This is a genomic window from Abyssibacter sp., assembly GCF_964229365.1.
GTDB lineage: Bacteria > Pseudomonadota > Gammaproteobacteria > Nevskiales > OUC007 > Abyssibacter.
The window spans coordinates 1-41,320 of the sequence record NZ_CAXRDQ010000088.1 but is presented as its reverse complement, the minus strand read 5'-3'; the positions used below and the strand labels follow the sequence as shown (position 1 = coordinate 41,320).

Genomic DNA, 41,320 nt, shown 5'->3' with positions numbered 1-41,320 from the left:
CGGTCGGCGTCTTGCAGATGCCGACCGCGACCTTTGTTGAGCGGAAATCGCTGGCGTGTGTCGATGGGTATCCTGTTGCCAAGCAAAGCGATTGCGTACACGCCATGCTCGCGGCTACAGGTAGACCACGCGCTCCCTGGCACTCGTCAGGAATTCCAGGGTCCCGATTGCTTGCTTGAACTTAGCGGCGGCCGCCGACCTGCCTTGTCGCGCCACCACGCAGGGAGCGATTGTGAGGTGCTCTGTTTCTGAAGGGTCGTGTGCTTGACGGGCCCCGTCCAGTGGCAGGCCGATGAGCCCGTCACGACGGATCAGGCAGCCGGAGGTGAGTTCAGGGTCGAGCGCAGCTGCGCGGCGCCGATCACTTCCGGTTCGTGCCGTAATTCGTGCAAGGCGTCGTCGGCCAAAAGATGGTCGAGCCGGGCGACATGCTCATCGATGGCGTTCACGTAGGGGTTGTCGCCGTTGAAGTGTGCGTTCAGATAGCGGTAGCAGCCTTCGAAATAACCATCGAGCCGGTCCTTCCAGACCATCCGATTGAAGTCCGGGGTCTTGCGCATCAGGTCCTCGGCCGAGCTGTAGACCGGTTTCGGCCGCCCTGGCTGCGCGTCGCCCGCCAGCCCGCAGATGGAAAACTCGCGATACAGGTGGTGCCAGCACTTTTCCAGATAGCAGGCGTCGGCCATCTGGGCGAGCAGATCGACCGTGCCGAGGAAATAGCCGAGATGCCGGTCACGCGGATCTGAGACGCGGATCTTGTCCAGCGCAATTTCGTAGCCGGTGAAATGCACGATCTGACGTGACACGTCGGCGTACTTCTCCAGCTGCGTGCCCTTTAGAAAATCGCTGATGAATGCACCGCTGCGAGCGACATGGCAGAGCGTGAATTCAGCGCCGTTGCGGTGGCCGACATCACGGTCGGAGCGCACATAACCGGCATCATGAAACAAGGCGATGATCACGCCCAGCATGGCGCGCTCGGTGCCCAGTTGCTCCGCCGGCGGCACGGATTGCTCGTAGCCATCGAGCAGGCGTGCGAAGGCCAGCGTGGCATCCAGGCTGTGTTGGGCATCGTGGTACCAGGTGTCGCAGCCTTTGAAGCCCGGCAGCAGACCGGCGAACAATGCGCTAAACGTCTGGAATGCACGGGAGATCAGGGCGACATCAACCGCGGTGAAGCGATGCGTCAACAGGTCGAGTACGGCGGTTTCAACCGCCTTTGGGTCCGCCAGGTGGACTGTGCCAGTGACGTCGTAATGTGCCTGTTGCCCCATTTCATATCCTCCGCGCTGCGCGGTCTGACGGGCCTTCTATGCTTTTCCGGATGGTAGACCGCGGTTTACTTCGCAGCCACATCCGAGCGTGACCCTGTTCTCAGTTCAAGGACAGCGCTGTGCAGGGCTGCTGGTCTGACATTGACGGTGGTTCCAGATACGGTCAGCGCAGGCCGCAGACCACCGGCGTGTGGTCGGACGGGCGCTCCCAGCGGCGTGGCTCGATATCGATGGCGAAGCTGTCGAATCGCTGGAGCAGCGGTTCGCTGATCAGATGATGATCGATCCGCAGGCCGAGCCCCCGACGGAAACCGCCCTGTCGATAATCCCACCAGGTGAAGCGCTGTTCCGGCGGGTCGATCCGGGTGAATGCGTCCGTCAGGCCGGTGTCCAGCAGCGCCTGGAGGGCGGCGCGTTCGGCGTCGCTGCAGAGAATGTGGCCTTCCCAGCGGTCCGGGTCATGGGTGTCGGCCTCGGTGGGTGCGATGTTGAAGTCGCCGGACACCACCAGATTCGGGTGTTCGGCGAGTATGTTCACCACGTAGTCGCGTAGGGCGGCGAGCCATTCCAGCTTGTAGGCGTATTTGTCCGATCCCACCGCCTGGCCGTTCGGCACGTAGACGCAAAGCGTGCGGATATCACCGATGGTCCCGGCGATCACCCGAGCCTGGGTATCGTCGAAGCCGGGAATGCCGGTGACGACGTCGCTGATCGGCTCGCGACTGACGAGGGCGACCCCGTTGTAGGTTTTCTGACCATGCCAGGCACAGTGCCAGCCGGCTTCCTGCAGGGCCTCGACCGGGAAGCGATCATCGGTCAGCTTGGTTTCCTGAATCGCGACGATGTCGACACCGTCCTCGCCCAACCACTGCAGCAGATGCGGCAGGCGCACGTTCAGCGAGTTCACGTTCCAGGTCGCGATGCGTGTGGGCGCGCTCATGCGGCCAGTCCATGCAGGCGCAGCAGGGCTTCCGGCTCCGGCGGCCGCCCGCGAAAGGCCTCGAACAACTCGGCAGCTGGACGGCTGCCACCCTTGGCGAGGATATTGTCGCGGAAGCGGGTAGCAGCCTCCGTGTCGAACACGCCGCGTTCAACAAACAACTCGAAGGCGTCGGCCGCGAGCAGCTCCGCCCACTTGTAGCTGTAGTAACCCGCCGCGTAGCCACCGGCGAAGATATGCGAAAAGCTGCAGGGGAAACGATGCCAGCTCGGTGGATGAATCACCGCCACCTCGCTGCGGACCTGAGCGAGCGTGTCCAGCACTTTCGCGGCTTCCCCGCGGACGTGGTCGCGATGCAGTCGCAGATCGAACAGCGCGAACTCCAGCTGGCGGACCGTCGCCATGCCGGCCTGGAAGCGGCGTCCCGCCCGCAGCTTGTTCAGCAGCGCATCGGGGATGGGCTCGCCGGTGTCGACATGACGGGCGAAGCTGTCCAGCGCCTCGCGCTCGTAGGTCCAGTTTTCCATGAACTGGCTGGGTAACTCGACAGCGTCCCAGGCCACGCCATTGATGCCCGAGACCGATAGCTCATCGACCTGAGTCAGCAGGTGATGCAGGCCATGGCCGAACTCATGGAATAGCGTCTCGACCTCGCTATGCGACAAACAGGCGGGCTTGCCGTCTACCGGCCCTCCGAAGTTGCAGACCAGGAAGGCGATCGGCAGCTGATCGATCGTGTCGGTGCGGTAGCGGCCCTGGCAGTCGTCCATCCAGGCGCCGCCGCGCTTGCCCGGCCGCGCGTAGGGGTCGACATAGAACAGGCCGCGTCGCTGGCCATGGTCGTCGACCACCGCGTAGGCGGTGACATCGGCATGCCACACATTCGCGTCATCCACCGCCTGGAAGCGCACGCCATAGAGTCGTTCTGCAACCGCCATCATCCCCGTGAGCACCTGCGGCGCAGGGAAGTAGGGCCGCAGCATCTCCTCGGACAGCCCCAGTGTTGCCTCGCGAAACTGCTCGGCGTAGAACCCGACGTCCCAGGGTTCCAGCGTGGAGGGGCCACCGACGCTGGTCGCGAAGCCGGCCAGCGCATCCAGCTCGGATTGCGCCGCGGGTCGCGCCTTGGTGGCCAGATCCAGCAGGAACTGCTCGACCGCGGCCGGTGAGTCGGCCATCTTGGTCGCCAGCGAATAGTCGGCGTAGGTCGGGTAGCCGACCAGCGCGGCCAGCTCCTGGCGCAGATCCAGAATGTCCTGGATGACCGGTGCGTTGTCCCAGTCGCCGGTCTTGGGCCCCTGGTCGGAGGCACGGGTCGCGTAGGCGGTGTAGACGCGCTCGCGCAGGCTTCGATCCTGGGCGTAGGTCATCACCGCGATATAGCTCGGCGCATCAAGCGTGACCGCATACCCGCTCAATTCCCTCGCCTTGGCGGCTTCCGCCGCGGCATCCAGGGCGCGTTGCGGCAGCCCGTCGAGATCCTCGACATGGTCGGTCTGCCACACCCAGGCTTCGGTGGCATCGAGCACCTGTTCCTGGAACCGCGTCTGGAGCACCGAAAGCTGTTGCTGGATTTCGGCATAGCGTGAGCGCTGCTCACCTTGCAGATGCACACCCGCCAGTCGGAAATCACGAATCGCGTGTTCGATGATGGTCTTGCGTGGTGTCGGCAACCCGGCGAAGTCCGCGGACTCGGCGATCTGCGCAAAACGCTGGTATAGCGCCTGGTTCTGTCCCATCTCGGTTGAGTAGGCCGAGAGCTTGGGCAGGCAGACGTTATAGGCGCTGCGCCACTCCGGGGTATTCGCGACACCGTTGAGATGGCTCACCGGCGAGAACACGCGGTGCAGGTCGTTGTCCAGCTGTTCGAGCTGCGCGACAAAGTTTGTCCAGCTCGGCGATTCCACTTGTTCGAGTTCGCGGATCGCGTCGCGGTTGGCCTGCAACACGGCATCCAGCGCTGGTTCGGCATGTTCCGGGCGAATGTCGGAGAACGGCGGCAGATCGCGGCCGCGAATCATCTCCAGCAAAGGGTTGCTCATGCGGGCATCGGCGGTGAAAAAACGGGGCGAAACTCTATCACGCAGGCGGCGCGCCGCCGTCCCTGCCCATGGGGTCAGAGCAGGCCGCGTGCGACCAGCGCCGCGGTCGCGGCCGAGCCGGACAGCAGGAATCCGGCAAAGCCCAGCGCTGCCTGCAGACGGTAGCGACGGACGAGCTTTTCCTGTGGTACCGCGGAGATCAGGAAGGGCTTGCGGTTGGCTGAGCGGGCCAGCACGTGAATGTCGGGTTGCGCCGCCTGCTCGGCGAGCTTGGCGCGCACCTGCTCCACCGCCCTGGCGCGCACCTGTTCCCATTCCGTCAGATCAATTTCGCCGTTGCCGTCGGCGTCGAACTCATGCAGCAAGGCTGCTTCATCGCGTTTCCATTCGGCAAGCAGTTCGCGAACATCCGCCTGTTCGTCGAACGCGTGATGCACGCCCTGAGAGCGAAACTGGCCCAGTGCATAGATGGGGTGCAGCAGAGGAATGCTGTGCTCGATATAGCGGTAGCGGCCGAACAGCCCGAACGAGCCGCTCTTGGGGCCACTGCGCGGTCGCGATGACGTCCCATGCCAGCGGTGGCGAATGCCGGGGATGACCTGGGCAGCCTCCGGGTCGACGATGCACTCCCCGGTGTCGTCGACCAACAGGAACAGGGCGTCGGAGCGGCCCTGGTCGATGGTGACCCAGCGCGTCGTGCGGCGTCCGTTCGAGTGTGAAGTCCGGCGCTCCTCGATCTTGAACCACCACCAGACGCAGGGGGCGTGGGTCAGCGGCGCGTGGATTGGCGGGCCGTCCAGCATCTTGCCGTAGCCGGTGAGCTCCACATAGCCCTGCGGGGCTGATCGGATCTTGGCCGTGGGCGTATCGGTGATCAGCCGCGAACGCTTCAGAAACAGAAAGCTGATGCACAGCGTGACCAGCGCCGCGACGATCAGGGCGCCGGTCCAGAACCAGAATTCGCCATTCGGAGCGGTGGCGATGTCCGTTAGCAGTGCGTCCACCTGTGGTGTCAGTCAGCCCGGGCGGGCGTCTTGGGCCTCAACTGAACAGGGCGCGCACGTCCACGTCCGCCTTCTCGGTTTCCGAGAATTCCAGCAGATCCGCCGACTTGAAATTGAAGATGCGCGCGATCAGCACATCAGGCACCTGCTCGATGCGCACATTGTTGTTGTTCACGGTCTCGTTGTAGTACTCGCGACGATCGGAAATGGCGTTCTCCAAGCCGGTGATGCGGGCCTGCAATTGCTGGAACGATTGGTTTGCCTTGAGCTCCGGATAGGCCTCGGCCACCGCGAACAAATTGCCCAGCCCGAGCCGCATCTGGGTCTCGGCTTGGCCGACGCCCTTGACGTCGCCATTGGCTCTTGCCGCCTGCGCGGCCGAGCGTGCCTGCATCACTTTTTCGAGCGTTTCCTGCTCGAACTTCATGTACTGTTTGCAGGTCTCGATCAACTTTGGCAGCTCGTCGTGACGCTGCTTGAGCAACACGTCGATGTTGCTCCACGCCTTGCTGACGGCGTGCTTCAGATTGACCAGATTGTTGTAAATGACGATGCCATACAGCACAGCGCCGAGGGCAATGCCCCAGAAAACGAACGTGCTGATCGCACTCGATGCAGATTCCATCCCCGATTCCCCGCGGTTCGATTGCAAAAGTCTAGGCCCTGACCGGTCCGGTCACAACGCGAACCCGGAAACTTTCATCTCATTGCAGGAGCCAATCCCTATCGTCGGTCGCAGATTCTCGTGAGATTGCGCCAGACGACATGCCAAGGATTCATGGAATGACAACGAAAACAGACTTTCTGGTGATCGGTGGCGGCAGCGCCGGCGTCGCCACCGCGCGGCGGGCCGCCAAGCATGGTGCCCGGGTGATTCTGATTGAGCGGGGCCGCATGGGCGGCACTTGCGTCAATGTTGGCTGCGTGCCGAAAAAGGTGATGTGGCAGGCCGGGAGGTTAGCCAAGTCCATGAGCGACATGCCTGACTACGGGTTCGACGGTAATCCCATGACCCACGACTGGGGCCGCCTGGTTGAGCGGCGTGAGGCCTACATTCGCCGGCTCAATGGGATCTACGATTCGAACCTGGATCGCGAAGGCGTGGAGGTGGTGCGGGGCGCGGCGCAGTTCGTAGGCCCGCGGCGTGTGCGTGTCGACCAGGCCGAGTTCGAAGCCGAGCATGTGCTGGTGGCCGTGGGCGGACGGCCGAGCCGCCCGCAGATACCGGGCGCCGAATTGGGCATCGATTCCGATGGTTTTTTCGCGCTTGAGGCCTTGCCGCCACGGGTGGCTGTCGTGGGTGCCGGCTACATCGCCGTCGAGCTTGCGGGCATTCTCGCGGCGCTGGGCAGCCAGACCAATCTGCTGTTCCGCCGCGACACCGTGCTGCGTGATTTCGACGCCATGCTGGGCCCGCTACTGGCCGAGGCGATGAGCGACCAGAAGGTGCGGATGCTCGCGAACAGTCCGGTGTCGAAGGTCGAACGCGACGGCGAGGACCTGCTGGTCCACCACGGCGCTCCGGAACCTCTGCGCGTGGATCAGGTCCTCTGGGCAGTGGGTCGTTCCCCCGAAACCCAAGCGCTGAGGCTGGACGCAGCGGGTATCGAAATGGACGAACGCGGCTTTGTGCCGGTCGATGCCTACCAGAACACCAATCAGTCTGGCGTTTACGCGGTGGGTGACGTGACCGGCGGGCCGGCGCTGACGCCCGTAGCGATTGCAGCCGGTCGACGGCTGGCGGACCGTGTATTCGGCGGCCAGACAGGCCGGCATCTGGACATGAACATGATCCCGACGGTGGTGTTCTCCTCACCCACCATCGGCACGGTCGGTTTGACCGAGCAGCAGGCGCGCGAGCAGTTCGGTGATGCGGTCAAGGTGTATCGATCCACCTTCCGCTCCCTGTACTACGGCGTGCTGGACAACAAGCAGATCAGCTGTTTCAAGCTGGTCTGCGTGGGCGACGACGAACGTGTCGTCGGCTGCCACCTGTTCGGTGGCGGGGCCGATGAAATGCTGCAGGGCTTCGCCGTGGCCATGAAGATGGGCGCGACCAAGCGTGATTTTGACGAGACGGTGGCCATCCACCCGACGAGTGCTGAAGAGCTGGTGACGATGACATGACAGGCTTTGCAAACGGCGCAGGACGCGCCCTGGCGTTGACCGGCTTGGCCGTGATGCTGCTGACCGGCTGCGCCGGGCAGAAGGTGCTGAACGCGTTCACGCCGCAACGTGGGCTGGAAAAGGCGACCAATCTGTCCTACGGCCCGGAGCCGCGGCAGAAGCTCGATATTTACTCGCCCACGGATGCGAGCGGCGCCCCGGTGGTGGTGTTTTTCTACGGCGGCCGCTGGAGCGATGGCAGCAAGGAGCTCTACGAGTTCGTCGCACAAGCCCTGACGTCGCGCGGCTTTGTCGCCGTCGTACCCGATTATCGGCTGTATCCGGCGGTGCGGTTCCCGGCCTTTGTTGAAGACGGCGCTGCGGCGGTCGCCTACACCCGGCAGATTGCGCAGCGCTACGGCGGCGATCCGGACAAGCTGTTCGTGATGGGGCATTCGGCGGGCGCCCACATCGCCGCGATGCTGGCAACCGATGGCCGTTTCCTGCAGGCGCAGGGCGGCAGTCGGCAGTGGCTGCGTGGTTTCATCGGGCTGTCCGGTCCGTACGATTTCCTGCCGATCGAAGACGAGCAGCTGCGGGCCGTGTTTGGTCCGGAATCCGAGCACCCGCAGTCGCAGCCGGTGAATTTCGTTGATGGACAGGTGCCGCCGACCTTGCTGCTGCACGGCGAGAATGACCAGTCGGTCTATGCCAACAACTCGCGCGACCTGGCTCAGCGCATCGCGGAAGAGGGTGGCGAGCCGAAGCTGATCATCTATTCCAAGATGTCGCACGAGAAGATGCTGGCGGTGTTCGGTGCGCCGCTGCGTGGGCTGTCCGATGCCGTGGACAAGGTCGCCAGCTTTGTCCGTGAACAATCCAAGCGGTCTCGGTCGGTATCGCCGCCGGTGAACGAGAAGCCTGCGGTATCATCCGAGCATTCATTCGAAACGCGACCCATCGATGACGAAGACGCTCGTCCTGCTACGACACGGCCAGAGCCAGTGGAACCTTGATAACCGGTTCACGGGCTGGGTGGATGTTGATCTTTCCGAAAAAGGGGTAGCCGAGGCCAAAGCCGCCGGCAAATTAATGCAGGATGAGGGCCTGGCCTTCGATGTCGTGCATACCTCCTTGCTCAAGCGCGCGATTCGCACCATGCAGCTCGCCATGGAGGAATCGGATCAGCTGTGGGTGCCCGTGCGCCGCAGCTGGCGATTGAATGAACGGCACTACGGCGGTCTTCAGGGGCTGAACAAGGCCGAGACCACCGCCAAGCACGGCGAAGAGCAGGTGCTGGTGTGGCGTCGCAGCTACGATACCCCGCCGCCTGAAATGCCGGTCTCCGACCCGGGCCATCCCGCCAATGACCGTCGCTATCAGGGGCTCGACAAGCGGGTTCTGCCCGGTACCGAGTCGTTGAAGCTGACGCTGGAGCGCGTGCTGCCGTATTGGCACGACGCCATTGTCCCCGACCTGCTGGCGGACAAGACGGTACTCGTCGCAGCGCACGGCAACAGCCTGCGTGCCATGGTCAAGTATCTGGACGGGATCTCCGATGACGAGATCACCGGCCTGAACATACCCACCGGCATCCCGCTCAAGTACACGCTGGACGATCAGCTCAACGTCGTCGACAAGGGTTATCTGGGCGACGAGGACGCTGCCAAGGCTGCGGCAGAAGCGGTCGCGAATCAGGCGAAGGCCTAATCGCGGACAGGCTCGCGGAACAGTCGGTCGCTGGCCGGCAGCGATTGCGTTCATCCGAAGCGGCTTTGGAGGCTGTTTGATGCGAGTTCGCATGTCCGTGCCTACCGATTCGGCACCGAGCGACGGGGTGTTGGCGTGACGGCTGATCTCGAACTGCTGGGCTGGACGGCTGCAGAATCGGCGCAGGTTCCGGGCGACGCGATTGTCGCCCGCGTTTTTGCGGTGCATCGCAGCGAAATCAAGGTGCGAGGCCGAGTGGCCTTCAAGCGCGTAGATCGCGCATTGGCTGGTGGGCTGGACGGCGTGGCGGTCGGTGACTGGCTCCAGTTTTCGCCCGATGGTGCGCTACTGCGCATTCTTGATCGCAGGAACGCGATCACGCGAAAGGCCGCCGGCGAGCATGTGCACCGTCAGGTGCTCTCCGCCAATGTGGACCGGCTGCTCATTGTCACCAGTTGTAATCAGGAATTCAGCCAGCGGCGATTGGAGCGTTACCTTGTTCTGGCATGCGACTGCGATGTTGTGCCGGAAATCGTGCTCACGAAAGTCGACCTCACGGATGATGCCGCGCACTACGCAGCCCAGGCCGGCGGCCTCCTCAAGGATGTGCGCGTCCATCTTGTGAACGCGCTAGATGCCGCGAGCCTGCACACGCTTTCGTCCACAATTCGTGTCGGTGAAACGCTGGCGGTCGTCGGTTCTTCGGGTGTGGGCAAGAGCACCCTGGGCAACGCACTTGGAGCGCCGAATCTGGAAACGGGCGATATCCGCAAGATGGATGACAAAGGCCGGCATACGACGACGGTGCGCGCCATGTTCGAATTGCCGAGCGGCGGCTTGCTGATCGACAACCCCGGTATTCGCGAGCTACAGCTGACGGATTGTGAACACGGTATCGCGCGCGTGTTTTCCGACGTGTTCGAACGGGCTGAGCAGTGCCAGTTTCTGGATTGCCAGCACGAGACGGAACCCGGTTGCGCGGTGCGGGCTGCGGTCGACAGCGGTGACCTGCCAGCACGGCGACTGGACAGCTTGTCCGAACTGCGTGACGAGCAGGCGCGCAACACCGAGATTCTCGAGACCAAGCGCCGGCGTTCACGCGATATCGGCCACAAGTTTCGCAAGCTGAACTGGTCCAAGCGCGCCAAGCGCGGCCAGTGAGCGGAGCGGTATGTCGGCCACCACCCGGAGATCCACACGGCCTCATCCCGTATTCTTGGGGGCCATCCGATGATGCTGTTGCCCTCAATGTATCTGACGCGATCACGATGGTTGTTTGCCTGCTGCGCGTCCGTCCTGCTGTTCGGCGGCTGCGGCGGGGACACGCGCAACGCTGATTTGGCGGAGGGCGAGACTCTCGGAGCCGGCTCATACACTCGCGTGGTCACCGTCGACGGTCGTGAGCACAGTTATCGTCTTTATGTGCCGGATGGCGTAGAAATGAACAGTGACGTCGATCTGCCGCTAGTGGTATCGCTTCACGGCGGCGGATCGAACGCGGGAGAACACGATCTATTCACCCAGCTCCGGGACACTGCGGACGACGCCACGTTTCTGCTCATGACCCCGCAGGGGTTTCGCAGCACCTGGAACGCCGGTTCTTGCTGCGCGCCGGCAAGCGCGCAGGAGATCGACCACGTTGCGGTGATTGCCGCCCTGCTGGACGACGCGGAGTCTGTCCTGGCGCTGGATTCGCAGCGGGTCTACGCAACGGGTCACTCAAACGGGGGCATGATGGCCTACCGTCTGGGCTGCGAGCTGTCCGAACGTATCGCCGCGATCGCCCCCAATGCGGCGACGATGATGGATCGCAATCTGGACGCCGACCCGGTCGAGACGGTGTTCGAGTGTTTACCAGGACGCCCAGTACCGGTTTTCCACATGCATGGTCTGGCGGACACCTGCGTGCCATTCGAGGGGGGGGCGAGCACCGGGCCGGAGGGCGGGCAGCGCCCACCGGTATCGGACTCGATCGATTTCTGGGTCGACAATAATCGCTGCTTGCTGCCGCCGCTGCTCAGCTCCTACTCGAACGGCAACGCGAGCTGCGAGAGCTACCGGGGCTGTCAGGATAGTGCCGTGGTCACGCTTTGTACCATCGAAGGTGGCGGCCACACTTGGCCCGGTCCGGGTAGTAACCCCTCGGAAGCGACCTGCGGAGGGAGTGGGGTGACCGATCTCGACGCAAACACGCAGATTTGGGAGTTCTTCTCGGAGCACAGCCTCTAGCCAACCGGATTGGCACTACAATGCGCGCCCTGCTCAGACCGCATTGTTTTTCCCATGCTTCTCACCGCACGCCAGCTTGATCTTCATGTCGGCACACACGCCATTCTCGATCAGGCTGATCTGGTCATCGAGCCGCGTGAGCGCGTTTGTCTGGTGGGTCGCAACGGTGCTGGAAAATCGACGCTGCTGAAGCTGATTGCGGGCGAGATCACGGCCGACGGCGGCGAAATTGATCGTAGCAATGCGCCGATCATCGCGACGCTGCCGCAGGAGGTCCCGCAGGGGATGACCGGCGCGGTCTACGACGTGGTCGCAGCCGGCCTCGGCGAGGCGGGACAGCTGGTCGCCGACTACCATCATGTTCTGGCCACCGAGCCGGAAAATCTCAACAAACTCGCCAAGGTTCAACAGGCATTGGAGGCGGCTGACGGCTGGACGCTCTCGAGCCGGGTCGACGCCACTCTGTCGAGGCTTTCACTCGACGGAAGCCTGGCGTTCGAATCACTGTCGGGTGGTCTCAAGCGGCGTGTGCTGCTCGCGCAGGCCCTGGTCACAGACCCAGACCTGCTGCTGCTGGATGAACCGACCAATCACTTGGATATCGACAGCATCCGCTGGCTGGAGGAGTTTCTGCTCGGTTGGGACGGCACGCTGCTGTTCATCACCCATGACCGCGCGTTCCTCAAGCGGCTGGCGACCCGCATCATCGAACTGGACCGTGGGCGGCTAACCAGCTGGCCGGGAACCTACGAGGATTACCTGCGCCGCAAGGCCGAGGCGCTGGAGGCCGAGGCCCAGCAGAACGCCTTGTTCGACAAGAAGCTGGCACAGGAAGAAACCTGGATTCGGCAGGGCATCAAGGCACGGCGCACGCGCAACGAAGGCCGCGTGCGCGCGCTCAAGGCCCTGCGTGCGGAATACCAGCAGCGGCGTACGGTGCAGGGCACGGCCAAGATCGCGGTCGAAGAGGCTGAGCGCAGCGGCAAGCTGGTGACCGAGGTGACCGACCTGCGTTATGCGTTTGGGGATCTGTGCATCGTCGATGGCCTGACGACCACGATTCTGCGCGGCGACAAGATCGGCGTGCTAGGCCCTAACGGTGTGGGCAAGACCACCCTATTGCGCCTGATGCTGGGCCAGCTGCAGCCGGATGCCGGCACCGTGGAACTGGGCACCAAGCTGGAGATCGCCGTGTTCGATCAGCTACGCGATCAGCTGGACCCCACCAAGACGGTGGTCGACCACATCGGCGATGGCAAGGAGACCGTCACCATCGGTGGCAAAGAAAAACATGTGATCAGCTACCTCGCCGATTTCCTGTTTCCGCCAGACCGCGCCCGCAGCCCGGTGCGCGTGCTCTCCGGCGGTGAACGCAGCCGACTCATGCTTGCACGGCTGTTCTCCAGGCCATCGAATCTGATGATTCTCGATGAGCCCACGAATGACCTCGATGTCGAGACTCTGGAATTGCTGGAGGAACGGCTGATCGAGTACGCCGGCACCGTGATCGTCGTCAGCCACGACCGGGCCTTTGTCGACAATGTGGTCACGCGCACCCTGGCCTTCGAGGGCGGCGGACGCGTGGGGGATTACGTCGGCGGCTACGAGGATTGGTTGCGGCAGCGCGTGTCGCCGAAACCGCGACCAGCGAAGTCGAGTGCCCAGTCTGGCGCCGCGAAGAAACCGGCGGCTGGCCCCAAGCGCAGCTACAAAGTACAAAAAGAGTTGGACGAGTTGCCGGCGAGAATCGAGACCCTGGAGCGCCGCCAGGCAGAGCTGGCGCAGGAACTCCAGCAGGCTTACGAGTCCGCGCCCGAGCGGGTCGGGGCGCTGCAGTCTGAAACAGACCAGGTTTCCAGCGACCTTGTGGCCGCCTATGCCCGCTGGGAGGCGCTGGAAGGCTGAGCGCCGTACGCGTCAGCAATGTCGTTCAGCAGCAGCGCCGCATGGGTTTGTAGCCAGGCCAGCGCGTCCTCCGCATCCGCTTCGAACCATGCTTGCGCCGAACCGAGGCGAAAGCTGTAGCCCCAGGCATCCATGTCGGCGAATGCACGCGCGCGCCCGAAGCCGGTGATCCGGTCCGCCAGCAGAATTTGCAGGTAGCAGACGGCGTTTTCCTCGGCGTCGTCGCAGTTGGCGTCGGTGTTCAGGCTGGTTCGCCCGCAGGCGCGGGCGCAAAGCCAGTGCCCGCCCTCGTGCAGCACTGAGTGCAAGGGCGTGTCCGCTCGGACGAACAGGTCGTCGTCCACCAGGCCGGCTTCGGGGTCGCCCCAGTAGCTGCCGGGGATGGGCGCTCCGGGTGGCACATCGACCAGGGTCAGGCCCTGCGGCGCGAAGACTTGTTCGAGTTCCTCGCGCCGGATGTCCGCTACGGTGAGGACGGGTGCGTGTACGCCGGTGGCCACTCGCCGTCCGTCTTCAGGTAGCGGTCGCGCAGCAGGGTCTGCCGACTGGTCATCGATTGCAGCCTGCCATTGATGATCACCGCCTCGGCCATGGTCGTGACCTCCAGTGGGTCGCCGGACCAGACGACGGCATCGGCTGCCTGTCCCGGCATCAGGCCGCCTGACGCATTGCCGAGCCCGTATATTTTCGCGGGATTGACGGTCACGGCGGCCAGCGCGGCATCCCAGGGCAGGCCATGGGCCACGGCATTGCCGGCCAGTTGGCGGATGTTGCGGGCCTGGTGCGATTCGCCATCGTCGGCGATTGCGATCAGCACGCCGGCTCGGTGCAGCATGGCCGCAGCATCCGGTCGCGCGCCGAGGTGCTCAAAGCTCGCCGGCAGGTTGTGGAGCGGGTTGAGAATCACCGGCACATCGGCCGCCGCCAGGTCCTTGGCGACGATCCAGGCCTCCGAGCCACCGGCGACGATCAGCCGGAGTCCGAATTCCTTCGCCAGCGCCATGGCCGCGCGGATGTCGGAGGCGCGATCGACACGCGCGACGACAGGCAGATCGCCCGCCAGGGCCTTGAGCAGCACCTCCCGGGCCGGTCGCCGGATGGCGTAGCCGGGGTTGGCCGTCGACTTCTGACCGGCGGGCAGGGCATCCCAGGCCTTGGCGTCTTGCAGTGCTTCGCGCAGTTCGCCCAGGGTGCCGGCGCGCGAGCCCCCGGTGAAATCGGCGCCGTGTTCGCCCAGCGTGATGAACAGGGCGGCCCGCGGTTTCAGAACAAACTCGGTCGCCGGCGCGAGGCTGATCACGCTGCCCTGTCCGGCGAACAGGCTGCCGGGTGGCGTGGCCAGCCAGGCCGATGGGCTGGCCGGTGCCACCATGGCGCGCGTCACGCCCTCGATCCGGTTGATCGGGATCAGCGTGGAGCGTGGGTTGATCGCGCCGGTAATGTCGAAGGCCGCGCCCAGATGCGTGCTTGCCGACTGGTTGTCGACGGTGCCGGAGACCAGCTCGACTTCTTCCGTGCCCAGTGCCGATAGCGCGTCGAACAGGCCCGGCGTGACCACCTTGCCCTTGCCCGCCACGGTTTGTACGTCCTTGGCGACGGACAGCTTGGGCCCGAGGGCGGCGATCTTGCCATCGCGAATCAGCAAGCTGCCGCGATCCAGTGTGCCGGCTTCGCCCAGCGTGTGGATTGTGGCGTCGGTGATGGCTACGCGCTGCTGCGCGACGGCGCCCGTGACGAACCCAAGGGCGATCAGGGCGGCGGAGAGTTGGAAGCGGATCACGAGTTCACCTCCACGATGCCGAGTTTGAAGTCGCGCATGGGTTGCTTGTTTGGGTCGTTGCGATCGTAAAGCAGGGCGCCATCAACGAAGACCTGATCGGCGAGCGTATAGACGGAGAATGGGTTGCCGGACCAGATCACGACATCCGCCATCTTGCCCGTCTCCAGCGTCCCCGTCTGATCGAGCACGCCCATGGCCTTGGCCGGGTTGGCCGTGAGCCAGCGGATCGCGTGTTCAGGCTTGATGTCCATGCCCACACGATTGCCGGCCGCCATGGCCTTGGCCGCTTCTTGGTTCAGACGCTGGATTCCATATTCGTCATCGGAATGAACAATGGCGCAGCCGTTCTTGGCGGCATCGACCATGGCGATGTTCTCGCGAATGCCGTCGAAGGCTTCCATCTTGAAGCCCCACCAGTCGGCCCACAGGGCCGCACAAACACCCCGTTCGCCGAGCAGGTCGGCGATCTTGTACGCCTCTACCGCATGATGAAACGCCGTGATCTTGTAGCCGAACTCCTGTGCCACATCGAGCATCGTGGCCATTTCGTCGCCGCGATAGCAGTGGTTATGGACCAGGATGTCGCCTCGTAGCACGCCGGCCAGCGTTTCCAGCTTGAGGTCACGTTTGGGTTGGTCCGCCGGGTCTGCGTCCTCGCCCTTGGCCTCCCAGCGGTCCCACTGGTCGCGATACTCGGCCGCCTCGATCCAGGCCGAGCGGTAGCCGAACACGTTGCCCATTCGTGTGTACGGCGTCTGACGTCCGGGGCCATAAACCCGCTTCGGGTTCTCGCCGCAAGCCATCTTCAGCGCGTGCGGTGCGCCGGGAAATTTCATGCCTTGATAGGTCGTGGATGGCACGTTTTTCAGCGTCACGCCGCGGCCACCGAACAGATTCGCAGAACCCGGCAACACCAGCAGCGAGGTGATGCCACCGGCCAGTGCCGTGTCGAACCCCGGATCCTGCGGCCACACGCCATGCTCGGCCCACACCCCGGCGGTATTGTTGCCGGTGATTTCGTTGCCGTCGGACAGCGCGGCGACGGAGGGCGATGGATAAACGCCCAGATGCGAGTGCGCGTCGATGACACCGGGTGTCACCCAGCGCCCTTTGGCGTCGATGGTGCGAGCGCCGCGCGGGGCCGAGATATCCGCGCCGATCGCCGCGATCTTGCCGTCGCGCAGCAGCACGCTGCCATCGTCAATGCGCTCGCCGGTCCCGGTGAGCACGGTGGCGTGCTGGATCAGCGTGGTGTCTGCGGGCAGCGGGGTGTAGGTCGACGCAAACGGTTCGCGCGGTGTGTCAGCCGGATCGGTGGAGGATCCACAGGCCGCGAGTACGAGCGTCGTCGACGCGAAGAGAAGCCAGCGTGATGTCATGGAAGATGCAGTGCGCAGAAAAGACCCCTGCAGCCTACCGCCACCGCGTCGTCGGGTGAAGCGAGGCAAGGCAACCGTCGCCGCTCCCGTGTGGGAATCTTCGGCCAGACGGCGGCTGTGGCGGGACGAGGGGGGCTGTTGGCGATATCCTTGCATGGAACTTTTCCGTAAAGTTTCTACTGAACTAGTCCGGCGACGATCGGACCGGTGCGGCGGGCTCTCGCCCGAAACCGCGCTGCTACACCATCCACTCAACACTCGCAGGACGCGGGTCACTCGTTGACGCGCGTCGTTTGCATGGAGAACTTGGTCATGGGGCCTGCAAATCGACGATCTCACGTGGCGCTGCTCGGCAGCTCCGCGCTCATTCTGTTTGCGTCTTACGCAAACGCATCCGAACCGGCTTCCCAGGAAGTTACCGCACCCGGCACGCCAGGGCAGTCGCTTACGGTCGAATGGACTGGAACGGCGCTGGCGGGTGCCTCCGGCGCAGCGACCAACTCCTGTGCACAGGGCACGGACGATTCGCATGACATCGTGCTGACGGTCCCGGCCGGTTTCTACGATTCCAACTCGTTGATCGCCGATTTCCACATTGAGTGGGACGCGGGCTCCGATGTCGTGGTTGCGACCGATCCCGATCTCGTGCTGACGATCTACCAGGACGGCGCGGAACTCGGCTCCAGCGACGGTGGTTCGCCGGAAGAGAACGTGCGGGTCAGTGATCCTCAGGCCGGAACCCTGACCGCTGTGGTGTGTCCGTTCCTGGCCAGTGGTGCTACCGACTACAGCGCAAGTCTGACGCTGACGGCGGTTGGTGAAGCGGCCTGCGTGATGGCTCCTAGCAAGGCAATCGCCTCGGCCTCGCCTGTGACGTCCGGGTTCAGCAACACTGACCCCGAAGGCCTGCGAATTGGCAACTACGACAAGTTCTTCGCCGAAGACGCGACGAGTGTGTCCGCGGTGCCGAGTTCCGGTTTCAGTGGTCGACTGTTGTCGGCTCAGTTTGACCGTCAGTTGGGCACGCCGACCTTCCTGTGGGCCAAGCAGACAGCAACTCCGGCTGCCGTGGGGGCGCTGGCCTCCGACCGTGAATTACTGATCGCGCAGGCAAAGGCGCATCTGGCGACGGAAGCCAAGCAGCTGAACCTGACGGCCGAGATGATCGAGAATGCCGAGGTCGTGAACGCACAGTTCAACGGCACCGGTCCGGGCATCGTGCGGTTCCGTCAGCGGGTGAACGGTCGGGAAGTGTTCCAGCGTTATATCAACGTGTTGCTGGATCGCTCCTATCAGCCCGTGGCGGTCTCCGGTTATTTCGCCACCGATTATGATGTCGATGCGCTCGCCGCGCAGACGCCGATTCTGTCAGCGGCACAAGCCGTGGCCGGTGCCTGGGGTCTAATGGGTGGCGTGATGAACGCCCTGGATCTCGTGCCGCAGGAAACCCAGGGCGAGTACACCTGGTTCAACATCCCGAACCTGCTCGATTCCCATGTGCTGGAGCGTCGTCCGCGCAGTCGTCCGATTTATTACCCGCGTGGCAACACGCTGGAGCCAGCGTTCTACGTGGAGCTGTTCAGCCGCACCCGTGTGGGTGGTGCTCTGAGCGCGTTCGCATTCGTGGTCTCCGCGCAGGACGGCAGTCTGCTACACCGGAAGAACCTGGTCTCCGATGCGACCTATTCGTACCGCGTGTTCGCCGACGCCACGGCGCCCTATGCCCCCTTCGATTCTCCTCTGGGCAACGGGCAGACCCCGTTCGCCGCCGCCACGCCCGATGTCAACGTGCCGCGCGTGTCGGCATCGACCAACCTGGTGACGCTGGAAGCCGGCCCGATTTCCACCGGTGACCCCTGGCTGGAAGAGGGTGCAACGACCACCGTCGGTAATAACGTCGAAGCCTGTATTGACAGCCTCGACACGCCGGTCTCGGGCATCATTTCGAACCCGCTGAACCTGTGCACGCCGATCATCGACGGCGTCATCGGTGACACCTACGGTGCGACCAACGGCGACAGCACGTTCGACTATGATCTGGTAGCCGATACCGATCCGAGCACGGCCAATGCCCAGCAGGCAGCCGTCGTCAATCTGTTCTACATCAACAACTGGTTGCACGATTGGTGGTATGACCATGGCTTCGACGAAGCCTCAGGCAATGCCCAGCTGGATAACTACGGCCGTGGCGGTGTCGACGGTGACCCCATTCTCGCGCAGGGTCAGGATGCCTCTGGTCGCAACAACGCGAACATGGCGACACCGGCGGACGGCTCGTCCCCGACCATGCAGCAGTATCTGTTCGACGGCGCCCTGGCCGGTGAGGTCAAGCAGCTGACACCGACCGAAACCGACCCCTTCGGGTTCACCGGCGCCTCGTTTGGCCCGGCGACCTTCGACGTGACTGGCTCCGTGGTCATCGCCAGCGACAGCCTGGGTGATTCCGATACGGATGGCTGCGGGTTTGCTGACCCTGTCGCCGGTTTGGTCAATGTGCCCGGAATCCCGCAACTGGCGTTGGCGGGCAATGTCGCGCTCATCGACCGTGGCGGATGTCCGTTCACCACCAAGGCGCAGTTTGCGTTGGCGTCCGGTGCTTCGGCCATGGTCGTGGTCAACAATGTCGACACCGCACCGATCACCATGGGCAATGCAGACGTGCCGATTGTGCCGTTGCCGAGCAGTCCGACCGATCCGCTCTACCAGATTCCGTCGGTGATGATCAGCAAGGCCGATGGCCAGATCATCAAGGACAATCTGGCGGCGGGCGAGGTCACCATGCGGGTCAATCGCGAGCCATCTCTGGATGCCGACGGCACGCTGGACAACCAGATCATCGCGCACGAGTTCTTCCACTACGTGCACCATCGTCTGACCGATTCCAGCAACCAGCAGGCCGGTGCCATGTCCGAAGGTTGGGGCGATATCAACGCCTTCATGCTGTCGGCTCGTGAAGATGACGCGAATGCGCCGTTCAACACGAACTACTCCGGCGCCTACTCGCTGGCTGGCTACGTGACGTTCAACTTCTACAACGGCATTCGCCGGGCACCGTACTCCACGGACTTCAACCTGAACGCGTTCACGTTCAAGCACATCTCCGATGGCGAACCGACACCGGATGGCGGCGATGGCGCGACGAACTCGGCCGTGCATAACTCCGGTGAGATCTGGGCCAACATGATGTGGGAATGCTATGCCGGGTTGATCAACGATCCGCGTCACAGCTTTGCCGAGGCCCAGTCGCGGATGAAGGACTACATCATCGGCGGCTTCAAGATGACGCCGGCCAACGCGACCTTCACCGAAGCCCGAGATGCCGTGCTGTCCGTGGTCCTGGCGAACGATTACCTGGACTTCGAGGCCTGTTCCAACGGCTTCGCCAAGCGCGGTGCCGGCCTGGAAGCGGTTGCCCCGGCGCGTGACAGTGCGGATCACGTGGGCGTGGTCGAGGACTACACGCCCTTCGTCTGTGAAGCCAGCCAGGGTGGTGGCGATGGAGATGACGACATCGGCAACCCTCCGACCGGTTCCAGCGGTAGCCTGGGCCTGGGTGTGCTCGCCTTCCTGCTGGCGATGAGCATGGCGCTCACCTACCGCCGCCGAGAGGTGCAACCCCAGCGCTAGCGATTCGCTTAGCTGGATAGTCAAAACCGGGCGCTGGGTTTCCAGCGTCCGGTTTTTTTTATGTGGATGACGCGGTGCCGCGGCTGCCAACCCCGCGTGCGGCGCTACGCGGCCGTTCGTGTTCGGGATCATCCGCCCATGAACGGGCCTGTTTTGTCGCGAGTGTTTCATCTGCGCCGAGCACACTGTTCAGATCGCGTCCGTCCGGGCGCCCGGGGCTCGTGTTGTTATGGATCGTCGTCGTTTTCTTCGTCAGTCCGGATTGCTGACTGGTGTAGCGCTGGTGCCGGTGTTCAGTGGTTGTGGCTCATCAACCGACCCGACCGGGCGGGAGCCACCGACCGATGGTGCAGCGGCCTTTAACCACGGCGTCGCCAGTGGCGATCCGCTCAGCGATCGCGTGATCTTGTGGACGCGGGTGACGCCGGCGCAAGACGGCCCGGTGGCGGTGCGCTATCAGGTCGCCACCGACCCGGCGCTGCAGGCTATTGTTGCCGATGAGGTGGTCATGACGACGGCCGAGCGGGACTACACGGTCAAGGTTGATCCGGCGGGCCTGCAGCCGGGAACGACTTATTACTACCGGTTTAGTGTCGGCGAGACGCGGTCGCCGGTCGGCCGCACCAAGACCTTGCCGGTGGGCAGCGTCGACCGTCTGCGGTTTGCGTTCACATCCTGTTCCAATTACCCGGCGGGCTACTTTTCCACCTACCGCCACATGGCCGCGCGGCAGGATCTGGATGCGGTGTTCCATCTCGGCGACTTTCTCTACGAAAGCGGCAGCAGCGGCAGTCTGGATCGAGCGCATTTTCCGGATCACGAAATCGTTTCGCTCACCGACTACCGGCAGCGGCACGCGCAGTACAAGACCGATCCGGACCTGCAGGCGCTGCAGCGACAGCATCCGATGATTTGCGTCTGGGACGACCACGAATCGACCAACGATTCCTGGTCGGACGGCGCGCAGAATCACACCGAAGGCGACGAGGGCGTCTGGCTGGAGCGCAAGGCCACCGCGATCCAGGCCTATTTCGAGTGGATGCCGATCCGGGTGGTGGACCCAAATGATGATCAGCGGATCTGGCGCCAGTTCACCTTTGGTGATCTGGTTGATCTGCTGATGCTCGACACGCGCTTGTATGGCCGCGATGAGCAGTTGCCGACGCCTCCGCTGAACTCGCAAGACCTGAATGACCCCTCACGGCAGTTGCTCGGTGGCGTGCAGGAAGCCTGGCTTGCGGGCCGGCTGGCAACCACCAGCGCGCGGTGGAAGATCCTCGGGCAGCAGGTGATGTTCGGTCAGCTGCGGCTGGCGTCGTTACCCGATCTCTCCGTACTGGGACTGACTCTGGCCGAGGAGCTGCTGGCGCTGAATGCCGACCAGTGGGATGGCTACCCGGCGGCCCGCGATCGCGTGTTCAACATGATCGAGGCGAACGGTCTGGATGATGTCATCGTGCTCACCGGCGACATCCACAGCAGCTGGGGCATGGAGCTTTATCGTGATCCGGGTGATCTGCTGACCTTGCTCGACAACATCGTCGGCGATCCGGTGGACCTGGGGCTGATCAAGGGTTTGGGTGTGGAGTTCGTGACACCCTCGGTGACCTCCAGCGGGTTTCCGGCCGGCACCACGCCGCTACTGCAGGCCGCGTTCAATCTTGTTGACCCGCATATCAAATATTTCGAGGGCGAGCAGCACGGCTATGTGCTGCTGGACATGACCCACGAGCGCACGCAGGGCGAGTGGTGGTATGTCGATTCGATCACCGACCCGGCGTCCGGCGAGTACTACGCCACCGGCCTGTTCACGCGCTCCGGGGAAAATCATCTGCGGCGCGCGGAGGCTCCTACAGAAGCCCGGCCCGATGCGCCGGTCCTGGCGCCGTAGAAAAGCACCGATTCACACAGCGCTTTTCTGGCGACCTTCGGCGGTCGTTCGGCGGCTGTTCTAGCGCAGCGTTGTTCGGAACACGGAGAACCGCGAATCGCGCTGCACGCGCTCAAGCAGGCGGTCGCTGGTGTAGACCAGCTGGCCGCGTTCCAGGCGTTGGAACGTCGCATTGCCGGGCCCGCTGATGCGTTGCTCATCACCAAACCCGCCAGCCGTGACCGTGGCGGCGTAAACGCGCCAGCGCCAGTCGTCGCTGCGGCTGTCAGACCAGGTCAGTGTCAGCGTGCCCAGCGCGGTGGTTCCGAACACCGGACGGCGGGCCATGCCCGGATTGGCCACGTTGGTCACTGCGATAGGCGCGGTGAAGTTCGCACCGTCGTCGGCCGAACGTGCGCTGCGGATGAACAGGTCGCGGCCGGAGGAGCCGCTGTTGTCCTTGGCGTCCCAGGCCACGACAAGCGCGCCCTCCTCAGTGAAGGCGAGGGTGGAATGCCAGTCGGCATGGCTGGCGTCGCCGCTGGCATTGACGGGGGCGGACCAGTCGCCTCCAGCAGCGCGTGTGGCGACCAGAATCTCCCAATCGTCCGGATCGGTGCCCTCGCCGGTGAGCAGCGAGCCGGTCCAGCCGGGCTCGCTGTCGAAGCGGTTGTCTTGCCAGCTGACGGCGATCAGGCCGTCACCACGGACAGCGACGGCAGGTGCAATCGACGCGGGATGCCGTGCACTACGCGTATCCACCAGCGGGATGGCGGGGTTCACGGACTTGCCGGCACCCGACAGATTAATGGGTTCGGCGTCCTGTCCGACCACCCGGGCCATGATGTCGAAGGCCGCCAGATTCAGCGGCGCGGGCAGTGTGCCGGTCGCGTTGTCCTGCCACACGACCACCGGAAGTCCTGTGGGGGTGACATCGATGTCCGGGTGCATGGCCCGGCCCGCGCCCTGGCTGACGACCACTACATCGCCCCAGTTTTCGCCGTTGTCGACGCTGCTGCGCAGGTGAATCTGCGGGCGGCGTGGCGTCTGATCCTCGCCCTCGTCCTGCCAGACCACCCATACCGTGCCGTTGCGTGCGGCCACACGGGGAAAGCGTGCCGTGCGCGATGTGCTGAGCACGACGGGGTCGGTGAGCGTGTCCCGGCCGGTTGAGCCGCGACGGTAGACGACGGTGGTGGCGGCGGGCTGATGCTGTTCCGCGACGAGATGCACGGCCGACCCGGCTACGGCGACATCGGCAAAGCCGTGGAAATCAGCGCCGGAGAACGCCGGTTTGGCGTTATCCGACAGCGCCGAATCGACGGGCACCGGGATTTCCGGTTGCGGCTCGGCCCGTTCACCGGTGACCGATACGAAGATGGGCGTGGTCATCGCCAGGAGCTGATCGCTGGGGTTGGCAGGGGCGCCGAGTCCGGAAATCACTCCCGGGCCGCGCACCATCAGATACCACCATCCGTGGCCTGCATTGGGCGCCGTCACATCCAGCGTGATGGCGCCGGTGGCGAGCTCGGTTCCGCTCAGGGTGGCCAGCGGCTCGAGCGGATTGTCCGGACCGTTGTCCCGACCCGGCGCGGCATACAGCCGAACGTCCAGACCCAGCGCGCGTTCGGCGCCGATGCGCAGCTGAAAGCGGGTGCCTGGCTCCGCAAGCAGCTCGTCGCCGACCACGCCCTCGAAGCGGCCATCGCCGTCAACGTCGGCCTCCAGCGTCAGGAACGGACCTAATGGACCGGACGACACGGTCGTCCTGCCGGCGGCCAAGCCCTGAAGAATGGCGCGCTCGGAATCATCGGCCGCGAACACGTAAGTGGTGGGCGAGCCGGGGCCAGAGATCGCCCACAGCAGCTTGTCGTGATTGTCACTGGCGCCGACCACGCCAAATCGCCAGCCAGCGTTCCAGCGGTTTTCGGCGTAGTCGATCTCCGCCTCGGGGTTTTCGCCGCGGTTCCAAACCTCGGCCAGCGCCTGACCGACCTGTGAGCCGAAGGCATTGGCGGTGTCGTTTGCCTGGTCATAGCTGCGCCGGTCGGGGTGAGCCTGATTCCACAGCGCGCCTTGTGCACGGATGTCCCACAGCGACTGCTGAACGGTTCTGAATCCGGGATCGCCCGCCGGGCCCGCGCCCTGTACGGCCGTGTCGATGTGGCCGAAGACGGTGCAATGCGGCGAGCCGTTGGCCTCCTCGCCGGTGATCAGCAGTAACTGGTCGCTGTCCCACAGCGGGTCGTAGTGCTGGTCGAAGGTGCGATGATCGGTTAGCGGCATCCAGTCCAGTTGCTGCAGCACGGCAAAGCCGATCTGGTCCGCGATGCTGGTCGTGCCGGGACCGCGGTCGTCCAGCCCCTGCCGCAGAAAGCTGCCGTCGCTGGAATGATCGTTGTGCACGTGACCGTCCCCGCCATACCAGGCGCCTTGGGGCGCGTCTGGCAGGAAGGTCGCCGCCACGTTGCGGTCGGCCGTCATGCTCAGGCTGCAGGTCTCGCCCTCGCAATCGCCTGACCAACCGGCGAAGTAGTGACCGGTGGCGGCAGCAGCGGTCAGCGTCACGCTGGTTCCATCCTCGAACTCGGCCGAGGCTTCGCTGCAGTCCGTGTCGCAGCGCAGGCCTTCGGGCGTGCTGGTCACGGTGCCGCGCCCGTTCAGGCCTGGTTTGGTCACGTGCAGCGCGGGCTGGCTGATTGGCTCGAAGCGCGCGGTGACGGTGGTTGGCCCACTCAAGGTCAACATGCATTGTGCGGTGCCCGAGCACGCGCCGCCCCAGCCCGAAAAGCGGTTGTCCGTCGCTGGCTCGGCGACCAGCGTCAGCGTGGTCGTGGCCTCGAAGTCGGCGCTGCACTGGGCTCCGCAATCGATCGTGCCCGGTGGCTCCGATCGAACAGAGCCGGCCCCGTCACCAATGCGTTCGACGCTGATCGAGACCGGCTCCGGCGGCGGCTCCTGAAACGTCACGTTCGTGGAATCCCGACTGTCGCAGGCAGTGAGGATCAGCAGGGGAACAAGACATAGCAGATAAGGGCGCATGCGGCAGGCATCAAAAAAAGCAGCCGCGCATTATCCGGCGCGTAGACGACACGGCGATGACAAACCGCCGTGTCCGGGTGGCGTCAGCGTCCCACGGATGAGGCCGGGACGAACCATGGACCCTTGATCTCATAGGTGGCGCCGAGGTTCCGGTCATCGGCCGGCCCCGACGGCCCGCTGTAGCCACTGACATACAGCCGCTGGCCGTCCGGGCTGAACGCGGGGCCGGCCGGTTCGCCGTTCGACATCAGCTGCAGCATGGGCACCTGGCGGCCATCCGGTGTGAGACCCACCACCTGGGTGTCGTCGCCGTCTTCGCAGCAGATGATGTCGCCATCGGGGGTCATGATCACGTTGTCCAGCGCCGAGAGAATGTTGTCCGGGCTGGAATCGTCATCGTAGATGGCCTGCACCGTTTGCGCGGCAATGTCATAGCGCCAGAGCCGGTTGTCTCCCTTGGTCGAGAACACCAGGCTGTGGTCGTGGTGGTACCAGATGCCTTCACCACCATCGAAGCGCTCAATGCCCGGCACCTGGAACCGGGTTGGGTTCAGCACGGATTCGTGCCGCTGCAAGTCGATGGGCTGGGGGAAGGGCACGTTGGCCCAGGTCACGGCGCGGGGCGTGAAGATGTCGCCGCTGGCGACCCGCGCGACCTGTAGTGTGCCGCTGCTCAGGTCCGGCCGCGAGCCGTCGGCAACATGGGTGCTCGGAACAAATCGGTAGAACCCACCGCCGTTGAAGGCGTCGTTGCGTTGGTCCTCGGTCATGTAAATGTGCATGGGGTCGGCCAGCGGATCGACCGCGCAGGCTTCGTGCTGGAATTTGCCGAGGGCGTCCAGGCGTACCGCGTCAGCGGCGGTCCCGAACGGGAAGCATTCGTACACGTAGCCGGAATCGGTTTCTTCGCAGCTAAGCCAGGTGCCCCAGGGCGTGGCGCCGCCAGCGCAGTTCTTGGTGCTGCCGACCAGCACCGGGTAGGCGTCGATCAGATGGCCATCGCGATCGAAGCGAAGTGCGCCGACGCCGGCCTGGTCGTAGGCGTTATTGCCGTCGCCATCCTCGTTCTTTTCGCTGTTCGACAGGTACGCCCAACCGCCGTCCTCGGCCGCGAACAAGGCGCCGCCATCTGGTTTTTCATGCCATAGATAGTCGCTGCCGGGAATCGGCGCCACGCCCTCGGCCGCCACGCGCCGCACGGTGAACCCCGGCGGTACGCGCACCCCAAAACGGTCCGGCTCGCCCAGCGGACCCAGGTGGCCGATATTGCTCACCAGCGGTTCGCCGGTCACCGGATCTGTCGGCTGCCGACCCTGGGTGCCGGAGCCGCAGCCCACCAGCCAACCGGATTGCAGATAAACGCCGAGCTGTGCGGCGCCATGGAGGAACTGGCGACGGGTGAACGAGGACATGGCAGCGCAGGGAATGGGTTGACTGGCTAGTTCAGCAAGCGGGGGTTGCAGTCTCATGACCACGACCGTTGTGGTGACATTTCACCATCGCGCTTGTCTGATGCGAGGTATTCACATGGACGTAGCGTGTCAGGTAACGGGAGGGGGCCGGCGCGTCAGGAGGACGCACTGATGAAACTCATAGCCACCTTGGTGGCCCTGATGTTCTGTACGACGGCGGTGGCCGCTGATCTTTATGTGAGCCCAGCCGGCTCCGACAATGCCAAAGGGCATAAGCCAGACGAGGCGTTTGCCACGATCAATCATGCGCTGCAGCGGGCCGAGCCTGGCGACACCGTTTATTTGCTACCCGGCGAGTACCAGCAGGATATCCGCACCGTTCGCGATGGCTTGCTGACCAAGCCCATCACCATCGCCGGTCTCAAGGGCGATGATTTCAAGAATGACCACAGCGTTGTCGTTCCCGCGACGGTAACGGGCGGTGGCGAGGGGCGCATCGTGCAGATCCGGCACAGCTACATTCAGCTTCAGGACTTTGTCGTTGACGGGTTGAGCGGCGATCCGGTCGAGCCGGACAATATCCGCGACAAGTTGGTCTTCGTGCACAGTGAGGAGCGTGAGGAAGGGCTCCGTGGCGTGCGTATAGAGCGCATGATCCTGACGCACGCTGGCGGCGAATGTCTGCGATTTCGACATCGGGTTTCGGACAGCGAGATCGCCTACAACAGCATCAGCGATTGCGGCATGCATGACTTTCCGTTCGAGCGATCCAGCAAGAATGGCGAGGCGATCTACATCGGCACCTCGTTCAAGCAGTGGGAGGACGGCAAGAACCCGACATCGGATGCGGATGTGTCCACGCGCAACCGGATTCATCACAACATCATCACCACCCGCGGTAACGAGTGTGTTGATCTCAAGGAAGGCACCACCGCGAACCAGGTCTACGAAAACCAGTGCACCGGACAGCTCGATGCCAATTCGGCCGGGTTCAATTCCGCGGGTAACGGCAACGTGTTTCGCGGCAACGTCGTGTATGGCAACGCCGGCTCCGGTTTCCGCTTCGGCAGCGACAAGAAGGGCTTCGGCATCGAGAATATCGCCGCCGGCAATCGCGTGTTCAACAATGCCCAGTTCGGGTTCAAGATCATGAACGAACCCCAGGCGCAACTCTGCGGCAACCACTTCGAGGACAACGGCAAGGGCGAGTACTACTCCGACCAAGGGCGCAAATACGCGCCGGCCGCCCGGTGTGGCTCTTAGCGGGGAGTCCGATCCAGGACTGGAACATGGTGTTTGATGTCCTTGGCGCCGAAGAGCGGCAATACACGCAATCGCAGCTCAGCACACGCACGCTGTCGGCCGAGCAGGATATCCAGGTGCTCCAGGCCCACGATCGCGGCCTGATCCAGCGGCTCACCGACGCGACTGCACCAGACGTGGTGGTGTCGCCTGGCTACTGCTCCATCTACGAGCAATGCTGGTCGATGGATCAAGGCAACGGCCCTCAGCCGGTCGCTCTATGCGACTGGCCCGAGGACGAACGCTTTCTGCAGTAGCCACCCAGCCGCGTGTGCTCTAGGGCACGTGCTGGTCGACCAGAATCGTGTTGCCATCCGGGTCGGCCAGCGTGATGTGGGCGGGTCCGGTCGAGGTGGGGTCGGCCTCAGTGATCAGGTCGACGCCGGCGGTCTTCAGCTGCGCCTGTATCGCCCGCACATCGTCAAAGCCCTCCAGCGCATTGCACTGGGCACCCCAGCCTGGGTTAAGGAAACACTGATCTATTCACACCACCAAGACGGAGCCGGTTTTCCCGCAAGCCCAGGCGGAGTGAGTGCGGTTTGGTCATTCCAAATGAGCGAACGACAACGCAGGTTTGCGGGAAAACCGGCCCGTTCCATTCGGATTGCGCCTGAAAACAGGCCATGCGGCGTTGCTCGTCGCTTATTTGGAATGACCAAACGTCACTTCTCGCGCCTTGCCTGGCCTGTTTTCAGGCGGCAACTTGGCGGCGGGAATAGATCAGTGTTTCCTTAAAGGTAAGGATGTTGCTTTCAAACATGCCCTGGAAAAGCCCGATCGTACTGGTGCCATTGCGCAGTACCAGCCAATTTTGCGTGATGTCACCGCCCGTTACTTCAAACCCCAGCTTTTCATAGAACGCCTTGGATGCCTGAATGTCCTTGACGGCCAAGCTGACCGAGAATGCTCCGAGTTCCATCGTTTTCTCTCCTTGTTGTGGTCCGCAAACATGTGGGTTTGCTCCGCCGCGAACGGTCGGCAATGCCGTCATCCTGCCATGTGCGAGGTGGTGGTCAGCGTTCCTGATCGGGCTCATTGGCCTGCGCCAGGTCGGGATGCCAGCGCACCGGAAAGTTCATCGAGCTGGCAATGAAGCACAGCGCATGCGCGCGGGCATGCAGCGTCTTCGCCAGAGTGAGATCGGCCGGTGGTCTGAAGCGCACCTGCGGTTGCAGCAGAACGTCGCGGAACCGGCCGCCGCCGGCACCGGACAGTTCCAGCAGGCCTACGGCCTGATCGCGGTAGCGCTCGACCACCAGTCCGGCATCGGCACAGAGGTGCAGGTACCAGAGCATGTGACAGCTCGATAGTGACGCGATCAGCAAATCCTCGGGATTGTGCCGAGTCGGATCGCCGCGAAAGGCAGGATCGGAGGAGCCGCGAAGCACCGGCTTGCCCTCGATACGGATCACGTGATCACGGGCATAGTCGCCGTAGTGCCCTGTGCCGGCGCCGGTATTGCCCGTCCACTCAACGTCGACGCGGTAGCGATGGGTGTCGGACGTCATGGCTGGGCGACAACATCCGCCCCGGGCAGAAAGTGGCGCCGTTCCGAGGCGCTGGGAACCCGGCATGTCTGGCCGCGGCCGAACCACCGGTAGCGGTGGCGGGCCACGAAACGATAAAGGCTATTGCGGATTCGACGCGGGACCCAGCGGGTCGCTGTGAGCCATCGCCAGGGCCGGGGCAAACCGGCCACGATTCGCAACACGGCGTCGGACTCCGTGTACGCGTGCTGGTCTGCGATCACGATGATGGTGTCGTAGCGGTCCGCCGGAAAGTCCCATTGCCTGAGCAATGCTTGTCCGGCGATCGACTGCACCGGGGCAAGGCGAAAGACCGCGTGGCGGTCGGTCCGGAGAATGAACCGCACCCAGGCCGAACACAGGTGGCAGACACCGTCGAACAACACGATCGGCGGGGCGTCGGGTGAACTCATGGCGCCTGGGCGGAGCATGCGCCACGTCGATCTGTACGTGTCACCAGCGGTGGCTCCAGACGGTCAGAACCGTGGAGCCTAGCCGGAGTCGCCGGGAAAAACACGCGTCGGCTGCCGAAGCCGACGCGTGGCGTTCCTCGTCGTTCAGGTGTCGTTCGACGAGATCAGCGTGTAGCCGGCCTGGCGCATGCAGCGGTGGTAGTCGGTGTAGGACTCCGAGGCCGCATCGCCGGCCCCGGTGAAGCCCGAGGCCTCTTCGCAAGCCGAGTTGTCTCGGGTGTAGATCACCCTGGAGACCGGTGCTTCGGCGCTCCACCAGTGCGTGGGCTTCGTTGTAGTGGTTGTGCCGCAAGCGGACAACAGCCCTGCGACGATGAATGCCGGTACGAGTGTCTTGTACATGGTGTGCTCCTCCTGGCCATACATGAGTTATGTGACAGTTGTATGACGCATGATTGACACCTTAGACCCGTTGTTTTTGTAGGTCAATAGTTCCTAGGATAAAAAGTCCGTCATTTGGCGCGGGTGTTCCGGCCCTGGTCTTTTCAGATCAACGGTTTACTTGCCGAATTTGTGGCGCAGGGTGTACCAGCTCGGGTACGGAATCTGCCGGGCGTCGTCCTTGCGGGTCCAGTGCCGGACCACCCGGCCGTCCGACAATCGGAGGGCCTTGGCGACATCCTTGCTGGACAGACCCTTGCGGTCCATCCACTCCCGCAGTTCCTTGGAGGAAGGAGGATATTTGTTCATTCAGGCGTGGTCTGGAGGCGATCGGGGCAGTCTGCCCATCGGATCGATGATCCTACCGGGCACGACGCTTTCTGACCATGCAGGGTCGTCGGGGGCGCCGTTCTGACGAGGCTGAGGTCATGCTCTGAAGCCGCAGCGGATCGGCCGGCGTCTAGCGCCGCCAATGCATGCGTGAGATGACCGAAGACAGGGAGGTTTTGGTCGGCGTTGAATAGATCGACGTTAACGCCAGCTTCACATTATGCTAGCCGGCATCTTGCCGACATTCTGGAACGTCTGTTAATGATCTCCAAGCACTCCGAGTATCTCGGCACCGCCCGTGAGATCGCGCACGGTATCGTGCGGGAGCAGGCCGAACAGGTTTATTCCGAGCGCCGCTGGCCGGAGGGGGCCATCCGCGAGTTGCAACGGGCGGGGCTGGGCGGGCTGTCTGTTCCCACCGAATTCGGCGGACTGGGCGGCGGGGCCAGCAGCCTGGCCGAGGTTTGCGAGGTGCTTGGGGAGCAGTGCGCATCCACGGCGATTTGTTTTGGCATGCATTGCGTCGGCTCGGCCGTCATTGCGGCCCACGCCACGCCGGCCCAGCAGCGGGAGTTGCTTGAACCGATTTGCGAAGGCGAGCACATCACCACGCTGGCGCTGTCAGAACCCGGAACCGGGGTGCATTTCTACCTGCCGCAAACGCAGATACTCGCGAGTGGGTCCGGTTATGTGCTCAACGGCCGCAAGACCTTCGTCACGAACGGTAACCATGCAGATTCCTATGTGCTCTCGGGCGTTTCAGCTGTCGATGGCCTGTCGTTCTCCTGTGCGGTTGCTCCCCAGGGCACGCCGGGGATGGAGTGGTCAGGACAGTGGACCGGCATGGGCATGCGCGGCAATTCGTCGTTGCAACTCGCTCTGAATGATGTCGCGATTCCGGAGAGCCACCTGCTGGGCAATGAAGGCGATCAGATCTGGTACGTTTTCCATGTCGTCGCGCCGTATTTCTTGATGGCGATGTCGGGTGTCTACCTGGGCATCGCCCAGGCCGCTTACTCCGCAGCCTGCGCACACCTCACCAAGCGCTCGTATTCACATACCGGTTCGATGTTGGCGGATACCGCAGTGTTGCAGCATCGCATCGGCAGGCTGTGGGGCGAGTTGGAAAAGACGCGGCAGCTGGTCCATGCAGCGGCCAAGAAGTTCGACATGGGTTCCGATGACGCTCTGCTAGCGGTGATGGCGGCCAAGGCCGAAGTCGCTGACTGCGCCGTCATGATGACCAACGAGGCCATGACACTTTGCGGGGGGATCGGTTATCGCGATGCCGGGCCGCTTGAGCGCTATCTGCACGATGCGCGTGCGGCGCACGTGATGGCGCCAACCACGGACACGTTGCGCACATGGATCGGGCGCGCTGCGCTCGATTTGCCGCTGCTGGGAGATTGACGCCATGCCTGATGTCGCCGCGCTCGATCTCGAACCCGCTTTCGTCAACCGCGTCCGGGATGCCGGTGCGGGGTTGAGTTGCTCCGAGTTTCACGACAGCGCGGCGTTCATCATGGATGACCAACTCAAGGCCGAGACCTGCGCCGTGTTGGTTGGCGCGTCGCTGGTCGATCCGCTGCCACTGTTGACGAGCCTCGGGCGACAAGACCGCGACATGCCTGTGGTGGTCTTGCGTAAAAGCCATGACCTTCGTGACCTCAAGACCCGGCTGCGTTTCGCGCCCGGCATCGGACGCCAGATTCGCATCTGGGACGAGGCCGAGTTCGACGACATCATTCCGATGATCCATGCGTTCGCGACGCGAAAGAGCACGCAGGCAGCGCTCAGCCGTGGGCTGGCCGCTGCCGCGAGGCAGCCCAGCATCGGCAAAGCCGACTATGAGCTGGACGAAGTGCTCAGCAATGCCCCGATCGGCATCGCCGTGCTCAATCCGCAGGGCGAAATTCTCGCGATTAACCGCTCTTCGGAGAGTCTGCTGGGTTGGTCGCGCAGCCGTGTGCGTGACCGCAAGCTGGCCGAGCGGTTCAATGCCGAGCAGCGCTTGGTGATGGAAGAGATGATCGCCGCCTGCCTCAAGGGCGACGCGATCAGCGGCCCACACCGCTTCGAGCTACGCCACGTTGTGCGCGGCGAACCCATGATTGTGCAGGTTTCGGCGGGGCGCATTGGTGAGATCGGCGCGGTCTCCGGGTGTGCTGTCTATCTCGATGACATCACAGACTTGGCCGAGGCGCAGAACGAGGTTGAAGCCGCGCGCGCCCGTCTGGAGGACAAGGTTGCTGCCCGCACGCGGGCCATGAGTGCGATCAAGGCACGTTTGGAGCAGCGTGGTGCTGAGCTGGAACGTTCCAACGACGAATTGAAGCAGGCGAAGGCGGAGCTCGAACAACTCACGGTCAGAGATGGACTCACCGGCCTCTACAACCGTCGCTATCTGGATTTGAGGTTGTCGGAAGAAAGTAGCCGCATGCAGCGGATGAATTCACCGATGGCCGTGTTGATGATCGATATCGACCACTTCAAGGCTTACAACGACACGCTTGGCCATGTGGAAGGAGACGTTTGCCTGACGCAGGTGGCGCAAGTGATTTCGGCCGCCTGTCGGCGCAGCGGGGAGTTCGCGGCACGCTATGGCGGCGAGGCATTCTCCGGGGTCCTGCCGGGCTCCACGGCTGACGAAGCACTGGTCGCAGCGCAGCGGATCATCGAGCAACTCGCCGAACTGGACATCCCGCACCCGACGGCTTCGCACGTCACGGTCAGTATCGGTATCGAATCGGCAACCGGCCCCGGCATGCCGGCTCCCGGCGAACTGATACGCCGGGCGGACAAGGCGCTATACGCCTCTAAGCAGGCGGGACGGAACCGGGCGACGGTTTATTCGGCAGGCTAGGCAAGCCGCGACAGGATCGATCATGTCAGGCGTCACGATGATCTCTTCGAACCATCGGCGGCGAGGCCATTGGACGAGTACCCCCTACAGACCTTCAAGGCGCTGCGCGACACCTCGTACGGTTAGCTTTATCGCGTCGGTAATTCCTGCGTTCACCTCCAGTTCGTTCTCCGGCTGATAGGGATAGAACGCCCTGAAATGATAAGGCTGATCACCGACGTTGAATCTTAGCCAAACAACGACAACGTCATGGCCCGCAGGCATTTCGGATGCGTAGTACTCGCCTTCCTGCTTGTCATCACACCCCACCTTGTTTTCGTCAGGATGTCGATCCACCGTTGGTTCGGCATCAATCAGCACTTTTTCAAAGAGATAAACCGCGTCGTCCGTACGGCTCGCCTCCTTCGCGAGTTGCCCTGCAACTCCCCCAATGGCATCGCCTGCTCGGTGCAGTGAACGCAGTCGCTCGTTGACGTATACGTCAAATCGGCGAAGCACGACCCGATGGTTCGTGACAGCCGGAACGGCGTCGGCCAGCAGGGCGGCGAACATGTCGGTTTTGGGCGGGCTATACGCGTCAGCGGGCTGATGGCGTATGCCGTATCGGCAGCTATAGATGTTCCCGTATCCGGTAGCGAAGCCCGGGTAGTCATCGGCGGACGTCCTGTCGACAACAAAGGGCTTTGTCGGCGAGGTCAGATTGGTCATGACCACTTGATTGCTGTGCGTTGCACATCCGGAGGCCGCTAAGGCGGCCAGCATTGATGCGATGGCAAGTAAACGGCGTTGCATAACTAGGCTCAGGACGCGATGCGCCAACAAGTGAGGCCAAAATGATACGGACGTCGCGTCAACAAAAAGCAAAGTTCACTTCTGGCGTCCGGGCGGTCACCGATTGCGCCCGTACTGCTCATGACTGGTCACCCAATCACCGGTGGCCACAGCGGCTGCCAGTGACATCTCACCCGCAAGCACGGTTGCGCCGATGATCTCGGCCAGCTTGCGGGCTTTGCCCTGACCGTAGCAGTCCATCATTTCCAGGCATTCACGCTGGCTTGGCAGGCCGGTGCCACCGCCGTAGCTGGCGCAGATCAACGAGGGCAGGGTGATGGAAAAGTAGTAGCTGCCGTCGTCGGTGAGTTCGCCCACCGCCGCGCCCACGCAGGATTCGGCGACGTTGGCGGCATCCTGTCCGGTGGCGATGAACGTGGCGGTGATGCCGTTGGCGGCATGGGCGCCATTGTTCATCGAGCCGGCCATGAAGGCGCCGGTCATGGACATGATGCGACGCCGGTAGAGCGATTTGCAGTCAATGCCCATGACGTCCCGCATGAGCTGATCGGGGATGGTGCACTCGGCGATCACGCGTTTGCCGCGGCTGTGCAAAAAATTGATCTGCGAGGGCTTCTTGTCGGTGTCCATGTTGCCGGACAACGAAAACCGTTCTACCGCAAAGGGGCTGTTCGCCAGAATCCATTGGCAGGCGGCATGCGTGGCCTTCCCGCACATGTTCTGCCCGGCGGCATCGCCGGTGGTGAAATTGAAGCGCAGGTAGAGAAAGCGCGCAGCGGCGTAGTGTTCGACATTACGCAGCTTGCCGATGCTGGTCGTGGCTTCCGCCGTGGCGCGGATGGTCGCCATGTTGTCGATGATCCAGGCGCCGAACTGCTTGGCGGTCCGGGCGTTGTCGAATGCGAAGACAGGCGCTCGCTGCATGGCGTCGTCAGCCACCGTCACGGTGATGCCGCCGGCTTCCCGCGTCAGCCGCATGCCGCGGTTGTAGCTGGCCACCAGCGTGCCTTCGGCCGTGGCCATCGGCACATAGAACTCGCCCTGAGCATGTTCGCCATTGACCAGAACGGGGCCGGCAATGCCAAGCGGGACCTGCGCGACACCGGTGAAATGTTCGCAGTTGCCTTGGGTCTCCGTGGCATCGAAGCTGTAACTGCCGGTGTGCTTGAGCTCAACGCCGGTTTGATCGCGGATGAAGTCGCGGCGCGCCTTGGCGGCAGACTCCGCGTAGTCGTTGGCTTTGTCTCGGGGAATGCGTGGGCGGCCGATCGGCGCGGTCTGGGTCATGGGTCTCTCCGGTGGGGTTGCGGCGGATCAGGTCAGTCCGCGGCGAGTAGTTGTTCTACCTGCGTCTTGAGAATGGCTGAGGCGTGGGCGAGCTTGGCCGCATCGCCGGGGTGCTGCATCAGGACGTGCAGCGTTAGCGATTCGCTGAGCAGGATGATGCTGCGCGCCACCATCGGATCGAGTCTGCGTCCCTCCGCCTCCTCGAACGCGGCACAGTACATGTCCTCGATCTGCTGGTGCATGGCCAGGCGCATGCCGTGCAAAGCGCCGTCCGGGCGCAGCGCCTCCGAGGTGATCACCCGGATGATCGGTCCGGCGGTGGACACGAAATCCATGTAGACCGCCTGGGCCCGGACCAGTCGTTGGATTCCGCTGCCCGGATGCTTCATGGCCTCGTGTCGGCAAGCCAGCAGGTGCTTGAGTGATCGTTCGTAGATCGCCGACAGCACCGCGCTCTTGTCCGAAAAATGCAGGTAGAACGTGCGGCGCGAGACCCCGGCTGCGTCGAGGATTGACTGAACGCTGGTGTTCTCGAAACCGCGCGCGGCAAAGGCGCGAGCGCCACCCTTGATGATGCGCAGGCGGGTTTGGTCGCGTCGGCTGGCGGGCGGTGAATCTTGCGGGTGCCGTGCGGTCGCCGTTGTGTCCATGCCGGGCGTTGTCCTTTCAATCTGACGGGCGCCAACCAATGCGCCCGGGTGTGTTGGACGAATGTATACACCCTGTTTACTTGCCCTTGCAAGTCAGATACATTCGCCAGCTTCGGGCCGCGCTGCCGGCTCGATGGTGCGAGACAACCAACACAGACATGGGGAGACAACACCATGCAAGCGAGCACTCCGGAGGCCGGCGCGGCCTATTCGGCCAAATACGCCTGGTTCGTAGTGGCCATCTTGATGATGGCCTATGTGTTTTCGTTCGTGGATCGGCAGATCCTGAACCTGATGGTCGGGCCAATTCGTAAGGATCTCGGTATCTCCGATACGGAGATGAGCCTGCTGATGGGGTTCTCGTTCGCGATTTTCTACACGATCATGGGAATTCCGCTTGGTCGCATGGCGGATTCCAAAAGCCGCCGTGGGCTGGTCACGGTCGGTATTATTGTTTGGAGCGTGATGACCGCGCTTTGCGGCCTGGCCAAGCATTACTGGCAGTTGTTCATATTCCGGATCGGCGTGGGTGTTGGTGAGGCGGCGTTATCGCCCGCAGCCTACTCGATGATTGCCGACTATTTCCCGCCGTCCAAACGGGCGACGGCCATCAGCGTTTACTCGATGGGCATCTACATCGGTTCCGGTATTGCCTTTCTGCTCGGTGGGTTGATTGTCGAATTCGTCACCGCCCAGGGTGCAGTCACGCTTCCCGTGCTCGGCGAAACCCGGCCCTGGCAGGTCGTGTTTTATGTGCTGGGCGCCTCGGGCTTGTTGTTCAGTTTTGCCTTCCTGCTGATCAAGGAACCCAAGCGCAGCGGTGCCGGCACCGCCGCCGTGGTGCCGATCAAGGAAGTGGTGGCCTATCTCAAGCTCAACCGGCGGACCGTGCTCAGCCACAACATCGGCTTCGCGATGATTGCGTTCTGCAGCTATGGCACCGCGGCGTGGATACCCACCTATTTCGTCCGCGTGCACGGCTGGTCCATCGGCCAGGTCGGCCTGGTCTTCGGGCTGATCGTGATGATCTTCGGCTCGCTGGGTATCGTCACCGGTGGGCGCCTGTCGGATCGCTGGACTGCGCAGGGTCGCAGCGACGCGCCCATGCGCGTTGGCCTGGTCGCTGCGATTTGCGTTATCCCGTTTGGCGCCGGCTACATGCTGTCGCCCAGCAGCCTCGTGGCCGGGTTATTCCTCGTGCCGGCAACGTTTTTTATCAGCATGCCCTTCGGCGTGGCGCCGACAGCGATCCAGGACATCATGCCCAACCGCCTGCGTGGTCAGGCCTCGGCGTTGTATCTGTTCATCGTGAACATGATTGGCCTCGGCATCGGTCCGACCGCGGTCGCGGTCGTCACCGACTTCGTGTTCCACGATGACAACATGGTGGGCTGGTCGATGTTCCTGGTCAGCGGCGTCGCGGGGGTGGTGGCGATTACCTTGCTGGCGACAGGCATGAAGCCTTATCGGGAGAGCTTGGCACGTGTGCGTGAGCAGGCCACCTGAGTCGTATGGCGAGGCCGGCTAACGGATAATTTCGTAGCGATCGGCTTCTCGGCACTGCGCCTCTGCGAGCAGGCGCAAGCGCTGTCGGGGAGCGCCGCTCGCATAGTCCGCCTCGTTGGTTGTTCGACGGCACTGCTGGATGAGGCCGTACCGATTGATCGACGCTGCGCGCACCGCGGGAGTTTAAGGTGGTGGCCCGAGGGGGTAACGGAGACAGGGTATGGAGATGACATCGGATCACATCGCGCTGCTGTCAGCAGGTGCGTTCCTGATCGTCGGCATGATCACCGGCATCTGGAAGTACTCGCACATCATGCGTTCGAAGACCGCAGAGGCGCCGGTGTATGTCGACATTTGTCACCGTACGGCGCTGATGTACGCGTTTGCCTGTCTGGTCCTGCAGCAGCTCGCGCTACACAGCCGCTGGAGCGAGACCGTCAATGTGATTGCCGTTGTCGTGCCCATCGTATTTTTTGCTTCGGCGGTTGCGACTTACGCGTTGCATGGCTGGCTCAGGGACACCGACAACCAACTGCGCCGGCCGCATGTGCTGGGCAGGCATACCGTGTCGTCGTGGGCGATCCGGGCCTATATGGTTGCGCTAATCATCGGGGAGATCGGCGGAGCGGCGGTTTTGATGGCTGGCGCGCTCTGAACGCTGGGTCGCAATGTCATAGGGCGACTTCCTGATCGACCGGCGGCGCGCTGTCACAATCCGTCGATGTCAGCCGGCTGTCAGGCAGGATCGGTGTACTGGTCGCAAGTCCCCACTCGGATCTTGCGATGCCCATTCGAATCGCCCTGCTGCTCGCGATGATGACACTGTCAGCCTGCGGCTACGACGCACACCACTACGACGACCACTACAACTCGAAACTGCCGGAATCGGTGCTCAATGGCGACTGGGCCACCGGCTGTCAGTACCTCTACGCAGCTGACCCGTACGATCCCTACGACGCCAAGAGTTACCAGGATTACTTCAGCTTCTACGACGGCTACTACTACGGCGCGTATGAGACCTATGCGACCGACAACTGCGGCGGCGAACCGCTCGACGTGTACATCACCGAAGGCGAGATCTACCTCGGCGGCTACACGTACACCGATCACGGCGTCGAGGCCGAGCGGTTGGATTTCGAGGGTGACTTCACCTGCTACACACTGATCGATCTCGACACCTACAGCGATACCTTTGTACTGGGGGATTTCCAGAACGCCGGCTACGACGATTGCCGATCCCCACAACGGCGGCACCGCTACCTGGATTTCGAGGCGGTTTACTTTCGACATTAAGGAAACACTGATCTATTAACACCACCAAGACGGAGCCGGTTTTCGCGCAAGCCAGGCGGCAACTTGGCGGCGGGGATAGATCAGTGCTTCCTTAACGGATGGCTGCGGGTCCATCTCGACCGAACACAGGCGCCGATGTCCTGTCGAAAGCATCACTTGCAAACACAGGAGGCGAGCATGAGTGCCGACCCACGAATCGTTCTGATCACCGGCGGTAGCCGAGGCCTGGGCCGCGAAGCGGCGTTGGAGGTCGCCAGGCAGGGTGACGATGTGATGCTCACGTATCGCAGCTCGCCCGCCCAGGCCCAGCAGGTCGTCGAGGCCATCGAGGCTCTGGGTCGCCAGGCTGTCGCGCTGCATCTGGATGTAGAGCAGGCCGATAGCTTCCCGGCCTTTGCGGAAACGGTACGCAGCACCTTGCGAGAGCAGTGGGGGCGCGATCAGTTCGACGCGCTGCTGAACAACGCCGGCTATGGCGTGAATATGCCCTTTGTTGACACGACCGAGGCGCAGTTCGACAGCATGATGCGGGTGCACGTCAAGGCGCCGTTTTTTCTGACCCAGGCCCTGCTGCCGATGCTGCGCGATGGAGGGCGCGTTCTGAACGTATCCTCCGGTCTGGCTCGATTCTGTCTGCCCGGGCATGCCGCTTACGGCTCGGCAAAGGCGGCCGTGGAGACATTGAGCCGTTACATGGCCAAGGAACTGGGCGAACGCGGTATTTCGGTGAATGCCATCGCGCCGGGAGCCATCGAGACCGACTTTGGCGGCGGTGCGGTGCGCGACAACGAAGAGATCAATCAGCAGGTGTCGTCGGTTACCGCGATGGGCCGCGCCGGACAGCCGTCAGACATCGGCGCGGTGATGGCGCAGCTGCTCAGCCCCGCATCGCAGTGGATCACCGGACAACGAATCGAAGCATCGGGCGGAATGTTCTTGTAGCACGGAGACCCTCGACCCGCGGTCGCGATGCGCGCCTGGAGTCGGTTAGGGCGCCCGAGTTCCAGTGAGTCTTGAGCCCTGCGTCCGGCAAAGCCAATCGCTGTCGAGGAATCACCTGATCGCGTATGGGTGCCTGATACCGACCATGCATAAAAAAGGCGCGACAACCGAAGTTGCCGCGCCACAGGTACTCCCTGGAGCTAGCGGTTTAGCGGCGTCCGCGAGACCGCAGGGCGGCCGGACGGAAGTCGTTGTCGTTGGCCTTGATCGGCTGATAGACCACGTCGTTGTCGTTGGTCAGCCGCATGGCGATGTAACGCTTGGCGTTGAGGTCGTGGTGCACTTCCACGCCGGCCGACAGCATCGGCAGGTCGTAGAAATTCAGCGAGTGCATTTCTGACACGCGCCAAAGCTGATCACGGTTGTCGTACTTGTCGACCACGTGCACGACCCAGCTGTCCTCATCAAGGTAGAAGTCACGGCGCTTGTAGATATGGCTGGTGCCGTCCCTGAGTGTCGCTCGGACGTGCCACACGCGGTGCAACTCATAGCGTGCGTGCTCCGGGTTGATGTGGCCCGGCATCAGGACATCCTTGGTGCTGATCTTGTCGCTATTGAGATCAAAGGTGTTGTAGGGGATGTAAATCGCCTTCTTGCCGATAATCTCCCAGTCGTAGCGGTCGGTTGCGCCGTTGAACATGCCGAAATCGTCATTGGTTCGCAGGCTGTCGGACGCCGTACCCGGATTGTCATACGCCACGTTAGGCGCCAGACGCACCCGGCGTGAGCCGGGGTTGTAAATCCAGGCCTTGCGGGGTTGGCTCACCTGATCGGCGTATTCGTGCACCAGCAGGATGGAGCCAGCCAGACGCGGCGGTGCAGTGATCGCCTGCAGGAAGTACAGCAGCAGGTTGTCCTTGCGCTCGCTGGGGTCCTTGAGCTGGTTGCCGTGGATAAAGTCGTACTCGTAGTCGAACTCGACCAGGTTGTAGTCACCATTGGAGGTGACCGGCGCCTGTGCCCAGCTCGTTGCCCAGGTGTTGCCCTTGTAGGCCGTCAGGTGATTCCAGATCACCTCGGTGCCGTTCTGCGGGATGGGGAAGGCGATGCCGGCCGTGGAGCCGGTGAAGCCGTTGCCGCCCTCGACCAGGGTCACCTGCGTCGCGTTCTCCCGCGTGGCGTCGTAAATGCCTTGTGGGAATGATGCGGAGCGGCGGCTGGGGTAAACCTTCATCTTCCAGGTTGGGTACTGCTTGAGCAGCTTGATCTGGCCTGGCGTGAGGTGCTTGGCGTACTGGTCGGCATTGTCCCCGGTGATCTCGAACTGCAGCTCATCGTCGGAGTAGGGGTTGGGATAGTGGCCGGTCGGCTTGAAGTCCGGGTGCACGTCGGTCAAACCGCCGGTCCAGGCGGGTATTCCCAGGGCGGGATCGCCGGATTTTTCGGCGCCCATGGGGGTCAGATACCGTCTTGAATAGCAAGCCCGGCCATCGGGATTCGTGCATCAAACGGCGTCCCGGACTTGACCACGCCATAGATCAAGTGAGCAAGCCGGCGCATGCTGGCACCCACGATCGCTTTTGGTGCCAAGCCACGCTCACGTAACCTTACGGCCATGGCGGCAATGACAGGGTTATGGCGCACCGCCACAAGGC

Annotated in this window: 36 protein-coding genes and 1 pseudogene; 16 read left to right on the top strand and 21 right to left on the bottom strand. The window is 63.2% G+C overall.

Annotated elements, in window-relative coordinates; translation table 11 throughout:
• Positions 1–311 precede the first annotated feature (311 nt).
• From ACE1EY_RS14805 to ACE1EY_RS14785, 5 genes are all read right to left on the bottom strand, one after another.
• The gene (locus tag ACE1EY_RS14805; protein ID WP_291512834.1) at positions 312–1,274 is read right to left on the bottom strand and encodes a hypothetical protein; all 963 of its coding nucleotides are present in this window, start codon (positions 1,272–1,274) and stop codon (positions 312–314) included.
• A gap of 163 nt (positions 1,275–1,437) precedes the next feature.
• Positions 1,438–2,214: an exodeoxyribonuclease III gene (gene xth / locus ACE1EY_RS14800; RefSeq protein ID WP_291512833.1), complete on the bottom strand. Its 777-nt coding sequence runs from the start codon at positions 2,212–2,214 to the stop codon at positions 1,438–1,440.
• On the bottom strand, positions 2,211–4,256 hold the full coding sequence (locus ACE1EY_RS14795; RefSeq protein WP_291512832.1) for a M3 family metallopeptidase: 2,046 nt from the start codon (positions 4,254–4,256) through the stop codon (positions 2,211–2,213). Before ACE1EY_RS14795 ends, xth begins: the two co-directional genes overlap by 4 nt.
• A gap of 74 nt (positions 4,257–4,330) precedes the next feature.
• Positions 4,331–5,260: a GIDE domain-containing protein gene (locus tag ACE1EY_RS14790; protein WP_291512831.1), complete on the bottom strand. Its 930-nt coding sequence runs from the start codon at positions 5,258–5,260 to the stop codon at positions 4,331–4,333.
• 37 nt (positions 5,261–5,297) lie between these two features.
• Positions 5,298–5,885 (bottom strand): LemA family protein, encoded by a 588-nt coding sequence (locus ACE1EY_RS14785; RefSeq protein ID WP_291512830.1) that lies wholly within the window; start codon positions 5,883–5,885, stop codon positions 5,298–5,300.
• A 158-nt stretch (positions 5,886–6,043) separates the two neighbouring features.
• On the opposite strand from ACE1EY_RS14785, the gene gor reads away from it, so the two are divergent.
• The 6 genes from gor (at position 6,044) to ACE1EY_RS14755 (ending at position 13,210) form a co-directional block, all read left to right on the top strand.
• Positions 6,044–7,387: a glutathione-disulfide reductase gene (gor, locus tag ACE1EY_RS14780; protein ID WP_291512829.1), complete on the top strand. Its 1,344-nt coding sequence runs from the start codon at positions 6,044–6,046 to the stop codon at positions 7,385–7,387.
• Positions 7,384–8,382, top strand: coding sequence for an alpha/beta hydrolase (locus tag ACE1EY_RS14775; RefSeq protein ID WP_291512828.1), 999 nt, complete (start codon positions 7,384–7,386; stop codon positions 8,380–8,382). The genes gor and ACE1EY_RS14775 overlap by 4 nt, the downstream gene beginning before the upstream one ends.
• Positions 8,330–9,076, top strand: coding sequence for a 2,3-diphosphoglycerate-dependent phosphoglycerate mutase (gene gpmA / locus ACE1EY_RS14770; protein ID WP_291512827.1), 747 nt, complete (start codon positions 8,330–8,332; stop codon positions 9,074–9,076). The genes ACE1EY_RS14775 and gpmA overlap by 53 nt, the downstream gene beginning before the upstream one ends.
• Positions 9,077–9,211: 135 nt before the next feature.
• Positions 9,212–10,237 carry a ribosome small subunit-dependent GTPase A gene (gene rsgA, locus ACE1EY_RS14765; RefSeq protein WP_291512826.1) on the top strand — a complete coding sequence of 342 codons (1,026 nt, stop codon included), beginning with the start codon at positions 9,212–9,214 and terminating at the stop codon, positions 10,235–10,237.
• A 69-nt stretch (positions 10,238–10,306) separates the two neighbouring features.
• Positions 10,307–11,305, top strand: coding sequence for a PHB depolymerase family esterase (locus tag ACE1EY_RS14760; protein WP_291512825.1), 999 nt, complete (start codon positions 10,307–10,309; stop codon positions 11,303–11,305).
• 54 nt (positions 11,306–11,359) lie between these two features.
• On the top strand, positions 11,360–13,210 hold the full coding sequence (locus tag ACE1EY_RS14755) for an ATP-binding cassette domain-containing protein (RefSeq protein WP_291512824.1): 1,851 nt from the start codon (positions 11,360–11,362) through the stop codon (positions 13,208–13,210).
• Here the strand turns inward: ACE1EY_RS14755 and ACE1EY_RS14750 are convergent.
• The 3 genes from ACE1EY_RS14750 to ACE1EY_RS14740 are packed head-to-tail and all read right to left on the bottom strand — an operon-like array spanning position 13,180 to position 16,369.
• Complete coding sequence (locus tag ACE1EY_RS14750) at positions 13,180–13,710, bottom strand: hypothetical protein (RefSeq protein ID WP_291512823.1); 531 nt, start codon at positions 13,708–13,710, stop codon at positions 13,180–13,182. The genes ACE1EY_RS14755 and ACE1EY_RS14750 overlap by 31 nt on opposite strands.
• Positions 13,674–14,990: an amidohydrolase family protein gene (locus tag ACE1EY_RS14745; RefSeq protein WP_291512822.1), complete on the bottom strand. Its 1,317-nt coding sequence runs from the start codon at positions 14,988–14,990 to the stop codon at positions 13,674–13,676. Before ACE1EY_RS14745 ends, ACE1EY_RS14750 begins: the two co-directional genes overlap by 37 nt.
• Positions 14,987–16,369 carry an amidohydrolase gene (locus ACE1EY_RS14740; protein ID WP_291512821.1) on the bottom strand — a complete coding sequence of 461 codons (1,383 nt, stop codon included), beginning with the start codon at positions 16,367–16,369 and terminating at the stop codon, positions 14,987–14,989. Before ACE1EY_RS14740 ends, ACE1EY_RS14745 begins: the two co-directional genes overlap by 4 nt.
• Positions 16,370–16,681: 312 nt before the next feature.
• Here ACE1EY_RS14740 and ACE1EY_RS14735 point away from each other — a divergent pair, with 312 nt between their 5' ends.
• Positions 16,682–19,996: a M36 family metallopeptidase gene (locus tag ACE1EY_RS14735; protein ID WP_370300520.1), complete on the top strand. Its 3,315-nt coding sequence runs from the start codon at positions 16,682–16,684 to the stop codon at positions 19,994–19,996.
• A 229-nt stretch (positions 19,997–20,225) separates the two neighbouring features.
• Positions 20,226–21,887 carry an alkaline phosphatase D family protein gene (locus ACE1EY_RS14730; protein WP_291512819.1) on the top strand — a complete coding sequence of 554 codons (1,662 nt, stop codon included), beginning with the start codon at positions 20,226–20,228 and terminating at the stop codon, positions 21,885–21,887.
• Between the two features lie 60 nt (positions 21,888–21,947).
• Here ACE1EY_RS14730 and ACE1EY_RS14725 read toward each other — a convergent pair whose 3' ends face one another.
• Both ACE1EY_RS14725 and ACE1EY_RS14720 read right to left on the bottom strand, forming a co-directional pair.
• Entirely contained in the window at positions 21,948–24,836 is a 2,889-nt protein-coding gene (locus tag ACE1EY_RS14725) for a CehA/McbA family metallohydrolase (protein WP_291512818.1), read from the bottom strand.
• Between the two features lie 155 nt (positions 24,837–24,991).
• The gene (locus tag ACE1EY_RS14720; protein WP_370300519.1) at positions 24,992–26,320 is read right to left on the bottom strand and encodes an alkaline phosphatase PhoX; all 1,329 of its coding nucleotides are present in this window, start codon (positions 26,318–26,320) and stop codon (positions 24,992–24,994) included.
• 171 nt (positions 26,321–26,491) lie between these two features.
• Between ACE1EY_RS14720 and ACE1EY_RS14715 the strand changes: the two genes are divergently transcribed.
• Positions 26,492–27,583, top strand: coding sequence for a right-handed parallel beta-helix repeat-containing protein (locus tag ACE1EY_RS14715; protein WP_291512816.1), 1,092 nt, complete (start codon positions 26,492–26,494; stop codon positions 27,581–27,583).
• Positions 27,584–27,609: 26 nt separating this feature from the next.
• Entirely contained in the window at positions 27,610–27,879 is a 270-nt protein-coding gene (locus ACE1EY_RS14710) for a hypothetical protein (protein WP_291512815.1), read from the top strand.
• Between the two features lie 19 nt (positions 27,880–27,898).
• Here ACE1EY_RS14710 and ACE1EY_RS14705 read toward each other — a convergent pair whose 3' ends face one another.
• The 6 genes from ACE1EY_RS14705 to ACE1EY_RS14680 form a co-directional block, all read right to left on the bottom strand.
• The gene (locus ACE1EY_RS14705) at positions 27,899–28,039 is read right to left on the bottom strand and encodes a hypothetical protein (RefSeq protein ID WP_291512814.1); all 141 of its coding nucleotides are present in this window, start codon (positions 28,037–28,039) and stop codon (positions 27,899–27,901) included.
• A gap of 274 nt (positions 28,040–28,313) precedes the next feature.
• Positions 28,314–28,541, bottom strand: a complete 228-nt coding sequence (locus tag ACE1EY_RS14700) for a hypothetical protein (RefSeq protein WP_291512813.1) — start codon at positions 28,539–28,541, stop codon at positions 28,314–28,316.
• 94 nt (positions 28,542–28,635) lie between these two features.
• Positions 28,636–29,130: an OsmC family protein gene (locus ACE1EY_RS14695; RefSeq protein WP_291512812.1), complete on the bottom strand. Its 495-nt coding sequence runs from the start codon at positions 29,128–29,130 to the stop codon at positions 28,636–28,638.
• Complete coding sequence (locus ACE1EY_RS14690) at positions 29,127–29,561, bottom strand: thiol-disulfide oxidoreductase DCC family protein (protein ID WP_291512811.1); 435 nt, start codon at positions 29,559–29,561, stop codon at positions 29,127–29,129. The genes ACE1EY_RS14695 and ACE1EY_RS14690 overlap by 4 nt, the downstream gene beginning before the upstream one ends.
• A gap of 144 nt (positions 29,562–29,705) precedes the next feature.
• Entirely contained in the window at positions 29,706–29,963 is a 258-nt protein-coding gene (locus ACE1EY_RS14685) for a hypothetical protein (RefSeq protein ID WP_291512810.1), read from the bottom strand.
• Positions 29,964–30,119: 156 nt separating this feature from the next.
• A complete protein-coding gene (locus ACE1EY_RS14680; protein ID WP_291512809.1) occupies positions 30,120–30,311 on the bottom strand; it encodes a hypothetical protein in 192 nt (63 codons plus the stop codon).
• 282 nt (positions 30,312–30,593) lie between these two features.
• Between ACE1EY_RS14680 and ACE1EY_RS14675 the strand changes: the two genes are divergently transcribed.
• Both ACE1EY_RS14675 and ACE1EY_RS14670 read left to right on the top strand, forming a co-directional pair.
• Positions 30,594–31,742, top strand: a complete 1,149-nt coding sequence (locus tag ACE1EY_RS14675) for an acyl-CoA dehydrogenase family protein (protein ID WP_370300518.1) — start codon at positions 30,594–30,596, stop codon at positions 31,740–31,742.
• Positions 31,743–31,746: 4 nt separating this feature from the next.
• The gene (locus tag ACE1EY_RS14670) at positions 31,747–33,195 is read left to right on the top strand and encodes a diguanylate cyclase (protein WP_370300517.1); all 1,449 of its coding nucleotides are present in this window, start codon (positions 31,747–31,749) and stop codon (positions 33,193–33,195) included.
• A gap of 84 nt (positions 33,196–33,279) precedes the next feature.
• On the opposite strand, the gene ACE1EY_RS14665 is transcribed toward ACE1EY_RS14670, so the two are convergent.
• From ACE1EY_RS14665 to ACE1EY_RS14655, 3 genes are all read right to left on the bottom strand, one after another.
• Positions 33,280–33,987, bottom strand: a complete 708-nt coding sequence (locus ACE1EY_RS14665) for a hypothetical protein (RefSeq protein ID WP_373928099.1) — start codon at positions 33,985–33,987, stop codon at positions 33,280–33,282.
• Positions 33,988–34,083: 96 nt separating this feature from the next.
• Positions 34,084–35,274, bottom strand: a complete 1,191-nt coding sequence (locus ACE1EY_RS14660) for a hydroxymethylglutaryl-CoA reductase (RefSeq protein WP_291512805.1) — start codon at positions 35,272–35,274, stop codon at positions 34,084–34,086.
• A gap of 32 nt (positions 35,275–35,306) precedes the next feature.
• Positions 35,307–35,924, bottom strand: coding sequence for a TetR/AcrR family transcriptional regulator (locus tag ACE1EY_RS14655; RefSeq protein ID WP_370300516.1), 618 nt, complete (start codon positions 35,922–35,924; stop codon positions 35,307–35,309).
• A gap of 174 nt (positions 35,925–36,098) precedes the next feature.
• Here ACE1EY_RS14655 and ACE1EY_RS14650 point away from each other — a divergent pair, with 174 nt between their 5' ends.
• The 4 genes from ACE1EY_RS14650 (at position 36,099) to ACE1EY_RS14635 (ending at position 39,665) form a co-directional block, all read left to right on the top strand.
• Positions 36,099–37,430, top strand: a complete 1,332-nt coding sequence (locus ACE1EY_RS14650) for a spinster family MFS transporter (RefSeq protein ID WP_370300515.1) — start codon at positions 36,099–36,101, stop codon at positions 37,428–37,430.
• 220 nt (positions 37,431–37,650) lie between these two features.
• Positions 37,651–38,085 (top strand): hypothetical protein, encoded by a 435-nt coding sequence (locus tag ACE1EY_RS14645; RefSeq protein ID WP_291512802.1) that lies wholly within the window; start codon positions 37,651–37,653, stop codon positions 38,083–38,085.
• 128 nt (positions 38,086–38,213) lie between these two features.
• On the top strand, positions 38,214–38,723 hold the full coding sequence (locus ACE1EY_RS14640; RefSeq protein WP_370300514.1) for a hypothetical protein: 510 nt from the start codon (positions 38,214–38,216) through the stop codon (positions 38,721–38,723).
• A gap of 177 nt (positions 38,724–38,900) precedes the next feature.
• Positions 38,901–39,665, top strand: coding sequence for an SDR family oxidoreductase (locus ACE1EY_RS14635; RefSeq protein ID WP_291512800.1), 765 nt, complete (start codon positions 38,901–38,903; stop codon positions 39,663–39,665).
• 208 nt (positions 39,666–39,873) lie between these two features.
• Here ACE1EY_RS14635 and ACE1EY_RS14630 read toward each other — a convergent pair whose 3' ends face one another.
• Together ACE1EY_RS14630 and ACE1EY_RS14625 are read right to left on the bottom strand one after the other, a co-directional pair.
• Entirely contained in the window at positions 39,874–41,118 is a 1,245-nt protein-coding gene (locus ACE1EY_RS14630; protein ID WP_370300513.1) for a DUF1329 domain-containing protein, read from the bottom strand.
• A 5-nt stretch (positions 41,119–41,123) separates the two neighbouring features.
• Positions 41,124–41,320: pseudogene (locus ACE1EY_RS14625) on the bottom strand (IS110 family transposase); the annotation flags it as partial.

Bases quoted from the DNA above. Each gene is read 5' to 3' on its own strand.
- ACE1EY_RS14805 (WP_291512834.1), bottom strand. From the start codon at position 1,274: ATGGGGCAACAGGCACATTACGACGTCACTGGCACAGTCCACCTGGCG.
- xth (WP_291512833.1), bottom strand. From the start codon at position 2,214: ATGAGCGCGCCCACACGCATCGCGACCTGGAACGTGAACTCGCTGAAC.
- ACE1EY_RS14795 (WP_291512832.1), bottom strand. From the start codon at position 4,256: ATGAGCAACCCTTTGCTGGAGATGATTCGCGGCCGCGATCTGCCGCCG.
- ACE1EY_RS14785 (WP_291512830.1), bottom strand. From the start codon at position 5,885: ATGGAATCTGCATCGAGTGCGATCAGCACGTTCGTTTTCTGGGGCATT.
- gor (WP_291512829.1), top strand. From the start codon at position 6,044: ATGACAACGAAAACAGACTTTCTGGTGATCGGTGGCGGCAGCGCCGGC.
- ACE1EY_RS14775 (WP_291512828.1), top strand. From the start codon at position 7,384: ATGACAGGCTTTGCAAACGGCGCAGGACGCGCCCTGGCGTTGACCGGC.
- gpmA (WP_291512827.1), top strand. From the start codon at position 8,330: ATGACGAAGACGCTCGTCCTGCTACGACACGGCCAGAGCCAGTGGAAC.
- ACE1EY_RS14760 (WP_291512825.1), top strand. From the start codon at position 10,307: ATGATGCTGTTGCCCTCAATGTATCTGACGCGATCACGATGGTTGTTT.
- ACE1EY_RS14755 (WP_291512824.1), top strand. From the start codon at position 11,360: ATGCTTCTCACCGCACGCCAGCTTGATCTTCATGTCGGCACACACGCC.
- ACE1EY_RS14740 (WP_291512821.1), bottom strand. From the start codon at position 16,369: ATGACATCACGCTGGCTTCTCTTCGCGTCGACGACGCTCGTACTCGCG.
- ACE1EY_RS14735 (WP_370300520.1), top strand. From the start codon at position 16,682: ATGGGGCCTGCAAATCGACGATCTCACGTGGCGCTGCTCGGCAGCTCC.
- ACE1EY_RS14730 (WP_291512819.1), top strand. From the start codon at position 20,226: ATGGATCGTCGTCGTTTTCTTCGTCAGTCCGGATTGCTGACTGGTGTA.
- ACE1EY_RS14720 (WP_370300519.1), bottom strand. From the start codon at position 26,320: ATGTCCTCGTTCACCCGTCGCCAGTTCCTCCATGGCGCCGCACAGCTC.
- ACE1EY_RS14715 (WP_291512816.1), top strand. From the start codon at position 26,492: ATGAAACTCATAGCCACCTTGGTGGCCCTGATGTTCTGTACGACGGCG.
- ACE1EY_RS14710 (WP_291512815.1), top strand. From the start codon at position 27,610: ATGGTGTTTGATGTCCTTGGCGCCGAAGAGCGGCAATACACGCAATCG.
- ACE1EY_RS14700 (WP_291512813.1), bottom strand. From the start codon at position 28,541: ATGGAACTCGGAGCATTCTCGGTCAGCTTGGCCGTCAAGGACATTCAG.
- ACE1EY_RS14695 (WP_291512812.1), bottom strand. From the start codon at position 29,130: ATGACGTCCGACACCCATCGCTACCGCGTCGACGTTGAGTGGACGGGC.
- ACE1EY_RS14690 (WP_291512811.1), bottom strand. From the start codon at position 29,561: ATGAGTTCACCCGACGCCCCGCCGATCGTGTTGTTCGACGGTGTCTGC.
- ACE1EY_RS14685 (WP_291512810.1), bottom strand. From the start codon at position 29,963: ATGTACAAGACACTCGTACCGGCATTCATCGTCGCAGGGCTGTTGTCC.
- ACE1EY_RS14680 (WP_291512809.1), bottom strand. From the start codon at position 30,311: ATGAACAAATATCCTCCTTCCTCCAAGGAACTGCGGGAGTGGATGGAC.
- ACE1EY_RS14675 (WP_370300518.1), top strand. From the start codon at position 30,594: ATGATCTCCAAGCACTCCGAGTATCTCGGCACCGCCCGTGAGATCGCG.
- ACE1EY_RS14670 (WP_370300517.1), top strand. From the start codon at position 31,747: ATGCCTGATGTCGCCGCGCTCGATCTCGAACCCGCTTTCGTCAACCGC.
- ACE1EY_RS14665 (WP_373928099.1), bottom strand. From the start codon at position 33,987: ATGCAACGCCGTTTACTTGCCATCGCATCAATGCTGGCCGCCTTAGCG.
- ACE1EY_RS14660 (WP_291512805.1), bottom strand. From the start codon at position 35,274: ATGACCCAGACCGCGCCGATCGGCCGCCCACGCATTCCCCGAGACAAA.
- ACE1EY_RS14655 (WP_370300516.1), bottom strand. From the start codon at position 35,924: ATGGACACAACGGCGACCGCACGGCACCCGCAAGATTCACCGCCCGCC.
- ACE1EY_RS14650 (WP_370300515.1), top strand. From the start codon at position 36,099: ATGCAAGCGAGCACTCCGGAGGCCGGCGCGGCCTATTCGGCCAAATAC.
- ACE1EY_RS14645 (WP_291512802.1), top strand. From the start codon at position 37,651: ATGGAGATGACATCGGATCACATCGCGCTGCTGTCAGCAGGTGCGTTC.
- ACE1EY_RS14640 (WP_370300514.1), top strand. From the start codon at position 38,214: ATGCCCATTCGAATCGCCCTGCTGCTCGCGATGATGACACTGTCAGCC.
- ACE1EY_RS14635 (WP_291512800.1), top strand. From the start codon at position 38,901: ATGAGTGCCGACCCACGAATCGTTCTGATCACCGGCGGTAGCCGAGGC.
- ACE1EY_RS14630 (WP_370300513.1), bottom strand. From the start codon at position 41,118: ATGGGCGCCGAAAAATCCGGCGATCCCGCCCTGGGAATACCCGCCTGG.